Source organism: Thermosipho affectus (assembly GCF_001990485.1).
Lineage (GTDB): Bacteria > Thermotogota > Thermotogae > Thermotogales > Fervidobacteriaceae > Thermosipho > Thermosipho affectus.
Map to the genome: position 1 here is coordinate 230687 of NZ_LBFC01000018.1, position 56198 is coordinate 286884.

The 56198-nt window shown below is 32.4% G+C and carries 71 protein-coding genes and 5 tRNA genes (2 of these 76 running past the window's edge); 51 read left to right on the forward strand and 25 right to left on the reverse strand.

What is annotated here, in order from left to right:
* The 12 genes from tmk to XJ44_RS05485 form a co-directional block, all read right to left on the reverse strand.
* Window positions 1–330, reverse strand: partial view of a dTMP kinase gene (tmk, locus tag XJ44_RS05430; protein ID WP_077198335.1) — the 5' portion only. It extends 264 nt beyond the left edge of the window; 330 of the gene's 594 nt are visible here — the first part of the coding sequence; it begins with the start codon at window positions 328–330; the stop codon falls past the left edge of the window.
* Window positions 331–368: 38 nt separating this feature from the next.
* The gene (gene rpsB, locus XJ44_RS05435; protein ID WP_077198336.1) at window positions 369–1142 is read right to left on the reverse strand and encodes a 30S ribosomal protein S2; all 774 of its coding nucleotides are present in this window, start codon (window positions 1140–1142) and stop codon (window positions 369–371) included.
* A gap of 96 nt (window positions 1143–1238) precedes the next feature.
* A complete protein-coding gene (rplT, locus tag XJ44_RS05440) occupies window positions 1239–1595 on the reverse strand; it encodes a 50S ribosomal protein L20 (protein ID WP_075665991.1) in 357 nt (118 codons plus the stop codon).
* 24 nt (window positions 1596–1619) lie between these two features.
* Entirely contained in the window at window positions 1620–1823 is a 204-nt protein-coding gene (gene rpmI, locus XJ44_RS05445) for a 50S ribosomal protein L35 (protein ID WP_075665992.1), read from the reverse strand.
* An 11-nt stretch (window positions 1824–1834) separates the two neighbouring features.
* Window positions 1835–2344, reverse strand: coding sequence for a translation initiation factor IF-3 (gene infC, locus XJ44_RS05450; protein ID WP_077287532.1), 510 nt, complete (start codon window positions 2342–2344; stop codon window positions 1835–1837).
* A 145-nt stretch (window positions 2345–2489) separates the two neighbouring features.
* Window positions 2490–2565: transfer RNA gene (locus XJ44_RS05455), tRNA-Lys, on the reverse strand.
* Between the two features lie 8 nt (window positions 2566–2573).
* Window positions 2574–2648: transfer RNA gene (locus XJ44_RS05460), tRNA-Arg, on the reverse strand.
* 3 nt (window positions 2649–2651) lie between these two features.
* Window positions 2652–2726: transfer RNA gene (locus XJ44_RS05465), tRNA-Glu, on the reverse strand.
* Window positions 2727–2791: 65 nt separating this feature from the next.
* Window positions 2792–4204: a pyruvate kinase gene (pyk, locus tag XJ44_RS05470; RefSeq protein WP_077198337.1), complete on the reverse strand. Its 1413-nt coding sequence runs from the start codon at window positions 4202–4204 to the stop codon at window positions 2792–2794.
* A complete protein-coding gene (locus XJ44_RS05475; RefSeq protein ID WP_077198338.1) occupies window positions 4161–5423 on the reverse strand; it encodes a DUF5693 family protein in 1263 nt (420 codons plus the stop codon). Before XJ44_RS05475 ends, pyk begins: the two co-directional genes overlap by 44 nt.
* Entirely contained in the window at window positions 5386–6603 is a 1218-nt protein-coding gene (locus XJ44_RS05480) for a hypothetical protein (protein WP_077198339.1), read from the reverse strand. The genes XJ44_RS05475 and XJ44_RS05480 overlap by 38 nt, the downstream gene beginning before the upstream one ends.
* A gap of 1 nt (window position 6604) precedes the next feature.
* Window positions 6605–7486 carry an RluA family pseudouridine synthase gene (locus XJ44_RS05485; RefSeq protein WP_077198340.1) on the reverse strand — a complete coding sequence of 294 codons (882 nt, stop codon included), beginning with the start codon at window positions 7484–7486 and terminating at the stop codon, window positions 6605–6607.
* A gap of 119 nt (window positions 7487–7605) precedes the next feature.
* Here XJ44_RS05485 and XJ44_RS05490 point away from each other — a divergent pair.
* The 45 genes from XJ44_RS05490 to XJ44_RS05710 all read left to right on the forward strand — a co-directional run bounded on the left by XJ44_RS05490 (window position 7606) and on the right by XJ44_RS05710 (window position 34261).
* Window positions 7606–7680: transfer RNA gene (locus XJ44_RS05490), tRNA-Val, on the forward strand.
* A gap of 15 nt (window positions 7681–7695) precedes the next feature.
* Window positions 7696–7770 (forward strand) — tRNA-Gln (locus XJ44_RS05495).
* Window positions 7771–7952: 182 nt separating this feature from the next.
* On the forward strand, window positions 7953–8327 hold the full coding sequence (gene rpsL, locus XJ44_RS05500) for a 30S ribosomal protein S12 (protein WP_075665998.1): 375 nt from the start codon (window positions 7953–7955) through the stop codon (window positions 8325–8327).
* Between the two features lie 18 nt (window positions 8328–8345).
* Complete coding sequence (gene rpsG / locus XJ44_RS05505) at window positions 8346–8813, forward strand: 30S ribosomal protein S7 (RefSeq protein ID WP_075665999.1); 468 nt, start codon at window positions 8346–8348, stop codon at window positions 8811–8813.
* A 13-nt stretch (window positions 8814–8826) separates the two neighbouring features.
* Window positions 8827–10902 (forward strand): elongation factor G, encoded by a 2076-nt coding sequence (gene fusA, locus XJ44_RS05510; protein ID WP_077198341.1) that lies wholly within the window; start codon window positions 8827–8829, stop codon window positions 10900–10902.
* 31 nt (window positions 10903–10933) lie between these two features.
* Window positions 10934–12136 (forward strand): elongation factor Tu, encoded by a 1203-nt coding sequence (gene tuf / locus XJ44_RS05515; protein ID WP_075666001.1) that lies wholly within the window; start codon window positions 10934–10936, stop codon window positions 12134–12136.
* Window positions 12137–12200: 64 nt separating this feature from the next.
* Entirely contained in the window at window positions 12201–12509 is a 309-nt protein-coding gene (gene rpsJ / locus XJ44_RS05520; protein ID WP_012057174.1) for a 30S ribosomal protein S10, read from the forward strand.
* Between the two features lie 22 nt (window positions 12510–12531).
* Window positions 12532–13149 (forward strand): 50S ribosomal protein L3, encoded by a 618-nt coding sequence (gene rplC, locus XJ44_RS05525; RefSeq protein ID WP_075666002.1) that lies wholly within the window; start codon window positions 12532–12534, stop codon window positions 13147–13149.
* Between the two features lie 37 nt (window positions 13150–13186).
* Entirely contained in the window at window positions 13187–13852 is a 666-nt protein-coding gene (rplD, locus tag XJ44_RS05530) for a 50S ribosomal protein L4 (RefSeq protein WP_077198342.1), read from the forward strand.
* Window positions 13852–14157, forward strand: coding sequence for a 50S ribosomal protein L23 (gene rplW, locus XJ44_RS05535; RefSeq protein ID WP_075666004.1), 306 nt, complete (start codon window positions 13852–13854; stop codon window positions 14155–14157). Before rplD ends, rplW begins: the two co-directional genes overlap by 1 nt.
* 15 nt (window positions 14158–14172) lie before the next feature.
* Window positions 14173–14997 (forward strand): 50S ribosomal protein L2, encoded by an 825-nt coding sequence (gene rplB / locus XJ44_RS05540; RefSeq protein WP_077198410.1) that lies wholly within the window; start codon window positions 14173–14175, stop codon window positions 14995–14997.
* A gap of 15 nt (window positions 14998–15012) precedes the next feature.
* The gene (rpsS, locus tag XJ44_RS05545; protein WP_077198343.1) at window positions 15013–15300 is read left to right on the forward strand and encodes a 30S ribosomal protein S19; all 288 of its coding nucleotides are present in this window, start codon (window positions 15013–15015) and stop codon (window positions 15298–15300) included.
* A gap of 14 nt (window positions 15301–15314) precedes the next feature.
* Window positions 15315–15764, forward strand: a complete 450-nt coding sequence (gene rplV / locus XJ44_RS05550) for a 50S ribosomal protein L22 (RefSeq protein ID WP_077198344.1) — start codon at window positions 15315–15317, stop codon at window positions 15762–15764.
* A gap of 17 nt (window positions 15765–15781) precedes the next feature.
* Entirely contained in the window at window positions 15782–16411 is a 630-nt protein-coding gene (rpsC, locus tag XJ44_RS05555) for a 30S ribosomal protein S3 (protein ID WP_075666006.1), read from the forward strand.
* 22 nt (window positions 16412–16433) lie between these two features.
* Window positions 16434–16862, forward strand: coding sequence for a 50S ribosomal protein L16 (gene rplP, locus XJ44_RS05560; protein ID WP_075666007.1), 429 nt, complete (start codon window positions 16434–16436; stop codon window positions 16860–16862).
* Window positions 16859–17059 (forward strand): 50S ribosomal protein L29, encoded by a 201-nt coding sequence (rpmC, locus tag XJ44_RS05565; protein WP_075666008.1) that lies wholly within the window; start codon window positions 16859–16861, stop codon window positions 17057–17059. Before rplP ends, rpmC begins: the two co-directional genes overlap by 4 nt.
* Before the next feature lie 5 nt (window positions 17060–17064).
* Window positions 17065–17361: a 30S ribosomal protein S17 gene (gene rpsQ, locus XJ44_RS05570; protein ID WP_075666009.1), complete on the forward strand. Its 297-nt coding sequence runs from the start codon at window positions 17065–17067 to the stop codon at window positions 17359–17361.
* The gene (gene rplN, locus XJ44_RS05575; protein ID WP_075666010.1) at window positions 17348–17716 is read left to right on the forward strand and encodes a 50S ribosomal protein L14; all 369 of its coding nucleotides are present in this window, start codon (window positions 17348–17350) and stop codon (window positions 17714–17716) included. The genes rpsQ and rplN overlap by 14 nt, the downstream gene beginning before the upstream one ends.
* A gap of 13 nt (window positions 17717–17729) precedes the next feature.
* Window positions 17730–18050: a 50S ribosomal protein L24 gene (rplX, locus tag XJ44_RS05580; RefSeq protein WP_077198345.1), complete on the forward strand. Its 321-nt coding sequence runs from the start codon at window positions 17730–17732 to the stop codon at window positions 18048–18050.
* Between the two features lie 13 nt (window positions 18051–18063).
* Window positions 18064–18612 carry a 50S ribosomal protein L5 gene (gene rplE / locus XJ44_RS05585; protein WP_075666012.1) on the forward strand — a complete coding sequence of 183 codons (549 nt, stop codon included), beginning with the start codon at window positions 18064–18066 and terminating at the stop codon, window positions 18610–18612.
* A gap of 12 nt (window positions 18613–18624) precedes the next feature.
* The gene (locus XJ44_RS05590) at window positions 18625–18810 is read left to right on the forward strand and encodes a type Z 30S ribosomal protein S14 (RefSeq protein ID WP_075666013.1); all 186 of its coding nucleotides are present in this window, start codon (window positions 18625–18627) and stop codon (window positions 18808–18810) included.
* Window positions 18811–18825: 15 nt separating this feature from the next.
* Window positions 18826–19230, forward strand: a complete 405-nt coding sequence (gene rpsH, locus XJ44_RS05595) for a 30S ribosomal protein S8 (RefSeq protein WP_075666014.1) — start codon at window positions 18826–18828, stop codon at window positions 19228–19230.
* A 13-nt stretch (window positions 19231–19243) separates the two neighbouring features.
* Window positions 19244–19798 (forward strand): 50S ribosomal protein L6, encoded by a 555-nt coding sequence (rplF, locus tag XJ44_RS05600; RefSeq protein WP_077198346.1) that lies wholly within the window; start codon window positions 19244–19246, stop codon window positions 19796–19798.
* A gap of 15 nt (window positions 19799–19813) precedes the next feature.
* Complete coding sequence (gene rplR, locus XJ44_RS05605; protein ID WP_077198347.1) at window positions 19814–20182, forward strand: 50S ribosomal protein L18; 369 nt, start codon at window positions 19814–19816, stop codon at window positions 20180–20182.
* A gap of 14 nt (window positions 20183–20196) precedes the next feature.
* Window positions 20197–20727: a 30S ribosomal protein S5 gene (rpsE, locus tag XJ44_RS05610; RefSeq protein ID WP_075666017.1), complete on the forward strand. Its 531-nt coding sequence runs from the start codon at window positions 20197–20199 to the stop codon at window positions 20725–20727.
* A 1-nt stretch (window position 20728) separates the two neighbouring features.
* Entirely contained in the window at window positions 20729–20914 is a 186-nt protein-coding gene (rpmD, locus tag XJ44_RS05615; RefSeq protein ID WP_075666018.1) for a 50S ribosomal protein L30, read from the forward strand.
* A 15-nt stretch (window positions 20915–20929) separates the two neighbouring features.
* Window positions 20930–21373 (forward strand): 50S ribosomal protein L15, encoded by a 444-nt coding sequence (rplO, locus tag XJ44_RS05620; protein ID WP_077198348.1) that lies wholly within the window; start codon window positions 20930–20932, stop codon window positions 21371–21373.
* Window positions 21374–21375: 2 nt separating this feature from the next.
* Window positions 21376–22662 carry a preprotein translocase subunit SecY gene (gene secY / locus XJ44_RS05625; RefSeq protein WP_075666020.1) on the forward strand — a complete coding sequence of 429 codons (1287 nt, stop codon included), beginning with the start codon at window positions 21376–21378 and terminating at the stop codon, window positions 22660–22662.
* A 4-nt stretch (window positions 22663–22666) separates the two neighbouring features.
* Window positions 22667–23311, forward strand: a complete 645-nt coding sequence (locus tag XJ44_RS05630) for an adenylate kinase (RefSeq protein WP_077198349.1) — start codon at window positions 22667–22669, stop codon at window positions 23309–23311.
* A 5-nt stretch (window positions 23312–23316) separates the two neighbouring features.
* Window positions 23317–24069, forward strand: a complete 753-nt coding sequence (gene map / locus XJ44_RS05635) for a type I methionyl aminopeptidase (protein ID WP_077198350.1) — start codon at window positions 23317–23319, stop codon at window positions 24067–24069.
* Window positions 24070–24074: 5 nt separating this feature from the next.
* Window positions 24075–24299 carry a translation initiation factor IF-1 gene (gene infA, locus XJ44_RS05640; RefSeq protein ID WP_075666023.1) on the forward strand — a complete coding sequence of 75 codons (225 nt, stop codon included), beginning with the start codon at window positions 24075–24077 and terminating at the stop codon, window positions 24297–24299.
* Between the two features lie 18 nt (window positions 24300–24317).
* Complete coding sequence (gene rpmJ / locus XJ44_RS05645) at window positions 24318–24434, forward strand: 50S ribosomal protein L36 (protein ID WP_012057198.1); 117 nt, start codon at window positions 24318–24320, stop codon at window positions 24432–24434.
* A gap of 12 nt (window positions 24435–24446) precedes the next feature.
* Window positions 24447–24815, forward strand: coding sequence for a 30S ribosomal protein S13 (gene rpsM / locus XJ44_RS05650; RefSeq protein ID WP_075666024.1), 369 nt, complete (start codon window positions 24447–24449; stop codon window positions 24813–24815).
* 12 nt (window positions 24816–24827) lie between these two features.
* On the forward strand, window positions 24828–25217 hold the full coding sequence (gene rpsK, locus XJ44_RS05655) for a 30S ribosomal protein S11 (protein ID WP_075666025.1): 390 nt from the start codon (window positions 24828–24830) through the stop codon (window positions 25215–25217).
* Between the two features lie 13 nt (window positions 25218–25230).
* Window positions 25231–25860 (forward strand): 30S ribosomal protein S4, encoded by a 630-nt coding sequence (gene rpsD, locus XJ44_RS05660; RefSeq protein WP_075666026.1) that lies wholly within the window; start codon window positions 25231–25233, stop codon window positions 25858–25860.
* A 6-nt stretch (window positions 25861–25866) separates the two neighbouring features.
* The gene (locus XJ44_RS05665) at window positions 25867–26853 is read left to right on the forward strand and encodes a DNA-directed RNA polymerase subunit alpha (protein ID WP_075666027.1); all 987 of its coding nucleotides are present in this window, start codon (window positions 25867–25869) and stop codon (window positions 26851–26853) included.
* Window position 26854: 1 nt separating this feature from the next.
* Window positions 26855–27238 carry a 50S ribosomal protein L17 gene (gene rplQ / locus XJ44_RS05670; RefSeq protein WP_077198351.1) on the forward strand — a complete coding sequence of 128 codons (384 nt, stop codon included), beginning with the start codon at window positions 26855–26857 and terminating at the stop codon, window positions 27236–27238.
* A 40-nt stretch (window positions 27239–27278) separates the two neighbouring features.
* Window positions 27279–28586 (forward strand): trigger factor, encoded by a 1308-nt coding sequence (locus XJ44_RS05675; RefSeq protein WP_075666029.1) that lies wholly within the window; start codon window positions 27279–27281, stop codon window positions 28584–28586.
* A gap of 13 nt (window positions 28587–28599) precedes the next feature.
* Window positions 28600–29178 (forward strand): ATP-dependent Clp endopeptidase proteolytic subunit ClpP, encoded by a 579-nt coding sequence (clpP, locus tag XJ44_RS05680; protein WP_232218230.1) that lies wholly within the window; start codon window positions 28600–28602, stop codon window positions 29176–29178.
* Between the two features lie 48 nt (window positions 29179–29226).
* Complete coding sequence (locus tag XJ44_RS05685) at window positions 29227–29985, forward strand: YebC/PmpR family DNA-binding transcriptional regulator (protein ID WP_075666031.1); 759 nt, start codon at window positions 29227–29229, stop codon at window positions 29983–29985.
* 1 nt (window position 29986) lies between these two features.
* Entirely contained in the window at window positions 29987–30709 is a 723-nt protein-coding gene (locus tag XJ44_RS05690) for a hypothetical protein (protein ID WP_075666032.1), read from the forward strand.
* Window positions 30648–31502, forward strand: a complete 855-nt coding sequence (locus tag XJ44_RS05695; RefSeq protein ID WP_075666033.1) for a CheR family methyltransferase — start codon at window positions 30648–30650, stop codon at window positions 31500–31502. The genes XJ44_RS05690 and XJ44_RS05695 overlap by 62 nt, the downstream gene beginning before the upstream one ends.
* Window positions 31503–31511: 9 nt before the next feature.
* Entirely contained in the window at window positions 31512–32057 is a 546-nt protein-coding gene (gene lspA, locus XJ44_RS09375; protein ID WP_075666721.1) for a signal peptidase II, read from the forward strand.
* The gene (locus tag XJ44_RS05705) at window positions 31987–32841 is read left to right on the forward strand and encodes an RluA family pseudouridine synthase (RefSeq protein WP_233119530.1); all 855 of its coding nucleotides are present in this window, start codon (window positions 31987–31989) and stop codon (window positions 32839–32841) included. Before lspA ends, XJ44_RS05705 begins: the two co-directional genes overlap by 71 nt.
* A 100-nt stretch (window positions 32842–32941) precedes the next feature.
* The gene (locus XJ44_RS05710; protein WP_075666035.1) at window positions 32942–34261 is read left to right on the forward strand and encodes a glutamine synthetase family protein; all 1320 of its coding nucleotides are present in this window, start codon (window positions 32942–32944) and stop codon (window positions 34259–34261) included.
* Between the two features lie 4 nt (window positions 34262–34265).
* On the opposite strand, the gene XJ44_RS05715 is transcribed toward XJ44_RS05710, so the two are convergent.
* From XJ44_RS05715 to XJ44_RS05745, 7 genes are read right to left on the reverse strand one after another with little or no spacing between them, the layout of a single operon-like run.
* A complete protein-coding gene (locus XJ44_RS05715; RefSeq protein WP_233119523.1) occupies window positions 34266–35108 on the reverse strand; it encodes an MJ1477/TM1410 family putative glycoside hydrolase in 843 nt (280 codons plus the stop codon).
* Between the two features lie 34 nt (window positions 35109–35142).
* On the reverse strand, window positions 35143–37398 hold the full coding sequence (locus XJ44_RS05720) for a DUF2194 domain-containing protein (protein WP_077198354.1): 2256 nt from the start codon (window positions 37396–37398) through the stop codon (window positions 35143–35145).
* Window positions 37395–38786, reverse strand: a complete 1392-nt coding sequence (gene pelG / locus XJ44_RS05725) for an exopolysaccharide Pel transporter PelG (RefSeq protein ID WP_077198355.1) — start codon at window positions 38784–38786, stop codon at window positions 37395–37397. The genes XJ44_RS05720 and pelG overlap by 4 nt, the downstream gene beginning before the upstream one ends.
* Window position 38787: 1 nt before the next feature.
* The gene (gene pelF / locus XJ44_RS05730) at window positions 38788–40203 is read right to left on the reverse strand and encodes a GT4 family glycosyltransferase PelF (protein WP_084758774.1); all 1416 of its coding nucleotides are present in this window, start codon (window positions 40201–40203) and stop codon (window positions 38788–38790) included.
* A complete protein-coding gene (locus tag XJ44_RS05735) occupies window positions 40196–40588 on the reverse strand; it encodes a hypothetical protein (RefSeq protein ID WP_075666039.1) in 393 nt (130 codons plus the stop codon). The genes pelF and XJ44_RS05735 overlap by 8 nt, the downstream gene beginning before the upstream one ends.
* 1 nt (window position 40589) lies before the next feature.
* Window positions 40590–41447 (reverse strand): hypothetical protein, encoded by an 858-nt coding sequence (locus XJ44_RS05740; protein WP_075666040.1) that lies wholly within the window; start codon window positions 41445–41447, stop codon window positions 40590–40592.
* Window positions 41444–42640, reverse strand: a complete 1197-nt coding sequence (locus XJ44_RS05745; protein ID WP_077198356.1) for a hypothetical protein — start codon at window positions 42638–42640, stop codon at window positions 41444–41446. Before XJ44_RS05745 ends, XJ44_RS05740 begins: the two co-directional genes overlap by 4 nt.
* A gap of 417 nt (window positions 42641–43057) precedes the next feature.
* Here XJ44_RS05745 and XJ44_RS05750 point away from each other — a divergent pair, with 417 nt between their 5' ends.
* Genes XJ44_RS05750 through XJ44_RS09380 form a run of 5 tightly spaced genes read left to right on the forward strand, consistent with a single transcriptional unit; the run spans window position 43058 to window position 49651 of the window.
* Window positions 43058–44347 (forward strand): HD-GYP domain-containing protein, encoded by a 1290-nt coding sequence (locus tag XJ44_RS05750; protein WP_233119524.1) that lies wholly within the window; start codon window positions 43058–43060, stop codon window positions 44345–44347.
* Window positions 44347–44829, forward strand: coding sequence for a DUF5317 family protein (locus XJ44_RS05755; RefSeq protein ID WP_077198358.1), 483 nt, complete (start codon window positions 44347–44349; stop codon window positions 44827–44829). Before XJ44_RS05750 ends, XJ44_RS05755 begins: the two co-directional genes overlap by 1 nt.
* A gap of 49 nt (window positions 44830–44878) precedes the next feature.
* On the forward strand, window positions 44879–45520 hold the full coding sequence (gene tsaB / locus XJ44_RS05760; RefSeq protein WP_077198359.1) for a tRNA (adenosine(37)-N6)-threonylcarbamoyltransferase complex dimerization subunit type 1 TsaB: 642 nt from the start codon (window positions 44879–44881) through the stop codon (window positions 45518–45520).
* The gene (gene mutS, locus XJ44_RS05765; RefSeq protein ID WP_077198412.1) at window positions 45513–47972 is read left to right on the forward strand and encodes a DNA mismatch repair protein MutS; all 2460 of its coding nucleotides are present in this window, start codon (window positions 45513–45515) and stop codon (window positions 47970–47972) included. The genes tsaB and mutS overlap by 8 nt, the downstream gene beginning before the upstream one ends.
* Complete coding sequence (locus XJ44_RS09380; protein WP_233119525.1) at window positions 47969–49651, forward strand: HD domain-containing phosphohydrolase; 1683 nt, start codon at window positions 47969–47971, stop codon at window positions 49649–49651. The genes mutS and XJ44_RS09380 overlap by 4 nt, the downstream gene beginning before the upstream one ends.
* Here the strand turns inward: XJ44_RS09380 and amrA are convergent.
* The 5 genes from amrA to XJ44_RS05795 are packed head-to-tail and all read right to left on the reverse strand — an operon-like array spanning window position 49645 to window position 53317.
* Complete coding sequence (amrA, locus tag XJ44_RS05775; protein WP_077198360.1) at window positions 49645–50163, reverse strand: AmmeMemoRadiSam system protein A; 519 nt, start codon at window positions 50161–50163, stop codon at window positions 49645–49647. The genes XJ44_RS09380 and amrA overlap by 7 nt on opposite strands.
* On the reverse strand, window positions 50160–50669 hold the full coding sequence (locus XJ44_RS05780; protein WP_077198361.1) for a DUF6115 domain-containing protein: 510 nt from the start codon (window positions 50667–50669) through the stop codon (window positions 50160–50162). The genes amrA and XJ44_RS05780 overlap by 4 nt, the downstream gene beginning before the upstream one ends.
* Complete coding sequence (locus XJ44_RS05785) at window positions 50666–51205, reverse strand: DUF4897 domain-containing protein (protein ID WP_233119526.1); 540 nt, start codon at window positions 51203–51205, stop codon at window positions 50666–50668. The genes XJ44_RS05780 and XJ44_RS05785 overlap by 4 nt, the downstream gene beginning before the upstream one ends.
* Before the next feature lie 41 nt (window positions 51206–51246).
* Window positions 51247–52110: an ATP-binding protein gene (locus tag XJ44_RS05790; protein WP_077198363.1), complete on the reverse strand. Its 864-nt coding sequence runs from the start codon at window positions 52108–52110 to the stop codon at window positions 51247–51249.
* Window positions 52111–52123: 13 nt separating this feature from the next.
* Window positions 52124–53317, reverse strand: coding sequence for an L-cysteine desulfidase family protein (locus tag XJ44_RS05795; RefSeq protein WP_075666048.1), 1194 nt, complete (start codon window positions 53315–53317; stop codon window positions 52124–52126).
* A 66-nt stretch (window positions 53318–53383) separates the two neighbouring features.
* On the opposite strand from XJ44_RS05795, the gene XJ44_RS05800 reads away from it, so the two are divergent.
* Window positions 53384–54946, forward strand: coding sequence for a DNA-binding protein (locus XJ44_RS05800; protein WP_077198364.1), 1563 nt, complete (start codon window positions 53384–53386; stop codon window positions 54944–54946).
* Between the two features lie 41 nt (window positions 54947–54987).
* Here XJ44_RS05800 and XJ44_RS05805 read toward each other — a convergent pair whose 3' ends face one another.
* Window positions 54988–56198, reverse strand: the 3' portion of a protein-coding gene (locus XJ44_RS05805) for an FGGY-family carbohydrate kinase (protein ID WP_077198365.1). The gene runs 331 nt beyond the window's last position; the window shows 1211 of its 1542 coding nt (coding positions 332–1542); its start codon lies beyond the right edge, outside the window; its stop codon occupies window positions 54988–54990.

The window sequence follows — 56198 nt, forward strand, 5'->3', positions numbered from 1 at the left end:
AACCAAATCGATTCCTAAATTTCTTGCTCCGCCTTGATAGGCAATACTTGAATCTGTAAATCTATCTGCGAGCACGAAATATCCTTTTTTAAGAGAGGGTTTTATTATTTCATCTACAAGCTGAGCCCTTGATGCGAGAAATAAAAGTAATTCGCTGCGACTGTTCATGGGAAAATTTAAAAGTAAATCCCTTATTTTTTCTCCTAAAATAGTTCCACCAGGTTCCCTTACTTTTATAACTTTTTTATTTTTTTGTTCCAAATAATTTGCCAAAAGATCTAACTGAGTACTTTTGCCAGAGCCATCTATACCTTCAAATGTTATGAACATTTTTACAACCTCCAAAAAAGCCCCCTAATTTGGGGGCTTTATATTTCTTCATCCTCAGTTTCTTCAATTTCAAAAATTTCTTCTGTATTTTCCTCTTTCTTTTGTCCTTGCGATTCTTCTTGGTACGAAACGCCTTCCCTACCTTCAAGGTAAGCATCTGCTATTTTTGAAGTTATGAGTTGTATAGCCCTAATCGCATCGTCATTACCAGGAATAATGTAATCAATTTCGTCTGGATCACAATTCGTGTCTACTATTGCAACAGTTGGTATTTTTAAAAGGTTTGCTTCGTAAACTGCATTTCTTTCTTTTCTTGGATCAACTATATAAATAATATCTGGGATTCTATCCATTTCTTTTAAACCACCGAGATTTTTTCTAAGTTTTTCCAAAATTCTTCTAAGTCTGCTCTGTTCTTTTTTTGGAAGATTATCAAATTCACCGTTTGCTTCCATTTCTTCAAGTTCAATTAATTTATCAATTCTTTTTCTTATAGTTTGAAAATTTGTTAATAAACCACCAAGCCATCTGTGATTTACATAGAAAGCACCACATCTTTCCGCTTCTTGTTTGATTACTTGTTGTGCTTGCTTTTTCGTTCCAACGAATAATATTGTTCCACCTTCTGCTGCTTTGTCTCTAACAAGATTGTATGCCTCTTCAAGAAGTTTTGATGTTTTTTGAAGGTCGATAATATATATACCTTTTCTAGCACCAAAAATATATTCTTTCATCTTTGGGTTCCATCTTTGTGTTCTATGACCAAAATGAACACCTGCTTCTAACAACTGTTTCATCGTAACAACCGCCACAAAATCCACCTCCTATTTGGTTTTCCCACCCCTTCCTTCAACTCCCATCCGACCAATTTTAGGCACCGAGGAGGGAATCCAGAAGGGTGAGTATTTTTATTTGCCAATAGCTTGCTTTGCTATATTCACATATTCCTTAAAGGATTCAGGGTCATTCACTGCAAGTTCAGAGAGCATCTTTCTGTTAATGTTTACTCCTGCTAATTTTAATCCATGAATGAGCTCGTTGTACTTTAGGCCTTCATTTCTTGCTGCTATATTAATCCTTGTAATCCACAATTTTCTGTAATTTCTTTTTTTGAGTTTCCTGCCTACATATGCATGTTGTTTTGCTTTAATATACGCTTGTTTGGCTAATCTATATCTTCTACTTAAAGCTCCACGATATCCTTTTACGGCCTTCATTATCTTTTTTCTTTTTTTCTTTGCATTAACTGCATTTTTTACACGCATATTTTATCCTCCTTCCAAGTCTTCTTATTTTTTCCCGAGCATTCTCAATACTCTATTCTTTTCACATGCAGCTACCTCTGCTTCCAACTTTAATTTTCTTAAAGTAGATCTTCTTTTCTTTCCAGTTTTATGCCACGCATATGCGCGTCTTCTGATGATTTTGCCGTTTTTGGTTACTCGAAATCTTTTAGCGGCAGATTTCTGTGTTTTCATCTTATTTTTTGCCATATTTTCCCTCCTCAATTTTTAGGTTTTAACATCATCCACATGTCCCTTCCCTCTAATTTGGGTTGTTTTTCTACAACTGCAATATCTTTTATATCTTCTTTGATTCTGTCTAGGATTTCCTTGCCTTTCTCTGCAAATGCTAACTCTCTTCCCCTGAACATTATTACCACTCTTACTTTATTTCCAGATTCGATAAACCTTTTGATGTGTTTTACTTTTGTTTGATAATCGTGTTCATCAATTTTAATTCTGAATTTCATCTGCTTTACTTCTATAATTTTTTGATTTTTCTTTGCTTTTTTTTCTTTTTTTGCAAGCTCATATTTGTATTTTCCATAATCCATTATTTTAGCTACTGGTGGTTTGGCATTTGGAGCAACTAAAATGAGATCCATTTTTTGAGAATAAGCAAGTTCTAGAGCTTTATCAGTTGACATTATCCCAAGTTGTTTTCCATCTTGACCTACTACCCTAACCTCTGAAGCCCGAATTTCCTCATTTTTAATAATTTTGTCGATAATACATCCCTCCTAAAAAAATATCGGCGAGCATAACGCCCGCCGATAATTATTATAAACTAGAAACTTTGTGCCTTTATATTACAACGACTTACCCCTTTGCTTTCCGCTTGGGGTGGGAAGCGGGCGCTTCCTCTTTACTACAACCTGGTGGGCCGTGTGGGACTCGAACCCACAGCCCCCTGATTAAGAGTCAGGTGCTCTACCTGTTGAGCTAACGGCCCATACTTTGTGGTGCCCCAGGGAGGAATCGAACCCCCATTTGCGGATTAGGAATCCGCCGTTCTATCCGTTGAACTACTGGGGCCTCTGGCAGCCCCACGGGGAATCGAACCCCGACCTTCGGACTGAGAATCCGATGGACTAGCCGTTATCCTATGGGGCCACACTTAAATATAATAACATAAAAGATGTGATTGTCAATACTTTTAGGTAGTCTAGTTCATGATTTTAAATTATTTCCTGTATTTGAAGTGTATTTGTTGTTCCGGGTTTCCCCCATGGAATACCTGCGGTAATTATAACTTTGTCTCCTTTTTTTGCAAATCCTAATTCTTTTGCTTTTTTCATAACTTCATTTATCATTTCATCTGTGGAGAGTGTTTGATTTATCAATACAGGAATAACACCCCATACTAGGCTTAACTTATACAGTGTAGAAATATTTGGAGTAGCAGCCATTATTGGTACGTTCGGTTTCAATCTTGCTACGTTAATTGCTGTTCTTCCTGTACCGGTTGCTGTTATTATCAATTTTGCGTTTATATCCTTTGAAAGATTATAGACTGCATGGGAAATAGCTGTTTCTGGATCTTCTGATATGTAATAACTTCTTATCCATTCTAATTCAATTGATTCATAGTTGAGAAGAAACTTTTCAGTATTTATTGCAACTTCGTTCATAACCTTAACCGCTTCTATGGGGTAATCGCCTATTGATGTTTCAGCTGAAAGCATTATAGCATCTGTGCCATCAAGAATTGCGTTGGCTATATCTGAAACTTCTGCTCTTGTAGGTGTTGAATTTTTAATCATACTTTCTAACATTTGTGTTGCAGTGATAACAGGTTTAGCATACCTATTAGCGGTTTCTATGATTTGTTTTTGAACAATGGGGACTTTTGAAAGAGGAATTTCAACACCTAGATCTCCTCTTGCAACCATTACTCCATCTGCTTCATGGATTATTTCATCAAGGTAATCTAATGCCTGTGCAGTTTCTATTTTTGCAATTACAGGTATTCCGTTACTAAGTGATTTAGCAAGTTTTACATCCTCAGGTTTTCTAACAAATGAAAGTGCTATGAAATCTATATTTTCCTCAATTGCAAGTTTTATGAATTCTTTATCTTTCTCTGTAATTGCCGAAATTGAGAGATCTACCCCTGGAAGGTTGACACCTCTATGATGTGTTATTCTTCCGCCTCTAATTACTTTTGTTTTTACAATATTATCATTTGTTTCAAGTACTTCAAGTTCTATTGCACCATCATTTATCAAAACTTTATCTCCTTTTTTTACTTCAAATGGAAATCTAACGTAATTAACTGAAAGTAACTTTTCATCGCCAAGCACATCATCTGTTGTTATATCAACTATGCTATTTTCTTTTAGTGTTATGTATTCTTCTTTAAGTTTCCCAGTTCTAATCTTTGGACCAGATAAGTCTATTAAAATTGCAAAAACTGCGTTTAACTTTTCTCGTAGTTTTTTTAATCTTTTAATTCTTTCTTTATGTACTTCTAACGTATCGTGGGAAGAATTTAGTCTAAATACGTTAACTCCGGTTTTGATAAGTTTTTCAAGCATTTTTTCTGATTCAGTGGCGGGACCTATTGTGGATACTATTCTTGTTTTTCTCATATAAAACACTCCTTTCAAAGAATAAATTAATTATTGAAAAAATAATAATTGAAATGAATAGTGTAAACAGTTCTCTATAGACATTAATAAACAAAGGTGCTCTAATATGACAGAAAGTATTAAATGTGGATAATAAAGCAATGCTTCCAAATATTTGAAAGAATTTTCTGAAGAAAATATTTTTAGTATAGGGTGCTAAGAATAAAAGAGGATAAAATATTAGTTCTTTGGTTCTTGGACGAATTATAAATATGTCTTCTATAAATTCTCTTAAATTTCTTTCAAAGTCTGAAACGAATCCGTAATTTCCACTTCTAATTATATAATATATCCCAAAAATAGTGAATATAGGTAATAATATCTTTATATATTTTTTAAACTCTTTATTTTGAGTGTTTATTAGTTCAATCAATAAAATCACTGGAAGGAGGATTAGAGAAAGTTTTACTAATTTGAAAGTTTCAATATTGTTTACATGGTAAAAATCGTACAAGGAAAGATTGGTAAATATTCCTAATGAAAAATAGGAAAAAAATTTCAGAATATTGTTGTTTACCTTTTTAAATACGAATATGGTTCCAATAATACTTACAATTGACACAAAATAATCATATGAAAAGTATAGAATGGGAATGAAAAAAGCAATAAATGGAAAAAGACTGAATACGAAAAGTACAAGTATTACAAGAAAAACATACTTTATATTTTTTGCTTTGACTATATAAGGAGAAGGTTCTGAAGTTGGAAAATAGTTGTTGAATTTTTTTGCAACAGTTTCGGTTAATTTTGTTCTTGGTAGAACTATAAGATCTATACTTCTTTCTACCACTGCACGCCAAAGTCTTTTGAAAAGAGTTTTTTCGTTGTATTTTGTTAGTTCCTCAGGTTTTATATAATGTACGTTTATTACATTAGTTAATTTTTTTGCATAATTTTGAGAAAGTTTGAATGAGGAATTAAATTCGAGTATTCCAAATACTTTATCTTTTATATCAATATCTACAGTTGTTGCGTCTTTTAATACAACATATTTGGAAAATTTTGTAGGAATGGTTTTTCCATCTGAGAAAAAGACTTCATTTAAGTCTTCAAAAACTATTTTTGTTTTCATGTTTTCTATATCTGGAATTATTCTTATCAAAGACGAAAGTAAGGCAATTATTGTAAAGATAAATAATACCTTATTTAACGATGTGTATGACAAAATTTTTATCTTCATAATGCCTCCTTTGCCTTTTAGGATTGATCCATATTTTTATAAATGGGGATTTTATCATTATACCTCCTATATTGAACCATCTTTTTTGGTCAAAAAATTGAAGAGAGTTTGAATTTTTTTCGTTAATATATATTGTTTCGAGTTTTAAAGTGTTGTTTTTAAAAGTATCTTCACAATAAACGGCAATTATATTTTTTCCATACTTGAGTTTGAAAATTTCTCCTTTTTTTTCTTGATTGTTTATTTTTAAAAGAGTTTTTGTTTTGTTAAAGTCTTGTGAAATGACTTTTATTTCATAATAGTTGTCGAATAGATGTTTTTTTTCTAACAGTACTTTGGGCGGAGTGGTATCTTTTACAGTGATTGTTGTGATCGTAGAATTAGATGGTGAAATTTCGTAAAAGTTTTTGGTGCCTATAAAAGTTAGGGTGCCGTACTTTGTGTGTGAGAAAAATTCGTATTCTTTTTCTTGAAAGTTTATTGTTGATTTGGGAACGAATAAGTTTTTGGTGAGACTTGATTCGTTTCCTAATTCGTCTTTCGCGTACACAAAAATTGTATATGTCCCAGGTAAAAGTGCACCAGCAGTTGGTGAAATAGTATTGTTTATATAAACTTTAGTCTGTATCTTTCCATAGTCATTTATGCGTATTTTGTAAAAACCATACTCTGGAAATGAAAATGTTGTAATATCTATTTTAGGTGGTTTAGGTGTTATTTTATATTCTCCAAAATAGAATTTTAAATTGAGGATTTCATATTCTTTTAGGAACAAATCAAGATATTCTTTTAATTTATCTTTTGGGGTTATTTTTTTTACTATTATCTTTTCATCGTATAGTTCTATTGGAAATTCATCTATAACAACTTGGGTAATTTTTGATATTTTGTATAATTTTAATATAGATTGAAATACATCTTTTGAAACCTTTATTGTCCCGTTTTTTCCAATGGTTTGCCCATCTTCTAGTACTAATAGATTGTCTGGAAATTCGAAATTTTCTACATTAGGGCTTTTGAAATAAGATATAATCTTTCCCCTAAATTTGTTTGGTTTTCCAAAAAACGGGTAAATTTCACCATTTATTATAATGGTGTTATCATATGTATTGAAATAAATGTTAATAGAAAAGAAAGACAATGAGATATGGAGTATTAAGAAAAAAAGTATTTTTTTCAATTTATTCCTCCATTTTTAAGGCTTTTAAAGTTTCTTGTAGGTCTTTTGCAAGAGGGGCTATTGCCCTGATTTTTTTATTTTTATAGACAAATGTCATTTCACTACAGTGTAAAAAATATCGCTTTAGTCCATATTTTCTTTTAAATTCTCTATTTAATTTTTTGTTACCATAAAGGTTATCACCTACAACTGGATAACCTATTAAACTCAAGTGTTTTCTGATTTGGTGTTTTCTTCCGGTTTTAATTTCCACATCCAATAGCGAGAAATAGCCAAGATCAGTTTTGAATGTTTTTTTCTTGTTGTATATGGTTTTTGCATATTTACTATCAAGTGGTATTTCTATTTTTTCGGTCCTTTTAGGGTTACCTATACAGAGTGTAACATATTTTTTCTTTATATTTCTTGAAGAAATTATATCACTAATTTCTCTTGCACTATTAACGTTTTTTGCCACAATGAAAACTCCTGATGTGTGTTTATCTAATCTATGGACGAGGTAAGGTGTAAAATCTTTCTTTTTGCCTAAATACATTAATCCCTCAATTAGCGTAGCAATATGTGTACCTTTTCCTGGATGGATTGGTATACCAGCGGGTTTGTTTATTATTAAAATACTTTCATCTTCGTATATGATATCAAATTCCATTTTTATTGGAATGATTTGATTGTTTTTTTCTCTATTGTATTTAGAAGTATCTTCGTTAATGTTTATCTCATCTCCAACTTCAAGTTTGTAAGATGGATCTTTAATTTTTTTTCCGTTAACTATTATCTTTCCTTTTCTTATTAATTTGTAAATGGCGCTCAAGGGTAAATTTTTAAGTTCTTTTCTTAGAAATTTGTCCAATCTGGAATAATAATTTTTTTCTGTTACTATCATGTCTTTTTCCCTCGCTTTCTTATTTTATTATACTCTATGGTTGTGTTTAAATCAAAGAAGGTAAATTTATTTTAACATCTTGACAAGTTTTTTTTGTGTGATAAAATAAAAGTCGGCCTGGGTGCGTAGCTCAGTGGGAGAGCGCTTCCTTGACGCGGAAGAGGCCGCAGGTTCAATCCCTGCCGCACCCACCAGTTGTTTTTTCTAGTTGGGGCGTCGTCTAACTGGCAGGACACTGGACTTTGGCTCCAGCAGTGTAGGTTCGAGTCCTACCGCCCCAGCCAGAGGGCTTGATGCCCTCTTTTTTTCTAAGTATCATTCATAAAACGCACGAAAAAGTGGACGAAACAAAATGTTCACTTATTTTTCAAGAGAATTTTGCTATAAGGGTTTATAATAGAATTTGTAAAATGTTGCGGCGTGGCTGAAACGGAAAAATTTTATAGTTTTTGAAGGGAGGGTTTAGATGCCTACAATTAATCAGTTGGTAAGGTATGGAAGAAAAGTAATTAAGGAAAAATCAAAATCTCCAGCGTTACAAGGGCACCCACAAAAAAGAGGAGTTTGCGTAAGGGTATCGACAATGACCCCGAAAAAGCCAAATTCAGCTCTTAGAAAAATTGCAAGGGTTAGATTGAGCAATGGGATAGAAGTGACTGCGTATATTCCAGGTATAGGACATAACTTGCAAGAACACTCAGTTGTGTTGGTTAGAGGTGGAAGGGTAAAAGACTTGCCAGGTATTAGGTATAAAATCATAAGGGGTGCATTGGATGCAGCAGGTGTTGAGAACAGAAAACAATCAAGAAGTAAGTATGGTGCAAAGAGACCTAAGAAATAAATTGGGAGGGAAATATAAATGAGAAGAAGAAGAGCGGAAATTAGAAAAGTTCCACCTGATCCAATTTATAATGATGTTTTGGTTTCAAAACTTATAAATAGAGTTATGTGGGACGGAAAAAAATCAATAGCTCAAAAGATAGTTTACAAAGCTATGGAAATTTTAGCGGAGAAGACGAAGAAAGATCCACTTGATGCTTTGCATCAAGCAGTAGAAAATGTCAGACCTATCGTTGAAGTAAGACCAAGAAGGGTTGGGGGTGCTACATATCAAGTGCCAATTGAAGTCGAAGAACCAAGGAAGACATCACTAGCATTAAGATGGATTGTTGAAGCGGCAAGAGCTAGAAAAGGAAAGCCAATGGCTGAAAAATTAGGTGAAGAATTGGTCAATGCTTTTAACAACACGGGAACGGCTATTAAGAAGAAAGAAGATGTTCACAGAATGGCAGAGGCAAACAGGGCATTTGCACACTTTAGATGGTAAGTAGGAGGAGAGTATGAAGGAGATACAGGCGATATACGTTGACTTGAAAAAACTAAGAAACATAGGTATTATGGCCCATATTGATGCAGGTAAGACGACGACTACCGAAAGAATTCTTTTCTATACAGGTAGAAAGCATAATATTGGTAGTGTGGATGATGGTACTGCAACAATGGATTGGATGGTTCAAGAAAAGGAAAGGGGTATTACCATTGTTTCTGCTGCAACAACATGTATGTGGAAGGGCCATCGTATTAACATAATTGATACTCCGGGACACGTTGACTTTACCATTGAAGTAGAAAGGGCGTTAAGGGTACTTGACGGAGCTGTTGCCGTTTTTGATGCTGCTGCAGGTGTTGAACCGCAGTCAGAAACTGTTTGGAGGCAAGCAGATAAATACAATGTACCACGTATTGCGTTTATGAATAAGATGGATAAATTAGGTGCAGATTTTGAAATGTCTGTTGAAAGTATGGTAAAAAGACTTAGGGCAAATCCAATTCCTGTTCAAATGCCTATGGGAGCAGAGGATTCGTTTGAAGGGGTAATAGATCTAATTGAAATGAAAGCCATAAGATGGATTGATGAAAAGGGCACAGAAATGGTTTATGAAGAAATTCCCGAAAAATATTTGGCTAAAGCTGAAGAGATGAGAGAGGAATTACTTGAAAAAGTGGCAGAACTTGATGATGATATAATGGTCATGTATTTAGAGGGCGAGGAGATTTCAAATGATTTAATAAAGAAAGCATTAAGGAAGGCTACAATTGAAAATAAAGCTACACCTGTATTTTGTGGCTCTGCAAAAATGAACAGAGGTGTTCAACCTTTATTAGATGGAATTTTGGAATATTTGCCATCGCCACTTGATGTGCCACCTGTTAAAGGCTGGGATCAAAATGGAGAAACAATAGACATAGTTCCAGATGAAAACGAACCATTTACAGCCCTTGCTTTTAAAATACAAGCGGATCCATATGTAGGTAAATTAACATTTTTTAGAGTTTACAGTGGAAGGCTTGAAAAGGGTAGTTATGTGTATAATTCAACAAAAGGAAAAAAAGAAAGAATTTCAAGATTAATATTTATGCATGCCGATAAAAGAGAAGATGTAGAGTATGTAAGAGCGGGTGATATCGTAGCAGCAATTGGTTTAAAAGATACAAAAACAGGAGATACATTATGCGATGAGAAGAGACCTGTTATTTTGGAAAAGATGGAATTCCCAGAGCCTGTTATTTCTATAGCGGTAGAACCGGAAACGAAAAAAGATCAGGATAAGTTATCAAGGGCTTTAACATTGTTAAGTGATGAAGATCCTTCATTTAGAGCATATGTTGAGCCTGAAACAGGTGAAACTATTATTTCAGGTATGGGTGAGTTGCACCTTGAAATAATTGTAGATAGATTAAAACGTGAATTTAACACGAATGTGAGAGTAGGTCAGCCGCAAGTTGCCTACAGGGAAACTATTCAAGTTCCCGCTGAAGCTGAAGGAAAATATATAAGACAAAGCGGCGGAAGAGGGCAATACGGACATGTTGTAATGAGATTTGAACCTATTGATTTGAGTAAGACTTTTGAATTTGAAGATAAGATTGTCGGCGGAGTTATACCAAAGGAATATATTCCTGCAGTTGAAGAAGGTGTAAGAGAAGCAGCTCAAAGTGGATATATTGGTGGATATCCAATGGTAGGAATAAAGGCGATATTACTCGATGGTTCATACCACGAAGTTGATTCGTCCGAGATGGCATTTAAGATTGCAGCAAGTATGGCATTTAAAGAGGCTGTGAAAAAGGCAAAACCAATTTTACTTGAACCTATAATGAAAGTTGAAATTACTACTCCAGAAGAGTATATGGGAAATATAATAGCAGACCTTAATTCGAGACGTGCACATGTGGAAACATTGGAATCAAGAGGACATTTAAGAATCATAAAGGCTTTGGTGCCGCTTTCCGAGATGTTTGGTTATGCAACTGATTTAAGGTCGTTATCGCAAGGTAGGGCAACTTATACGATGGTACTTGAAAGATATGCAAAAGTTCCTGATAAGATTGCTGAAAAAATAATTTCAAAATAACTTATCCACAAAGGATAAAGGAGGGTGAATTATGGCAAAAGAAAAGTTTGTGAGAAGTAAACCACACCTTAATGTTGGTACGATTGGACATATTGACCACGGAAAAACAACATTAACAGCAGCTATAACAAAGTACTTGTCTTTGTTTGGAAGAGCAGATTATACACCATATGAACAAATCGATAAAGCTCCAGAAGAAAAAGAAAGAGGAATTACAATTAACATTGCACACATTGAATACGAAACAGACAACAGACACTACGCACACATTGACTGTCCAGGCCACGCTGACTATATTAAAAACATGATTACTGGTGCAGCTCAAATGGATGGTGCTATTCTTGTTGTTGCAGCAACTGATGGACCAATGCCACAAACAAGAGAACACGTTCTTCTCGCAAGACAGGTTAATGTTCCTGCAATGATTGTTTTCATTAACAAAACGGATATGGTTGATGATGAAGAATTGATTGATCTTGTTGAAATGGAAGTAAGGGAACTTCTTAATAAATACGAATTTCCAGGTGACGATCTTCCAGTAATAAGAGGTTCTGCTCTTAAAGCAGTTGAGGCATCTAATGATCCTAATGATGCTGCATATGCACCAATTAAAGAGCTTCTTGATACTATGGACGAATACTTCCCAGAACCACAAAGGGAAACAGATAAACCATTCTTGATGCCAGTTGAAGACGTATTTTCTATTACAGGAAGAGGTACGGTTGTTACTGGAAGAATCGAACGTGGTGTTATCAAACCCGGTGATGAAGTAGAAATCGTAGGAATGAGTTACGAAGTAAATAAAACAGTTGTTACAAGTGTTGAAATGTTTAGAAAGATCCTTGATGAAGGTCTTGCAGGTGACAACGTTGGATGTTTGTTAAGAGGTGTTGACAAAGATGAAGTAGAAAGAGGACAAGTTCTTGCAAAACCAGGATCAATAACACCACATACAACATTTAAAGCACAAGTTTACGTTCTAAAGAAAGAAGAAGGCGGAAGACATACACCATTCCAAAAAGGATACAAACCGCAATTCTTTATCAGAACAGCTGACGTAACAGGTGAATTAATTGACTTCCCTGCAGGTGTAGAAATGGTTATGCCTGGAGATAACGTAGAAATGACAATTAAACTTATCTACCCTGTTGCTATTGAAGAAGGAATGAGATTTGCTATCCGTGAAGGTGGAAGAACAGTCGGTGCAGGTGTTGTAACAGCAATTGTTGAGTAATTATAAATATTTTGGAGAGGGGGGTAACCCCCTTTCTTCCTGAAATAAAAAGGGAGGGAACAAGATGCCAGGACAGAAGATAAGAATTAGGTTGAAGGCATATGATCATAAACTTCTTGATGAGTCTGCAAAAAAAATAGTGGAAGTTGTAAAACAAACAAATGCAAAGGTTTCTGGACCAGTACCTTTGCCAACGGAAAGAACTTTATATGTTGTCTTAAGATCTCCTTTGAAACATAAAGATTCAAGGGAACAATTTGAAAAAAGAGTACACAAGAGAATGATTGATATATTAGAACCATCACCAAAAACTATTGATGCGCTTATGAAAATAAATCTTCCTGCTGGAGTTGACGTTGAAATCAACTTGTGATTCAAACTTGGAGGTGCTAGTTATGAAAATGATTATTGGAAGAAAATTGGGAATGACACGAGTTTTCGTAGGTGATAAGGTTGTTCCTGTTACTGTGATTAAAGCTGGACCATGTTTTGTAGTGCAAAAGAAAACCGTTGAAACAGATGGTTACAATGCTATACAATTGGGATTTGAAGAAGCAAAGAAGGTAAATAAACCTATGGAAGGTGTTTTCAAAAAAGCAGGAGTAAAACCATTAAAAGTCTTGAAAGAATTCAGAGTAGATAATCCCGAAAATTTTGATTTGGGTCAAGAAATAAAGGTTGATATTTTTTCAGAAGGTGATAAGATAGATATTACAGGATGGTCAAAAGGTAGAGGATTTGCTGGTGCTATGAAAAGATGGGGCTTTAGAGGAGGTCCAAAGTCTCACGGCGCGAAATTCCATAGAGAGTTAGGTTCAGTTGGTCAACACTCAGAGCCTGCAAGAATTTTCAAAGGTAAAAAGATGCCGGGACAATATGGTAACGAACGCGTAACAATTTTGAATTCAGAAGTTGTTAAAATAGATGTTGAGAACAATTTAATAGCGGTTAAAGGTGGCGTCCCAGGAGCGAGAGGCGGCCTTGTCCTCATTAGATCTGCAAAGAGAGGATAAGAGCAGGCCTCGAAAATGAAAAAAGGAGGCATTGGGGATGGCAAAAGTTGATTTGTTTAATATCAAAGGTGAAAACATTGGTACAATTGAATTAAAAGATGAGGTTTTTTCAATTGAACCAAACCAAGATGTTATGTGGCGTTATATTGACATGCAACTTACAAACGCAAGAGCGGGGACTGCGTCAACGAAGACTCGTGGAGAGGTTTCCGGTGGAGGAAGAAAACCATGGATTCAAAAGCACACGGGAAGGGCAAGACAAGGTTCTATAAGAGCACCTCATTGGAGACACGGTGGAGTTGCACATGGTCCAAAGCCCAAAGTTTATTTTAAAAGGTTAAATAAGAAAATGAAAAGGCTTGCTTTAAAATCAGCTTTGTCCTTGAGATTAAAAGAGAATAATCTAGTTGTAGTTGATGATATTAAGTTTGAAAAGCCTAGAACAAAAGACTTGACGGAAGTTTTGAAGAATTTGGGACTTGAAAATCAAAAAGTTTTAATTGTTCTTCCTAAAAAAGAGAATAAATACGAGAATGTAAAAATTTCTGGACGAAATATTCCTGGGATTAAAGTATTAATTGCGGACAATCCAGGAGTCGATAGAGTTAATATCGATGGGTTGAATGTATACGATATTTTAAATCATGATAAGCTTGTGCTCCTCCAAAGTACTGTCCAGAAGATTGAGGAGGTGCTGGGATAATGAAAAATTATGCAGATATAATCATTAGACCAATTGTAAGTGAAAAGGCATATTATGCAAGAGAAGATAGGAAGTATGTTTTTGAGGTTGCAAAGGATGCCAATAAACCACAAATAAAAGAGGCAATTGAAAAGTTGTTTAATGTGAAGGTAAAAAAAGTCAATGTTGTTAATGTTAAACCAAAACCAAAGAGAGATTTAAGAAGAGGAGCAATGGCTAGGGAAGGTTATACTAGATCGTGGAAAAAAGCTATAGTGACACTTAAAGAAGGTTATACAATTAAAGAATTAGAAGGAGAACATTAAAAGGGGTGAAAAATGATGGGTCTTAAAAGATTTAAACCAACAAGCCCTGCTCGTAGACAGATGATAATACCAGATTTTTCTGAGATAACAAAAAAAGAACCAGAAAGATCATTGGTTGTTCCACTTAAAAAAACGGGTGGAAGAAACAATTATGGTAGAATTACTGTTAGGTTTAGAGGTGGCGGCCATAAGAGAAGATATAGGATAATAGATTTTAAAAGAAATAAAGTTGGTGTGCCTGCGAGAGTAGTATCAATAGAATATGATCCAAACAGAACAGCTAGAATAGCTTTACTTGTATATGCTGATGGTGAAAAAAGATATATATTGGCTCCACAAGGGTTGAATGTTGGCGATACAATTATGAATGGTCCGGATGCAGAAATTAAACCTGGAAATGCTTTGCCACTTGAAAATATTCCCGTTGGTACGGTTATTCACAATGTGGAATTTATACCTGGAAAAGGTGGACAAATTGCACGTTCGGCAGGAACATCGTGTCAATTAATGGCAAAAGAAGGTAAATATGCGTTGTTAAAGATGCCTTCAGGGGAATTAAGAAAAGTTCCAGTAAAATGTTATGCAACTATTGGTGTTGTTGGCAATGAAGAACACAAGAATGAAGTAGATGGTAAAGCAGGTAGGGTTAGATGGAAAGGTAGAAAGCCACATGTAAGAGGGGTTGCAATGAATCCAGTTGATCACCCACATGGTGGAGGTGAAGGTAGAGGAAAAGGCCACCATCCACAAAGTCCATGGGGTCAATTGGCAAAAGGATACAAAACAAGAAGAGGTAAAAAAGCATCAGATAAATTGATTGTTAGAAGAAGAAATGGTTGATGAGGAGGTGCAATAATGGGTAGGTCCACGAAAAAGGGACCTTATGTAGATCCCAAATTATTAAAGAAAATAAGACAGTTGAACGAAGCAGGAGAAAAAAAGATAGTAAAAACATGGAGTAGGGCAAGTATGATAGTACCAGAAATGGTTGGGCATACAATAGCAGTTTACAATGGATTAAAACATATCCCGGTTTATATTACGGAAAATATGGTAGGACACAGATTGGGAGAATTTTCCTTTACCAGAAGATTTGGAGGGCACGCAGATAAGTCAGCAAGTAAGGGTCAGGTTAAAAAGTGAGGAGGGTGGAAGCAATGCAAGTTCTCATAAAGAGAAATGGAATGAAACGTTCTAAATTTCATAGAGCAAGGAAAGAAAAATTAGCATCGATGCCCGTCTATGAAGCAAAGGCTGTTGCAAAGTATATAAGAATTTCACCTAGAAAAGCTAGAAGTGTTGCAAATTCAATAAAAGGGAAAAATGTTTCAGAAGCGTTTACAATTCTTGAATTTTCTCCTAAAAAAGCTGCACGAATAATAAAAAATGTGTTAAAATCAGCAGTAGCGAATGCAGTTAATAATCACGGATTAAATGAAGAAAATTTGTACGTTTACACCTGTTATGTAAACGATGGTCCTAGAATGAAAAGACTTTGGCCAAGGGGAAGAGGAAGCGCGGACATAATACAAAAGAGGATGTCTCATATAACAGTAATAGTTAGAGATAGGGAAGCCGAGAAGGCTGCAATTGATGAAAAGAAATAGAAAGGTGAGGTGGTAAGGTGGGTCAAAAAGTTCATCCACGTGGCTTTAGGCTCGGGATAACAACTGATTGGCAAGCAACTTGGTTCAACGAAAAAAATTACAAAGAATATTTGTTAGAAGATGAAGAAATAAGAAAGGTAATAAAATCAAAATACTCTCACGCAGGAATTAGCGAAATAGTAATTGAAAGACCAGATTCAGAGAGAGTTATTGCGATTATAAAGACGGCAAGACCTGGTATAATAATAGGTAAAAAAGGTGCAGAAATCACTGAATTAAGGAAAGAGTTGGAGACAAGATTCAATAGGAGATTTATTGTAAATGTTGAGGAAATAAAATTACCTGAAGTGGATGCACAGCTTGTTGCGGAAAATATCGCAAATAGAATTGAAAAACGTGCTTCGTATAAAGTCGTTATGAAAAGGGCAATATTTAACGCAATGAGAAAAGGTGCAAAAGGTATAAAAATAATGGTTTCTGGAAGATTAGCAGGTGCTGAAATTGCAAGAACAGAATGGTATTTGAAAGGAAGATTACCACTTCAAACGATTAGATCTATAATAGATTATGGGACTGCGAGAGCAGAAACAAAATACGGTACGATAGGTATAAAAGTATGGATTTATAAAGGCGACGCCGATATCTGACGTCTAAAGGAGGTAGTACGACATGTTGATGCCAAAGAGAGTAAAGTACAGAAAACAGCATAGGGGAAGAATGAAGGGTAAAGCAAAAGGTGGAGCATTAGTTGCATTTGGTGAATATGGTTTGAAAGCGCTTGAACCTCATTGGATTACTGCACAACAGATTGAAGCATGTAGAATTGCTATTACGAGGACTTTGAAAAAGTCAGGAAAGTTATGGATTAGGATTTTTCCAGATAAATCGTATACAAAACACCCGGCAGAGAGTAAGCTTGGAAAGGGAAAAGGTAACGTTGAAGGATGGGTAGCAGTAGTGAAACCTGGGAGGATAATGTTTGAGATTGGTGGAGTAAGTGAAGAATTAGCAAGAGAAGCACTTGAATATGCTGCAACAAAACTTCCAATTAGAACAAAAATAGTAAAAAGACATGAGATAGGTGGTGAAGCAGTATGAAGGCTGCTGAACTTAGAAATCTTACAAATGAAGAATTAATGAATTTGTTAGAGGAAAAGAAAAGAACTCTCATGAACTTGAGGTTTCAGAATGTACTAGGTCAACTAAATGATTATAGTCAGATATCAAAGACTAGAAAAGATATAGCAAGAATCAAAACAATTCTCAGGGAAAGAGAATTGGGTGTAAGGAGGTAATTGACATGCCAAAGAAAAGACTTGTAGGTGAAGTTGTAAGCGATAAGATGGATAAGACGGTTGTTGTTTCCGTTAGTACGTTGGTAAAACACCCGAGAGTGGGTAAATATATAAAGAGGACAAAAAAATATTATGCGCATGATGAAAATAACGAATGCAGAGTAGGAGATACCGTTGAAATTATTGAGTCAAGACCTTTGAGTAAGCTCAAAAGATGGAAAGTGTTGAGAATAATCGAAAGGTCTGTATTTACAGAAGAAGTAGAAGATGCGGAAGGAGGTAGTAACAATGATAATCAATGAAAGCTACCTCAACGTGGCTGATAACTCAGGTGCAAAACTTTTAAGGGTAATTAGGGTAATGGGTGGTTCCAGAAGGAAATGGGGAACGGTTGGAGATATTGTTGTCTGCAGCGTAAGAGATGCAGTTCCAAATGGAGATTTAAAAAAAGGTGATGTAGTTAAAGCGGTTATTGTTAGAACGAAAAAAGAAATAAGAAGACCTGATGGTTCATATATTCGTTTTGATGATAATGCTGCTGTTGTGATTGATAAATATAACGAGCCTAAGGGGACACGTGTTTTTGGACCAGTGGCAAAGGAATTAAGAGAAAAAGGTTTTATGAAAATAGTCTCCTTAGCGCCGGAAGTATTTTAAGGGGTGATGTGCAGTGGCAAGAAAAATAAGAAAAGGAGATATGGTAAAGGTATTATCTGGAAAGGACAAGGGAAAAACAGGTGAAGTAATTACAGTGATTCCAAAAGAGGATAAGGTTATAGTCAGAGGGGTAAATATTGTAAAAAGACATCAAAGGCCAAATGCACAGATGAGGCAAGGAGGAATAATTGAGAAAGAGGCTCCTATATATGTTTCAAAGGTTGCATTAGTGTGTCCAAGTTGTGGAAATGCTACAAGAGTTGGATTTAAATTCTTAGAAGACGGTAAAAAAGTAAGGTACTGTAAGAAATGCGGAGAAGTCATAGATAAGTAAGGAGGCATAGAGCATGCAGTACATACCATTAAAGGAAAAATATGAAAAAGAAATTAGAAATGCAATGATGAAAGAATTTGGCTATAAAAACATTCACCAAGTTCCAAGATTGGAAAAGATAGTTATAAATATGGGAATTGGTGAAGGTTCAAGAAATAAAGATGTTATAGATATCCACGCAAAGGAATTAGCTTTAATTGCAGGTCAAAAACCTGTGGTAACAAGAGCAAAAAAGAGTATATCTAATTTTAAAATAAGAAAAGGTATGCCAATAGGATTGAAAGTTACTTTAAGAGGAATCAATATGTACAACTTTTTGTATAAGCTCATTAATCTTGTACTGCCAAAAGTTAGAGACTTTAGGGGATTGAATCCAAATGGTTTTGATGGAAGGGGAAACTACTCATTTGGTTTGACAGAACAATTGGTATTTCCAGAGATTTCTCCTGATCAAGTAAGAAGAGTACAAGGTATGGATATTGTAATTGTCACAACAGCAAAAACCGATGAGGAAGCTAGGAAGTTACTTGAACTCTTTGGATTTCCTTTTAAAAGACAATAAGGAGGTTTAAATATGGCAAGAAAAGGTCTTGTAGAAAGATGGAAGAAACCCAAAAAATTTAAAACAAGAGAGTATACAAGATGTAAGATATGTGGACGTGCACATTCTGTTTATAGAGAATTTGGTGTATGTAGGGTTTGTTTTAGAAAAATGGCCAACGAGGGAAAACTCCCGGGAGTTAGGAAGGCAACATGGTAAAAGGAGGGGAATACAATGTGGAGCGATCCAATAGCTGACATGCTCACTCGAATAAGAAATGCTAACGTTGCATTAAAAGAACAAGTAGATGTTCCAGCATCAAATTTAAAGAAAGCAATAGCTGAAATTTTGAAAACAGAAGGATTTATTAAAGATTACACATATATTGAGGATGGGAAACAAGGAATCATCAGAATTCAAATGAAATACAAAGGTACAAGGAGAAATAGAGAAAGAGTAATTCACGGAATTGTTAGAATTTCAAAGCCAGGAAGAAGGATTTATGTGGATAAAGATCATCTTCCAAAGGTTAAAAATGGATTAGGAATAGCAATTTTAACAACTTCTAAAGGCGTTATGACTGACAAAATGGCAAGAGAAATTGGAGTTGGCGGAGAAGTAATCGCCTATATCTGGTAAGGAGGTGTACTCAATGTCCCGTATAGCAAATAAACCTATAGTGATACCAAATGGCGTAGAAGTTAAGGTTGAAGGAAATGTTTTTAAGGTTAAAGGTCCAAAAGGTGAGTTGTCGCAAGAATTTTTACCTTATGTTAAAGTCGAGATTAATGAAAATGAAGTTAATGTAAAACCAAACGTTGAATTTATGAAAAGAAAGTCAGACTTAAAGAAAATGAAAATGTTTACAGGTACATACTGGAGATTGTTTAATAACATGGTTATTGGTGTTACACAAGGATTTAAAAAGGAATTAGAAATTGTTGGAATAGGTTACAGAGCACAGTTGCAAGGGAAAAAATTGGTTATGAACCTCGGATATGCGCATCCTGTTGAAATGGAAATACCATCTGATGTTACAGTGGAAGTCCCAAGTCCAAATAAAATAATAGTGAGCGGAATTGATAAACAAAGAGTAGGGCAAGTGGCAGCGGATATAAGAAGGTGGAGAGAACCTAACGTATATTCAGGAAAAGGTATTAGATACGTAGGAGAAGTAGTAAGATTGAAAGAAGGAAAGAAAGCATAAAGGGGGTACACTGAGATGATAAAAAGAGAAAATAGAAATTGGAGAAGGAAAAAGAGACACTTAAGTATAAGAAAAAAAATTCACGGTACAGCTGAAAGGCCAAGGTTGTGCGTATATAAAAGTGAGAAACACATATATGCACAGGTCATAGATGATGATAAAGGGCATACATTGGTAGCAGCATCAACTTTAGATAAGGAATTGAAGGAAATTTTGAAAAAGACTTGGAATAAAGAGGCAGCACGTGAAGTTGGAAAGTTAATTGGTAAAAGAGCAATCGAAAAAGGTATCAAGAAAGTGGTTTTTGATAGAGGTGGATACAGATATCACGGAAGAATTGCAGAACTTGCTGAAGGTGCTAGAGAAGCAGGCTTGGAATTTTAAGGGAGGTGCACTGAATGGCAGATATTGCACAGAAAATAAAGGCAACGGGTGAAGATTTCGAAGAAAGAATAGTGGAAATTAGAAGGACTACAAAAGTTACAAAGGGTGGGAAAAATCTTTCCTTTAGGGTGTTAGCCGTTGTTGGAAATAGAAATGGAAAAGTAGGAGTTGGCGTTGGAAAAGCAAGAGAAGTACCAGATGCTATAAGAAAAGCTTTATCAGCTGCAAGAAGAAACGTATTTAAGGTATCAATTCATAACGGTACGATTCCTCATGAAATTGTTGGAAGACAAGATGCAGCGAAAGTTTTGTTAAAACCAGCTGCACCAGGTACAGGTATTATCTCAAATGGAACAGTACGTGCTATTGTTGAATTGGCCGGTATTCACAATATATTGACAAAATCAAGTGGTTCAACCAATCCAGTTGTTTTGGCTCAAGCAACGGTTAATGGTTTGAAAAACCTCCTATCCTTGGAGAAAATAGCTGAATTAAGAGATATAACTCCAAAAGAAGTTATTTATGGTGTAAAGAAGGAGGGTTAATATGAAAAAGTTAAAAATAACCTTGGTTAAAAGTCCTATTGGATACAAATATGATCAAAAAGATACAGTTAAAAGACTTGGTTTGAGAAAGTTAAATTCAACGGTGATTAAAGAAGATATTCCTCAAATTAGAGGTATGATTAGAAAGGTAAGACATTTGGTTAAAGTTGAAGAAATAGAGGAATAAGGGAGGTAATATAATATGAGATTATCCGATATAAAACCGACTCCTGGTTCTATGAAAAAAAGAACAAGAGTAGGTAGAGGAATAGGTTCTGGAAAAGGAAAAACTTCTGGAAAGGGACACAAAGGTCAAAAAGCAAGGGGAAGAGGAAAAGTTCATATTTGGTTTGAGGGTGGTCAGACACCTTTGCACAGAAGATTACCAAAATTTGGATTTAAAAACTTTGCTAAAAAGATTTACACAGTAGTAAATGTTGAGCAACTTGAGAAGTATTTTGAATCAGGAGAAGAAGTAACACCTGATAAATTAATGGAAAAAGGTTTAATTAAGAAAATTAATGATGGAGTAAAAATACTAGGAAATGGTGAAATAACAAAACCATTAACGGTAATTGCCCATGCCTTTAGTTCAAGTGCCAGGAGGAAGATAGAAGCCGTTGGCGGCAAGGCAGAGGTGATTTAACAATGTGGAAGGCATTAAAAAACGCTTTTAAAATACCTGAACTTAGAGATAGAATAATTTTCACGTTACTAATGCTTATAGTCTTTAGGCTCGGAATTTACATTCCGGTTCCTGGGGTGAACTTGAAGGCATGGGGGGTTGCGTTTTCTCAAATGGGAACGGGTGCTGCTGGAGGTTTGATGAGTTTTTATGATGTCTTTACAGGTGGAGCATTTAGAAGGTTTTCAATATTTGCAATGAGTGTTACACCATATATAAACGCATCGATTATTTTGCAACTTCTATCTTCAGTTATTCCTTCTTTAAAAGAGTTATTAAAAGAAGGTGAAGAGGGAAGAAAGAAATTTCAAAGAATTACTAGAAATTTGACCGTTATACTTGGTGCATTACAGGGATTTGTGGTTTCATTTGGTCTTGCAAGAAGTTTTGAGAATGTGTTAGTTATTCCTTTATGGACATTTACACTTTTATCTACTATGACATTGCTAGCTGGTACTATGTTCTTATTGTGGATTGGTGATAGGATAACGGAAAAAGGTATAGGAAATGGTATTAGTGTTTTGATATTTGCGGGAATTGTTGCAAGATATCCAGCATATTTTAGAACAGCGGTACTTGGCGGATTAAACATATTTGAATGGATTTTCTTGCTTGGAGTAATGTTCTTAATGGTTATTGGTATTATATATGTACAACAAGCCGAAAGAAGAATAGTAGTACAATACGCATCCAGAATGGTTGGAAGAAGGATATATGGTGGGACTTCAACTCACATTCCAATCAAGGTGAATCACAGTGGAGTTATTCCAATTATATTTGGTTGGGCAATAGTTTCTATACCAGTTGGTATAGCACAATTTACAAGTTCTGAAACTTTAAAATCATTATTTTCAATGACTAGTCCACTTGTGATAACTATTTATGCTGTTTTGATTTTCTTTTTTACGTATTTCTACAGTGTTGTTGTATTTGATCCAAAAGATATAGCACAAAATATAAAGAGTTATGGTGGATACATACCAGGTATTAGACCGGGAAAACCAACTGAGCAATATATTACAAGGGTTTTGAATAGGATAACTTTTGTTGGGGCATTATTCTTAGTTGCAATTGCACTTGTTCCTTACTTGGTTCAAGGTGTTACGGGAGTTAGCATATGGCTTGGTGGTACGAGTGCATTGATTGCTGTTGGTGTGGCACTTGACATAGCTCAACAAATGGAAGCGCACCTTATTATGAGAAATTACGAAGGATTTGTTAAAAAAGGAAAACTCCCAGGAAGGAGATGAGAATATGAATATTGTCTTCCTGGGGCCTCCTGGGGCTGGTAAAGGAACTTATGCAAAAAAATTGGCAAATATATTAAATATTCCGCATATATCAACTGGAGATATATTTAGAGAAGAGATAGCTTCTAAAAGTGATCTAGGTAAAAAAGTAGAAGAAATATTAAAACGTGGAGAACTTGTACCAGATGATTTGACAAATACAATTGTAAAAGAAAGGCTTTCAAAATATGATTGTAAAAAAGGATTTATATTAGACGGATTTCCAAGAACAGTTGCTCAGGCTAAAGCTTTAGATGAAATATTGAAGAAACTTGGAAGGGAACTTGGGTATGCAATATATTTTGAAGCAAGTGAAGAGGTTGTTGTTGAGAGAATTAGCAATAGAAGAATTTGTAAAAATTGTGGCAAGATTTATAACTTAATAACTCTTCCTCCTAAGGTTAATGGAAAGTGTGATGTTTGTGGTGGGGAGTTATATCAAAGAGAAGATGACAGAGAAGAAGTTGTAAGAAAAAGATATAAAGTTTATATGGAAAACACATTTCCTGTAATAGAATATTATCGAAAAGATAACAAACTTTTTACAGTGGATGGTAGTATGGATGTTGATTCAGTAATAAAAGAAGTATTAAATATTATCAGAAGGTGAAAGAATTGATTTACATTAAAAACAAAGAAGAAATTGAAAAGATAAAAGTAGCTTCACAAGCGGTGGCTACAATATTGAAAGAAGCAGAAAAAGTTGCAAAAGTTGGTGCAACTGCATGGGATTTAGAGGTTTTGGCCGAGAAGATTTTGAAAGAGTTAAAATGTACTCCGGCGTTTAAAGGTTATCACGGTTACCCATATATTACTACTGTTTCTGTAAATGATGAAGTTATACATGGATTTCCATTGAAGAAGAAGGTATTTAAAAAAGGTGATATAGTTTCGTTAGATGTAGGTGCAATATACGATGGGTATTATGGTGATGGTGCTTACACGTATATAATAGGTGATACCGATGAAGTTGGGAAGAAGTTAGTTGAGACAACAAGAGAAGCATTGAATATAGCAGTTGAAATATTAAGAGCGGGTATAAAACTAGGAGATATTTCTCATGAAATACAAAAATATGTGGAATCTAATGGGTTCAATGTGGTAAGGGATTTTGTAGGTCACGGGGTTGGAAGGAAGCTCCATGAAGATCCACAGATTCCAAATTACGGAAAAAAAGGAACGGGTGTAATATTAAGAGAGGGTATGACTATTGCAATAGAACCTATGGTTACTGAAGGCGGCTGGCACGTAGCAATTTTAGAAGATGGGTGGACTGTGGTTACAGTTGATGGAAAAAGAGCAGCTCATTTTGAACATACTTTGTTAGTAAAAAAAGACGGATGTGAAGTTTTAACCCAGGTGGGGTGATAAGATTGTCAAATAAGGAAGATATTATAAAGATGGAGGGTACCATTGTCGAAGCTTTGCCAAATGCTATGTTCAGAGTAGAATTAGAGAACGGTCATAAGATTTTGGCACATATTAGTGGAAAGATGAGAAGAAATTTTATAAGATTAGTACCAGGAGATAAAGTAGTAGTTGAGTTAACAATTTATGATTTAACCAAGGGAAGAATAGTTTACAGGAAAAAGTCATAGAAGAAAGGAGAGAGTGCCATGAAAGTACAATCATCTGTAAAGAAAAGATGTGAGCATTGTAAAATAATAAAAAGAAAAGGTAGAGTTTACGTTATTTGTAAGGTGAATCCAAAGCACAATCAGAAGCAAGGTTGAGGAGGGAGATAGATGGCTCGTATTGTTGGTGTTGAAATACCAAATGATAAGAAGGTAGAAATTGCTCTTACTTATATATATGGTATTGGTAGGACTAGAGCGAAATTAGTATGTGAAGCAACAAATGTGGATCCAAATAAAAGAGTAAGAGAATTAAATGATGAAGAAATTAGTAAAATAGCCACATTTATTCAACAGAACTTTAAAGTTGAAGGTGAATTAAGATCAGAAGTAATGCAAAATATAAAGAGGTTAATCGATATAGGATGCTATAGAGGATTAAGGCATAAATTGGGGTTACCAGTAAGAGGTCAAAAGACAAAATCTAATGCAAGAACGAGAAAAGGTCCAAGACCAAGTAGAATTAAGAAGAAAAAATAAGGAGGGACATAAATGGCAAAAAAAACGCGTAGGGTTGTTAAAAGGAAAAAGAAAATATCTGTTGATCGTGGCGTTGTACATATTAAGTCAACATACAACAACACTATTATTACCTTAACCGATCCAGATGGAAAAGTAATCACCTGGGGAAGTGGAGGAACTGCAGGATTCCAAGGAACAAGAAAGGGAACGCCTTATGCAGCGCAACTTGCAGCAGATCAAGTTGCCAAAGAAGCGGTAAAACTTGGTATGAAAAAAGTTGATATTTTGGTTAAAGGACCAGGTTCAGGAAGAGAAGCTGCAATTAGGACTTTCCAAGCAGCGGGACTTGAAATTGGGATTATTAAAGACGTTACACCTATTCCATTTAATGGCTGTAGGCCAAAGAAGAAAAGAGTTTAAGGGAGGGAAATAAATGGCTAGATATACAGGTCCACAATGTAAACTTTGCAGGCGCGAAGGAATGAAGTTGTACCTGAAAGGCGAAAGGTGCTTTACTGATAAATGTGCGTTTGATAGGAGACCTTTTGCTCCAGGTGATCATGGAAGAGACAAGAAGAAGTTAACGCAATATGGTATACAATTAAGGGCAAAACAAACTATGAAAAGGATATATGGGGTACTTGAGGCACAATTTAGAAGATATTATGAGACTGCTGCTAAAAAAACGGGGGATACCCGTGAAAATCTTGTTATACAGGTGGAAAGAAGACTCGATAACGTAGTGTATAGGTTGGGATTTGCAGTTAATAGAACAACTGCAAGGCAGCTTGTAAATCACGGACATTTTATGGTTAATGGAAGAAAAGTAACGATTCCATCTTATCAAGTTAGACCGGGAGATGTGATTGAAGTAAGGGAAAAAAGTAGGGATATTTTGCCAATTAAAAATGCAATAGAATTGAATAAAGATAAAAATAGAATGCCATGGGTTTCAGTGGATTTTGATAATTATAAAGGGGTTTATGAAAGACATCCAAAACTAGAAGAAGTTATTGATCTTCCAGTTGACGTACAAGCAATTATCGAATTGTACTCGAGGTGATAAATTATGGATTTTATTATGCCTAAAGGTCTTAAAATGGAAGATCATTCGGAAGCGGATGAACATTATTATGCCCGGTTTGTTCTTTTTCCGCTGGAAAAAGGATACGCTACAACTATAGGGAATACATTAAGAAGGGTTTTGCTTTCTTCCATCCCATCACTTGTGATAACGGATGTAAAGTTTGTAAGACCAGAAAAATACCATGAATTTGACACTATAGAAGGGATAAAAGAAGATATAATAGAGATACTTTTAAATTTAAAGAAAGTACAACTAAAGATGGAAAGTTACATAGAAAGTCCAGTAGAGTTGAGTATTCAGCACAAAGGAGAAGGAGAAATTAAAGCTGGGGATATTATTGTGCCTGCAGGGGTAACAGTCGCAAATCCAAATCTACACATTGCAACTGCAAATGAAGATGCGGATATTGAAATAAAGATGTATGCAACGATAGGTAAAGGTTTTGTGCCAGCTGCAGAAAGAAATGAGAAACCAGATATAGGATGGATTGTTTTGGATGGAGTATACAACCCTGTTCTTAAGGTTAATTGGAAAGTTGAGAATGTTAGGGTTGGTAAAAAGACTGACTATGATAAATTGATTTTAGAAATCTGGACTAAGAAAAATATAAAACCTATAGAAGCATTAAAACAATCTGTTAAGATAATAAATGATCACTTTAAGTTAATTGAAGAAAGTTTTGGTGATATGGAAGATAATGCAATTGTAATTGAAACTACAAACACAGAAGTGATTGAAGAAATGGTAGATGAAGATGATGTTTTAAGTAGAAAGATAGATGAGCTAGATCTGTCCATGAGAGCATTAAATTGTTTAAAGAGGGATAAAATAGAGACAATAGGAGATTTGCTTGAAAGAGGAGAAGATGAATTGTTAAAAATTAAAAACTTCGGACAAAAATCCCTAGATGAGGTAAAAGAAAAGCTGAAGGAAAAGTTTGGAATAAGCTTTGGAAGGGAGGAAGAATGAAATGAGACACAGAATGAAAAAACATAGAATTGGAAGATATGGAAGTCATAGAAGATCCTTGCTAAGAAATTTATCAAGGGAAATTATAGAACATGGTAGTATAATTACTACCACCAAAAAGGCAAAAGCGGCACAAGAATTTTTTGAAAAATTAATGACAAAGGCAATAAAGGCGAAAAAGGCAGATAAAAAAGAAAGAGAAGTAGCTTTAAGAAGGGAAATTTTCAAAGCATTAGGTGATAGAAAATTAGTTAATAAACTCGTTGATGAAATTGCACCAAAATATCTTGATAGGCCAGGTGGATACACGGCTATTTATAAAATAGGTCCAAGAAGAGGCGATGGTGCAGAGATGTCATTGATAAAACTTGTAATAGAAGAGTAAGGGGGAAGTCCCCCTTTTTTACTCTTTGAGGAGGTGTAGTATGGAAATAAAAGAGCTAGGTGTTGATAAAAACATTGTGACTAAGGAATATATATTTGATGGTACAGATATTAAAACTGCTGAAAGAAGGACTTTAAACGAATTGAATAGAAAATATACTGTGGAGGGGTTTAGAAAAGGAAAAGTCCCTCTTAGTGTTTTTAAAATGAGATTTGGAAAAGATTTTTATGATTATTTTGTCTTTGAGCAATTGTTGGAAGAGGTTTATAAATCTTTTAAAGAAGAGACTAACCTCTTGTTAATTCCAGAAATTGTGGAAAAGGAAATAAATTCTGAAAATGGAAGAGTAGTTGTAAATTTCCATAAAAAGCCTGTTGCAAAAGTTGAAGTTGAAAAAATTAAGGTTAGAATTGCAAATAAGGAACAAGTACTAGATAATTACCTTGATTTGAGATTGAATTCTTTAAAGGAAGAACATGCTGTTTTAGAACCAAAAGAGGGACCTGCAGAATTTGATGATCTAGTTAGAGTTAGAGTTTTTGTGGTTAATAAAGAGACGGGAAAAGTTTTAATAGATGGAAAAGAAGATGAATACGTGTTGTATAAAGAGGATGAAAGACCAACCGTTAAAAATGTAGTAGGACATAAAAAAGGGGATGTAGTAGAATTTGATAGAGAATTTGCAGGAAAAGAAGGGGAAAGTGTTACTTATCACTATAAATTGGAAATCCTAGAAGTTTATAAAAGAAATTTGCCTGAATTAACCGATGAATTTGTAAAAAATAATTTATCCGAACTACATCTAGAAACTTTGGAAGAACTTAAGAATAAAATAAGAGAAGAAGGTACAAAAATTTACGATGATGAAATTAAGCATTCAATAAGGGAACAGATTTTGGCACAACTTCCAGATGTGACTGAATTGTTTATTTCTGAGAAAACTATAGATTATGCTGTAAGGCTTATAGTTAACAATATGAAAGAAGAAAATAAATATGAAGATTACGTGAAAAAATACGAAACTGAAGAAAAGGCTTTAGAATCTTTAAAAGATTACTATGTAACTGAATTAAAGAAAGAGTCTGCAATTGAAAAGCTTGCAAAAGAGTATAACATTGAAAGAAAAGTATCTGATGAAGAATTGGAAAAATACGCCGAAATTTTGGCACCTTATTGGGGTATTAGTGTTGAAAGGGCAAAGGTTTTAGCGAAAGAAAAACCAGAGATAAGAGAAGAAATAGAGAATATGATTTTTGTGGATAAAGTTATTGATAAAGCTGCAGAAAAAGTTCAAAGAGAAATTGTCGATGTGAATAAAGAAGGTGAAGAGAGTGAAGAAAATAATTGATCAATATGTCCCAATGGTAGTTGAAAATACCGGAAAATATGAAAGGGCTTATGATATTTATTCCAGATTATTAAAGGATAGAATAATCTTTTTGGGCAGTGCCATAGATGATCATGTTGCAAATTTAATAGTAGCACAGCTTCTTTTTTTAGAAGCAGAAGATCCAGATAAAGATATACAATTGTATATAAATTCTCCGGGTGGATCTGTAAGTGCTGGGCTTGCCATATACGATACTATGCAATATGTTAAATGTGATGTTGTCACAATATGTATAGGGCAAGCAGCATCTATGGGTGCTGTTTTGCTTGCTGGAGGTGCAAAGGGAAAGAGGTTTTCGCTGCCTAATAGCAGAATCATGATTCATCAACCATTAGGTGGCGCGGAAGGTCCTGCAAAAGATGTTGAAATTATGACGCGTGAACTTTTGAGAATAAAGAATAAGATTAACGAAATATTAAGTTTTCACACGGGTCAGCCAATTGAGAGGCTGGAAAAAGATACGGATAGAGACTTTTTCATGACACCTGAAGAAGCGCTTGAATACGGTTTAATAGACAAGGTTATTAAACCGGAAGATAGGAAAAAATGATTTATGGTATAATTAATGTGTTAAGGATAATTTGAAGGAGGTAAAAGAATGTCGGGTCACAACAAATGGGCAAATATTAAACATAGGAAAGCGGCCCAAGATGCAAAAAGATCTAAAATATTTACAAAATTGATTAGAGAGATTATAGTTGCTGCAAGAGAAGGCGGTGGAGATCCAGAAACAAATCCAAGATTAAGAGCAGTTATAGAAAGAGCAAGAGCGGCAAATATGCCAAAAGATACAATTGAAAAATCCATAAAAAAGGGTACAGGTGAACTGGAAGGTGTAGATTACCAGGAAATAATATACGAGGCATATGCTCCTGCTGGAGTTGCATTGTACATTTATGCTATGACAGATAATAAAAATAGAACAGCTCAAGAATTAAGGCATCTTCTGAGTAAACATGGAGGTTCTCTTGCAGAGAGTGGTTCTGTTGCGTGGTTGTTTGAAAGGAAAGGAATTATTGAAATTCCGAAAGAAAAAGTTGCAGACTTTGAGGAATTTGCAATGGTAGCAATTGATGCAGGAGCAGATGATATTGTTGAAGATGATCCTATACAGGTTATTACAGCTCCAGAAAATATGACTGAGGTAAAAGATAAGTTGGCAGAAAACGGTTTTGAGGGAGAAGCAAAGGTAACCTTTATCCCAAAAAATACCGTTAAAGTAACGGGTGCAGATGCAGAAAAAGTATTGAAATTGATAAGTATTTTGGAAGATAATGATGATGTGCAAGAAGTTTATGCAAATTTTGATATAGATGACAAAGAAATGGAAGAAATAATGGCCAAACTTGAAGGATAAAATGAAAAAAATAGTTTTTTTGTTTTTGTTTTTGCAAATTCTAAGCTTTGCCCAAATATTGGATTTTTGGGTAGATCCTTTTTTCGATACGTACGGTTTTTCTATTACTCAAGACATCGAATTTTGGAAGGTTAAAGCCCTGCTTCGATATGATATTAATGTTAATTGGGAGCAGGGCTTTCCTGTATTTGAAGCAAATGTTCCAGAAATTTTTTTTGATTTAAATGCAAAGATCTATTCCGTTGAGTATGGTTTTTTTCACAGAAAAGTTCCATTTTCTGTATTTGTAAATCCATATGAAATGGGTTTGAATGTAAGATATGGTTTTACAGGTTTTTATAATGATTATTGTTATTTTTCTGGAAATTTTTTGGATGTATCCTTTAAAGAAGGCTTAATTAATGTTGGACTAAAATACAAAGATTTCAGAATTTTTTATGAAAAATTTTTAGAAAAGAATATCTTTGGGATTCAAATAGATGATTTGATCTTTTTTTACGATGAATACGGGCTAGAAGCGGCGTTGTATTTTCAAGACGAGTATTTTGGACTGTATTTTAATCCTGTAAATAATTTGCTAGGAATGGCTATTTTCAGCAAAAATAATTATTTATTTATAACGCAAGAAGAAATGTACATGAATGTAAAGTGGGGTGAGATTAATGTCTTTGGAAGATTTCAAAAAGAGAAGAGAAAGTTTGCTTTCGGGTTCAAAATTTGGTGATACACAAGAATTTTCTATGGAGGAATTTCAATGGTTTTTAGAGCAAGTAAAAAAGCAATTTAATTTTGATTTGACAGGTTATAAACCACATAGAGTTAAAAGAAGAATAGAGATGTTGATTAAAAAATATAGACTTAAATCTTATAAAGATTATTACAATTTGATTTTGAAAGATGAAAAGAAGAAGGAAGAATTTTTTGATAGAATGACTATAAATGTTACGGAATTCTTTAGAAATCCAGAGAAGTGGTGGGAACTAAGGGATAAATTTTTACCTCAACTTTTAAAGGAAAGTGGTACAAAGTTTAAAGCATGGAGTGCGGGATGTTCTACAGGAGAAGAACCGTATTCTCTTGCGATTTTACTTGAAGAATTAAGAGCACCAAGTACAGCAAAAATTCATGCAACGGATATAGATATAGGTGTTTTAACAAAGGCAAGAATGGGTGAGTATGAAGAAAGATCCTTTGTTAGTACTCCTCCACAATATTTAAAAAAATACTTTGATTTAACAAGCAAAGGGACTTATAAAGTGAAGGATATAGTAAAAAAAAGAATTTTGTTCAAAAGACATAATTTATTACAAGATCGTTTTGAAACAGGATATGATTTGATTTTGTGTAGAAACGTGGTAATTTATTTTGAATTGGAAACGAAAATGGAGTTGTACGAAAAATTTGCAAAGTCCTTAAGACCAGGTGGTTTGTTATTTATAGGGAACACTGAGAGAATATTTAATTACAGGCAGTTGGGATTTGAAGTTGCATCACCGTTTATTTACAGAAAGTTGTGAGGTGATTTTTTGTTTTGGATAACGTTAGCATTTGTTATCGACCAAATTACTAAATATATTGCTACAAATTATTGGAGGTTTAATCCAACTAAGGTATGGATATTTTATTTCACATATGCGACTAATAAAGGTGTGGCATTTGGTCTTTTTTCAAATTCAAAAGAAATAGTTGTTTATTTAACACTTGCAATTACCATCTTTTTGTCTTTGATACCTTTGATCAAAAATTTGGATTTTTTAACGAATATGTTTTTAGGATTTATCATTGGTGGTGCATTGGGAAATATAGTGGATAGAATTAGATTTGGATATGTAGTTGATTTTATAACTATGCCTTATTGGCCAACTATATACAATTTGGCGGATTTCTTTATACTTTTGGGTGGTATTGGAATTGCAATATTATCATTGTGGAGGAGAGATATTGGAAATTCAAGTAACAGCGCGGGAAAAAGGATGGAGATTGGACAAGTTTGTTCAAGAGATAGCTCCAAGTTGGATATCAAGGACGTACATACAAAAAGCAATCAAGAGTGGGGAGATAATAGTAAATAATGAGATAAAGAAACCAAGCTATAAATTAAAAAAAGGTGATGTGGTTTTTTTTGAGTTGCCAGAAGAACCCAAAAAAGTGGAAATTGTACCGGAGAATATACCTATAGATGTAATTTATGAGGATAGAGATATAATTGTTATAAATAAAGCTCCAGGTGTGGTGACTCATCCCACACCTTCCTTTATTTCTGGTACGTTGGTTAACGCTTTGATGTACCATTGTAAAGATTTTCAGGGGATAAGTGGTGAATTAAGACCCGGGATAGTACATAGATTAGATAAGGACACAAGTGGAGTTATAGTTGTTGCAAAAAATGATAAAGCTCATCAAAGCTTATCTAGTCAATTTAAGGAGAGACTCACAGAAAAGACTTATATTGCAATTACTTCTGGAGTTATAAAAAAAGATTATGGAACAATTGATGTACCACTTGGAAGGAACCCAGTTGTGAGGACAAAAATGGCCCCTTTAGAATGGGGAAAAAGTGCTTTAACATACTATAAAGTTTTAAAAAGATTTAAAGTTGCTACACTTGTTCTTGCCTTTCCAAAAACGGGAAGAACCCATCAAATAAGAGTACATATGAAATACATAGGCCATCCTCTTCTTGGAGATGAACTATATGGAAAAGGAAAAAAGGATGAAATATTTGGAGTTAAGCGACAAATGCTGCACGCTTTAAGACTTTCGATTTTTCATCCTACAACTGGAAAAAAGATGATTTTTGTTGCCCCCCTTCCTTCTGATTTTAAACGGGTGATAAAGAATCTTTCGGAAATTTAATAAAAAATCTTGTAAGAGTTGATTTTTGCTAAATAAATGATATAATCATAACAAATAAGGCTTATGTGCCTTATTATTTATTTTTAGGGGGTGTTTTGTTATGGGGATAGATGAGATTTTTGAGGTTATTGAGAGGGAAAAGATAAAATTTATAAGGTTGCAGTTTACCGACATTAACGGGATATTAAAAAATGTCGAAATTCCTTCGAATGATTTAAAAAGGGCGTTTGAAAGGGGGATAATGTTTGATGGTTCATCAATTGAAGGGTTTGTTAGGATTAATGAATCGGATATGTATTTAAAGCCAGATCCAGCGACTTTTGCAATTCTTCCATGGACACTTGAAGGTCAAAAGAGTGCAAGAATAATTTGTGATGTTTACAAATATGATGGTACACCTTTTGAAGGGGATCCTAGGTTTAGATTGAGAAAAGTTATGGAAGAGGCAAAGGAATTAGGATTTGTCCCTCACACAGGTCCTGAAGTTGAATTTTTCTTGTTGCCAAGAAAAGATAATAAACCTGTATTTGAATTTTTAGATGAAGGTGGATATTTCGATCTTTTGCCTGTAGATATTGCAGAACACTTAAGAAGTGAAGTTGCTGTAATGTTAGAAGAGATGGGGATAGATGTTGAAGCTACGCATCATGAAGTTGCTCCATCACAACATGAAGTAGATTTTAGATACAGTAATGCTCTTTCATCCGCTGATGCCGTTCAAACTGTAAAGTTAGTTATAAAGACGTTAGCGGTAAAGAATAATTTATACGCGACATTTATGCCTAAGCCATTTTTTGGAATTAATGGTAGTGGGATGCATGTGCATATGAGTTTGTTAACAAGTGATTTAAGTGAAAATGCGTTTTACGATAAGGAAAAAGATGATATTTCCGATATAATGAGGTATTTTATAGGAGGTTTAATAAAATTTGCAAGGCCTATAACGGCGATTACAAATCCAACTGTAAATAGTTATAAAAGGTTAGTTCCAGGATATGAAGCCCCTGTAAATGTCGCTTGGTCTCTTGCAAATAGATCTGCACTTATTAGAGTACCAATGGCAAGAAAAATGGGGACAAGATTAGAATATAGAGCACCTGATCCTTCATGTAATCCGTATTTAGCTTTTACTGTTTTAATTAAAGCGGGGCTTATTGGTATAAAGGAAAAAATAGAACCACCAATGCCAGTTGAGGAAAATATTTATCATATGAAAGAAGAAGAAAAAGGAATTTTTGGGATAAAGTTGTTGCCGGAAAATCTTAGTGAAGCTATAAATGAAATGGAAGGTTGCGAAATAATAAAAGAAGCACTTGGTGAGCATATATTTTCCAAATTTATAAAAATGAAAAGAAAAGAATGGAGAGAATATTCCACATTTGTAAGTGAATGGGAAAGAAGAAAATATGAAATAATATGAGGGCTTAATTGCCCTCATATTTTTTGTAGTATTTCAAACCAAGTGATATATCTTTTAAACGTTGATTTTTATTTGCGGGATATCCATAAAAATGATATTTTTCGCATAAATTAATAAATTCTTTTAAGATATTTTCATTATTTGGTGGGTATATATAATCTGTAACAAGAACAAATTTTTCAGAGTTTTGTATTTTGAGTATGTACGTAAGTCTTTTTTCACTTTTTAGTTTTCTATTTTTGTAAAAAAATAGAGTTTCAATTCCTATTCCATCTATTGATTTTATGTACAAATTATTGAAATCAAAGTCTATAATATCTTCTCCATTTTGAGGTACAATTAAAAGGTTATTTACTTTTTCTTTTATTTCGCTTAAAAATCTTATCATTTCATTTGCTGTAAACATTATCTCATAGCCATTTTCTGACCAATATTTATAAGAGTCTATTAAATCGAGGTAAAGACCGTCTATATTGTATGACAAAATTTTATCTATTGTTTTGAAAACTATATTTTTCCATTCGCTATACCAATATTTTACTTTGTAATTTCCCTTCCAATATTTGTTTTCTTTTCCAAGCCATTTTGGTGGATTTTTTTTCCAAGCATCTTTCCAATAATCTCTATAGCTTTCTGCCTCGCCGATGCTTAAGTATGCAAGGATTTTTGTGCCGTCTTTTTGGAGTTTTTTTAGATAAACTTTGTCTTTATCATTTAAGTAGAAAACATCTATAACCAGAAATTTTGGAGTATAAAAGGTATAGATTTTTTGTAAATCTATATTTTGAAGTTGATATATAAACGGTACATTTATCTTTTCAATACTTAGAGTATATATTAAAATCATAAATATCAGGAATAAAGTTATATATTTCATATTATCACCTTAGAAAAGTTATAACTACTTTTGATGAAGTTGTTTTTAATATGTATATATCGTTTTCGGGATAAAATGCCACTATGTCACCTCCCAGTATGCTTCTTATGGGAATTTTTGTGCGTAAAAGAAAATATTTTGGTTTTAAAGCAGATGGTGAAATAATTATTTCCATTTTATCTTTTTTGATATTGTATTCGTATTTTTGTGTTAAAAAATCAAAAAAATAAGGATATGCCTCTGAAGCAGTTTGATTTTCTAACCATGGAAAAGTTATCTTAACTTTGTAGTAGAATGTACTTAAATAAGACAATAGCTCTTCCCATGTTTTGTTTTTAGGATTTCTGTCATTTGAAAAGAAGTCATCTGGGTGTATAAAGTGTTGGAAAGAACCAAAATTTGCAAGGGTGTTTATGGAATTTAAAAGGATTTTCTTAAGTGGATAATAACCATATGTGGATCGTGGTATTACAATTGCAAAGTTGCCGATAATTTTGTATTCTGAAAAATCATCATTAGATGTGTAAGTGGTACCTATTGTTTTTATTTCTGGAAGTGCCTTTAGTAAATTTTTTATACCAAATTTATCTATTATATTATTTGGAGCTACATAACTATTTATAAAAATAGGATGTCCTAAAATTAATTGGATAAACTTTTTGGCCGATTTAAGACCTTCTTGTAGGTTTTTTTCATTTTCCCAATTTCTTTTTAAAAGTGAAAGATGATTATATCCGTGTAATCCAAGTTCATGTTCGGAGTTATCGATTTCAACTAATGCATTTGAGGGTTTATCTGAAATTAAAAATTCGGAAAAATCAAAAGGTGGATTACTTGCACCATTGTAACTTAAAGGTGTGACTATTGTGTATTTTATATTGTAGCTTTTTGAAAAATCTTTCATGTCTTTCCACCATATGTTATAGTAAAAGTTTGTATCATTTATTCCCTTTTTAACAATTTCATACGACGGAATTGGAAAATCGTCTATATAAAATATAAAAGAATTTAAAAATCCCATTATGTTAAAATCCTGCATATCAAGGATGCATTGTAAAATTAATCCCCTTGTTTCTTTTATTATAATTGGTGGATAAATGTATCCAAGGTATCCATTTTTTTCTTTTTTATACCAAATTACTGGAATGTTTTTATCACTTACAAGATAAGATAGAATTTTTTCATTATGTAAATCCACATTGAAAGAAATTTCAAAACTTCTTTCAATTCCAATGCCGTTTTTGGTGTTTTTTAAAGGAAATATTTCTTTTTTAAAGAAAATTTTTTTGACGATATGTTCTTCAGTTTTTATGTTGTTTTTCCAGGGAGTATTATAAATATTTGTTATGTATAAAATTGTACCTCCGTTATTTAGAAACATCTCTGTATTTTCAGAAGAAATGAACTTTGAATTTGTACACCAAATTATATATTTATATGGTAAAAGATCTATAAATGATTTGTTATAAAAGTCATCTATTATTGTTATATCAAAATTTATTTTTGCGTATTCTAAAGTTTTTTTTAGGTCATATTGAATCTTTGTGTAAAAGTTTGAATCATATGTATCTTTTACGATTAGTATTTTGTTTTTCATTCCAACTTGTTTTGTCAAAAATACGTCTATTAGCTTTTCAATGTTGAGTACAACCTTTTCGTTGTTTAAAAAGCTATTGAAAATTGCACATCCACCTCTTGGAGAGATAAATATTAATGGATATTTTGTATCTTTTGATTTTAGATCTAAAATAATTTTTATATCTTTTGCAAAGATTTTGTATTTTTCAACAGGTTGTGGTAATGTACTTGGTGTTGCTGTAAAAAAATCCTTATCATATGTAATTTCAAAATTTTTTAAGACTTTGTATCCATACATATAATGTATACCTATCTTGTTCAATAGGTTGTTGATTTCCCTTTGTTCAGTTGAAACTCCTAAATTGTTAAAAAAGAAAAATATACCGCCTTCTTCAACAAATTTAGAAAGTTGTCTTAAGTATACTTCGGGAGTGTTTAGTTTTGTTGAGTAATACCATGAGATTATCCCAGTATAGTGTTTTGATGAGATGTTGTAGTAATTAAATTTTTCAATGTCTGCTAAATCAAAATTTAGGTTATTTTTTTCAAGGATGGGAATTACGTGATCTTTTAGCATGTATTCTCCGTATTCTTCAGAGCCTTTGTAGAGAAGTAAGATCTTTTTTTGAGAAAATGATAGGATGCTTAAGATTAGAAAAATTGTTAATAATATTTTTTTCATCTTTTCACTCCTCTAATTAATTTTCCTTCTGGAAGAGAAGGATTTTGTCTGAAAAATTCGATTTTAATTATATCTTTTATTTTCTTTTTAAGTAATGTATATGAAACCATAGTTCCTATTAAAAATGAAAGGGCATATCCTGCACCAAGGGATGCATAACCTATCTTTGAGACTAAAATGTGGCTTAAGAAAATGTTCAAAAATAATACTGCTATATTCAAACTAAACGCCAAATTTCTAAAATCGAAGTATAAAATTAATAATATTACCATGAGGTAAAAACCGTTGAGCATTGCCCCTATTAGTCCCAGTCTTAAAATAGGTTTTGAAAGTTCATTTGATATAGGGAGAAGTTTTAATTCATTTAGTATAAAAAATAACGTGGTAATTAATATTTGAATCTTTATGGTAAGTGAAATACTTTGTAAAAGTTCTTTTTCCATTTCATCTTTTATAGTTAATATCTCGGAATATACGTATCCTTCCTTTAGTGAAGTGTAAAAATGTTTATATTTTTTATAAAACCTTGTTTCAAGTACCAATATAAACATGGTAATTGTGGGAATTATAGTTAGATAACAAAAAAACATGGGACTATCGTATATAAATGAAAATTTAAATCCGTCTATTAATTCCTCTCCAAAGTTTGGATTATTCCACACTATAAAATCATCAACCCATATAGCAAGATAATACGAAACCCCTATTAACATAAGTTGCCAATATTTTTTTATTTCTTTTAACCATTCGAAGGAAATTTTTTGATTATTATTTCCAAATGTATTATATACTGTTATAAAATTTGTTATTATACCCACAGTTATACCTAATGCATAACCATATATTTCCGAAAGGTTGTAGTAGGAAAATAATTTGGAAAAAACAATAGAAGATATACCCATTAATACATATGATGTAATGTACCAATTAATTTCGTCAGTGGAAATTGCCGCAATTGAAATTAACCATAAGACAAGTAATGAGAGTGTAAGATAGGTAAATGAAATAATAAATTTAAATGGTTGGGGATTAAATAGAAAAAATAAAACAAGAAAGATAATTAATAAAGTTGCATTTGCTACAATTATTCCCAATGTTTCAGGGAGAATTTTTTCATATTCTTTTAAATACATAATATCTGAAATTCTCCTTGAAAGAAACATAGAAAAAATCCCTGATATTATTATAGAAAAAATAAATCCATATATGATCGCAGTATTAAAGTAAATGTTAAATATATTTAAATAGTTAAGTATTATCCACAAAGATAAAGTGGTAATAATCCATGGACCTGAAGCGGTCAATATAGAATAAAGTATGGCAAGTGCATCTGTCGAAACTCTATTTTGAAAGAATAATTTATTTAATTTAAATCCGACTCCCGCCAAGTTATTCCACCACCGAATAGTATAGTTTTTTGTAGTTTCCCACCATTTGATCTAACCTATATCTTAACATTACCCTTTTTTTTCCTATTTCTGATGCTCTTTTTCTAAAAGAATCGTCTTTGTACAAAGTGATAATTGCATTTGCCATGGCTTTAAAATCTTTGGGCTTTACGACAATGCCAGCAGGACCTATAATGTCTTCTTTACTACCGTATATTAATTCTCTACATGCCCCAACGTTTGTTGCAACTACTGGAATACCTATTGATAATGCTTCAAGTATAACTAGTGGTTGACCTTCACTTATACTTGAAATTAGAAGGATATTTAATTTATCGTAATATTCTTTTACGTCAACCATTCCAGTAAATTCAACCGTGTCTTTTAAGTTGAATATTTCTACCATTTCGTAACATTCTTTAAAGTAATCAGGTTCCTCATCGGTAGGACCAATTATGTATAACTTGAAAGATTTTATTTCATCTTTTGCTATTCTTGCAGCTTTTATTGCTGTCTTTATATCTTTTATTTCTACAACTCGTCCTACAATTCCAATGGTAAATGGTTGTTTTTCTTTTCTGTATTGTATGTCTTTGAATCTTTCTACATCAATACCATTTGGTATTACAAGCATTTTTGAGTGTTCACTGCAGAGTTCTTTTTCAAATTTTTGGTTGTCTTCAAATAATGTTGTTATTTTCTTTGCACCTTTGTATACAATTGAGCTTATTGTGTTAAAAAGTTTTATCCACCCTGTTTTGAATTCTTCTTTAATCCAATCCGAACGTAGTATTTCAAGTTGTCTTTCTCTGTGATATATACCATGTTCAGTAAGAATCACGGGTTTGTTGTATTTTAACCCATTTAAAATAGCTGAAATTCCTGCATATCCTGTGGTGATTGTATGGTATATATCGCATTTTGGAAGATCAATAGCCATAGAATTTAAAAAGGGTATCATCATAGAATATAATGTCCAGTAGTAATTTGGAAAATTCTCAAAAGGCAAGTATTTTTCATAGAATTTTAGTATTGAACTCCAATAGAACTCAGATTTTAGGAAACTTGTAAAATCGAAATTGAGATTTTTCTTAAATAGATAATATAAATCCTTTCCCATTTTATTTTCATTAAATGGATAGGTTATAATTTTTCCTAGAGAATTGGTAAATTTTTTTGTTACTTTTCTTTTATTTTTAAATTTGTATTTTGCAAAGAGGTAGAATTCAAAATAATCTGTTACGTTTTCGGGAAACACGTATTTTTGCTTTCTTTCTCTTGGAGTATCACCCACATGAATAACGCAAAATTCAATATCTTTCATGTTTTTTATTAAAGAATGTCCCCAGTTTGATACGCCTCCCACCACGTAAGGATAAGTACCTTCAAAAAGTAGACCTACTTTCAGATTAATCACCTTCCAAGATTTTTTTTAGTTTTTTTTCCGATGGATTGTTTTTAATTATATAAAGTCCTATTTTTTGTGTATATGATAAATTTAATTTTTCAAGTTCTTTGATTAGTAAATTAAATTTTAAACTTTCGGCAAATTTGTATTTGTTAAAATCCTTTAGTGTTGAAGAAATTAAGATGAGGTATTCTACTTTAGATAAGTCTTCAATACCAAGTTCTTTTTTATGGTACAATTCGTTAAATGTTTCGTTCATTTTTATGTATAAACTTCTTTTATTCCAAGGCAGTTTTTTTAGTTCATACGGTGATTCAATCACCGCTTGATTGTAGTTTATTACAATTATTAAAATTATTAAAATGAAAGTTATAATAAAAAGGATTTTATCCATGTTATCCCTCCAAGAGTATTTTTAGTGCTTCGTTTTTAAATGAAAAGTTATAAGAGTAGAAAACGTTTAATAGTTCTTTGACCTCTTTGATATTACGTTGTTTTAGATAATATAACATTGCTTTTTCAAATAGAGGTTGAAATTTTAGTTTTTTTAGTTTTTCATCTAATATTTTTTCAATCAAGGTATTTTCTCCTAATTCTTGTAATACATCTAATAACAAAAGGATTGCTTCTATATTAAGAGGATATTTTTCTAAGAATTGTAGAAGTGTTTTTTTTGTAGAGATAAGTATATCTGTTTTTTGATTTTCGGTAAGAAATGGAGAAAGTGCATAATAGAATGAATACCTTGCGTATTCTACTTTATTATTGATTTTTGAAAGTTTTTCTAAAAGTAAATTTTCAATATTGTTTATTGCTTCAGTTGTGTATAAAATTACATCTTGGTTTGTTTCTACTTTTATGACTAAATAAAGTAGACGAAGACCTTCCAAAAAGTCTATTTGTTCTTTTTTTAGTAGTTCGAATAACAAACGTATAGCTTCCTTTTTTTGTGAAACACTTCCGTGTTTTATGATTATGTTAAATGGTGCAAGATCAACACTTTTAAAGTTTGGGTTGAATGTTTCAATGTTTTTTTCTTTAAATTCTATAGGGATATATTTTGGTTTTTTTTGGGTTATTAATAATGTTTTTATTATTGGATAATACGGGAAAAATATAATAGATCCAATAAGATCTGATACTTTTAGATCTATTAAGTTTAGTATTAGATATAGAAAGAAGAAGAATATATTTAATTTTATTAAAGAAAGAATTCCAAAAATAAGTGATACAAATATAATTATTTTTTTCATTCTTTTGTATAAGCCTCCAGTATGTTTAGTTTCCTTTCGGTTTTAATTTTGTTTAACACGCGATTTAGTCCTTGGGAATTGCAAGAAGTTAAGAGAATACTTAGCTTGTTTTGTAACGGATTGTAAAAAACAAAATCAGTTTCTCTGATATATTTTTTTATCTTGCTAATATCAAAATCTTTAGTAATAGAAGCTTCGATAAGTGAGTATGGAATTTTAAACCTTTTAAATCTTTCATCTATCTTTTCAAATACGGCTTTAAATTTTTCTATATCTGTAGTTATAGTCTGCTTTTCAAGTTCAATTGAAACATATAGAAGGTTTGATAGCCAATCTGATAAAAGTTTAAGATATGTTTCCGTATTTTTGTTTATTTTCTCAGGGTCCATGTTTTCAATTAGGACAAAACCTATTGTTTTATTTCTTTGAGAAATTTTTGTAGCCATTATAGGTTCCATAGAAAAGTCTACATTTTCATCTGAAATGTACAAAACACTTACAGATGCAAATCCTAAATCATTGGCCATTGAAATTATCTTTGATTTTTCTATTGGAAATGAATTTGGAAGGATTTGTGGACCTTTTCTAACTTTTAATCGTAAAAAGTTGTTCTTACTTAGAGTATATATGGAAACAGTTATGGCGCTTACAAAGTCGTATATTAGTTCCACTGCTTCATTAAATATGTCTTCAGGATTATTAAATTCTATTTCTTTTAATCTATCCACAAACAAAGAAACTCCTTTATTTTCAAGGAGTAGCTTGTTTTGAAGGTCATTAGTCAAAAGTTTATATTTTTCTATAGTTTTTTCAAGTGCTTTTATTTTTTCATTTAAAAGATTAATTTGTGTTTTTTGTTCATTTATTTTTTGTACATAGCTATCTCTAAAAAATCCGGTTATGAACCCCATAGATAGAAGTACTATCGGAAATCTTAGAACGGGCCAAGTAAAGATAACGGTAAAAATATTTATATTGTAGTGGATGTATAAAGATAAAAAATAGAAAAATAAACTAAATGTGGATGAGAAAAAAAACATATCTAAGCCATGTCTTATAGATATATATATGTTTAATATGCAATATGGATTTGGATAAGATAAAACGTATCCGTAGTATTTGAAAATAATATCAAATGTAAAAAGAAGAGAATTAAGGAGAATAATTTCTATATAGTTGGAGTATTTTTTCATCCTTTTTCACCATCCTTACTATATTATAACAAATTTTAAGAGTTTGTTATAAGCTGTTTTTTAGATTGAATTTAATATTAATTTTATTACAAATTTGATTATGTTTTTTCAAGAAAATATTTTAAAATAATTACGAAAAAAATAAAGAAATAGTTGGAAAAATCCATTAGTTTATTGACGATTGTGTGAATTTTTTAATTAATATAGAAATATTTAATATTGTGATAATATTGAGTTTTGAAGCTAATGATTTAGGAGGAGGGGAGAAGGTATGAAGAAGATGTGGAAGAAAATTATTGTTTTCGCACTTATTGCTTTGCCATTTGTAATTGCTACTGTGGGAAACCTTACTCTTTGGCCATCAAAAGGAGGAAAGTAAGTTAGAGAGAAAAAGCAGGTGATACGATGGGGAATTTTTTGAAGAATTTAGATTTGAAAAAGAATAGGTTATTTATATATGTATGTTTTTTAGGAGCATTATATGCGCTCCTTCTTTTTCTTTCTATAAGAAAAAATGGCTTTGACCTTTTTGACATAAATTTTTACCTAATGATTGCTTTTTATATTGCATTTGAACTTGTGCTTGTAAACCTTCAGACGTTTATTGAGAAGAAATTTGAAGAAAAAGAAAAAAAGTTTGATTTGATATTGAGTGCTGGAATGATTATTTCTATTATTTCTGCTGGTATTCTCAATATTTCAAATGCAATGCTTTTACCTTTGATTTCTTTTCTTTTTTTAAAACCAAAGGTTTTGTTTTCTAAGAATTATCATTTTTTTGTTTTTAATACTTCAATGATAGGTCTTTTGATTTTTATTGTATCTAAGTTATTTCATTGGGGTTCTTTTATCATGAAAAATATCCTTTTATCTTCCATTTATGTTGTTGTTCTTTCTGTTTTTTATACTTTTTTTAATTTTTCTTTTGTATTTTTGTTTTTATATTTTTTCTACAATGGTTCATTTAAGGCTTGTGTAAGACAAGTATTTGGTGAAGGAAGGTTTTTTAATAGTATTTTTACATCTTTGAATATCTTTGTGGTTTATTTTTTGTACAGGTTGGTTGGTGTTTCCGCAATTCCTATTACATTTTTTACAATTGTTAGTGTACAGCTTGGAAATTATTATGCTACAAAATACAGAAATGCAAAGGTTGATTTTTTAACGGTACTTACCAAAAGTTTAGAAGAAAAGGATAGTTATACTTTTGGACATGGAGAAAATGTTTCAAAACTTGCCGTAAAAGTGGCAAAAGAGCTAGGGTTTCCCGATAAAGATTTAAAGTTAATTGAGATTGCGGGAGTATTACATGATGTGGGAAAAATAGGAATTCCAGATATAATTCTTTTGAAAACAGATAAGTTGTCTTTTGAGGAGTACGAAATAATGAAAGAACATTCTAAAAAGGGATATGAAATATTAAAAAATATAACAGAGTATAAAGATACTATAGCAAAATGGGTGTTGCATCATCACGAAAGATGGGATGGAAAAGGTTACCCAGATGGGTTGTCAAAAGAAGATATTCCAGTTGTTTCTAGAATATTAACTATATGTGATGTTTTTGATGCACTTACAAGTGACAGGACGTATCGAAAGGCATGGAAGAAAGAAAGGGCAATATTATTTATAGAGGAAAATTCGGGAGTGATTTTTGATCCTAAAATCGTTAAAATATTTTTAAGTTTGGTAAGGAGTGAGTATTAATGATAGTATATATCTTTTTAATCTCTTTTTTTACTTCTATATTAACTAAAAGAATAAAATTTGTAGTAGAGAGAAGGTATAGGTATTTTTATTTGTTTCCAATACCTTTAGTTCTTCAGGTTATACCGTATTATAGGGAGATTTTAATGCCACTTTCTTTTTCTATATTAATAGTGCTCTTGTTATTAAACAAACATATTCCGGGGTTTTCTTTGATAACAATTGGAACAGTTTTAAATTCATTCGTTATGATGATAAATGGTTGGAAAATGCCAGTTTTAAAAAGTCTTGTAAAAAAATTTGCGCTTCCTATAGGTATGAGGCATGTAGTTGTTGACACGTTTAGTTGGAAAATATTCCTCGGTGATTGGATACCTGTTATTTTGCCGTGGAAAGAATATTATATAATAAGTGTGGGTGATATTTTCGTGTATATTGGTGTTTTTTTGTTTTTGTTAAAGATAAAGAAGCGGGATAGATAAATATCCTGCTTTTTTTTATGATAAAATTGAAAGAAAGGAGGTATAATTGATGAAAGTTTTTGCAATTGATACATCAACACCACAACTTGTAGTGTATTATAGAGATGAAAATAGGATTATTACTCAAACTTTAATGGCAAAAGATAAACATACGAAAAATTTAAGTATTTTGATGGAAATACTCAAAGAATTTGAAATAGATTTTGATGGATTAGATGTAGTTGGTATAGGAATTGGTCCGGGAAGTTTAACGGGGTTAAGAATTGGTATATCATTTGCCTTAGGACTTTCTATAGATAAAAAGATAGTTACAGTTCCATCGACAAAGATAATAGCGGCAAATCTGTTGTATTGTGGTAAAGATATTGTAGTTGTACGTAAGGCAAGAAGTGGATATATATATGGTGCAATATACGATGATAAATTATCCGTAAAAGTTTCTCCATTTGTCGAAGAAATTGAAAAATTTAAAGAGAGGTTAAATGGAGATTTTAGCGTTATAGGTGATGCTGCAGAATTTTTCGGGAAAAAATTTCCTGAATTTTTTGACTATCCCCAACCTGAGAGATTGGGAATGCTTGTGGAAAAAGAAATAGAAAATGGAAATTTTGTAGATAAAGTTGATCCGCTTTACATACAAAAATCTATTGCGGAGATTAATTTTGAGAAAAGACACAGAAAGGATGGTTGACTTGGAAAAGTTAACGCCCATGATGAAACAGTATATGGGAATTAAATCAAAGTATAAGGACGCAATATTGTTATTTAGACTTGGAGATTTCTATGAAGCGTTTTTTGAGGACGCTGAGGTAATTTCTAAAGTTTTAAATATAGTGTTGACAAAAAGACAAAGTGCTCCAATGGCGGGAATACCATACCATGCACTTGAAAATTACTTGAAAAAGTTGGTGGAAAGTGGTTACAAAGTGGCTATTTGCGAGCAAATGGAAGATGCATCTCGAGCAAAAGGAATTGTTAAAAGAGAAGTTACCCGTGTTATTACCCCTGGAACAATAATTGAGGACGAACTTCTCTCAAGTGATAACAATTATTTGATGTCGGTTATTTTTGAAGAAAATTATGTTTCAGCCTTCATTGATGTATCTACAGGTGAGTTATTTTTAAAAATTTTTGAAAAATTAGATGAATTAATTGATTATGTGAAAATTTCAAATATTTCTCAAATAATCTGTGATGAAAAGTTGTATGAAGATTTAAAAAGAGAATTACCAGATATTTTTGTTGAGAAATTGGATGAATGGTATTTTCAAGGGTATGATGAAAAAATAAAAGAGACGTATAAATTGGCATCTGTTGATCATTTTGAATTATTAGAATCTGAAAAAAAGGTTTTGGGAGGACTTTTAAAGTACTTAGAGTACACTTTAATGGATAGCAAGGTACCACAAAAACCCAAGAAATTAGAAAAAACAAAGTATATGGTCCTTGATTCAAAAACAGTGGATAATTTATCTCTTATTCCCGGGGAAAAAGGTAAGAATCTTTTTGATGTGTTGAATCAGACCAAAACTTCAATGGGGGCAAGATTATTAAAAAAGTGGATTTTACAACCTTTAAAAGATAAAAATGAAATATTAGAAAGACAGGGGTTAGTAGAGGCTTTTTATAATGATCAATTACTTTTAAATGAGATAAGGGAGTATTTAAGCGGAGTTTATGATATTGAAAGAATTTTAACAAGGCTTAGCTATGGAAAGGTTTCACCAAAAGATTTGATATCTTTGAAAAACAGTCTTTTGTTGATTCCACATATTAAAGAAGCTTTGAGCACAAATAAAAAATTGGAAGATTTTGCAAGTAACTTAGATGAATTTAGGGAAGTGGTGGTGTTTCTTGAAAGAGCATTATATGACGAACCATCAAACTCACCTGGTGATGGAAATGTAATTAAAGAGGGATATTCTGTTGAGTTAGATGATTACAGGAATTTATTGTTTCATTCTGAAGAAAGACTGAAAAAATTTCAAGAATTAGAAAGGCAAAGAACTGGTATTCAAAAGTTGAAAGTAGGATTTAATCAAGTGTTTGGATATTATATTGAAGTACCAAAAGGACAGATAAAGAACGTTCCAGAAGATTATATAAGAAAGCAAACGTTGGTAAATTCAGAAAGATACATAACGCAGGAATTAAAAGAATTTGAGGAAAAAATAATGTCTGCACGCGAGAAAGTAGAGCTTATAGAAAAAAGTTTATTTGAAGAAATACGTGTGAAACTTTTAGATTATGTGGAAAATTTAAGAGTACTTGCACAAAAACTTGCACAGCTAGATGTTGTAAGCAATTTCGCAATGGTGTCTAGACTGTATGGTTATACAAAGCCAGAATTTACAAATAGTGAATTTAGTGTAAAAAATGCAAGGCATGCTGTAGTTGAGAGATACATTTCAGATTTTATTCCCAATGATATTTACATGGATAAAAAAAGAAGAATGTATATTATTACGGGACCAAATATGAGTGGTAAGAGCACTTATATAAGGCAAGTTGGATTAATTGCCGTAATGGCTCAAATTGGATGTTTTGTACCAGGAGAAAATGTTAAACTTCCCATTTTTGATAGAGTATTTACGAGAATGGGTGCAAGAGATGACATCTCAACTGGCAAAAGCACTTTTTTAGTTGAAATGAGTGAGGTAGCTTTGATTTTGGATAAAGCGACAAGAGAGAGTTTAGTGCTTTTGGATGAAGTGGGGAGAGGTACAAGTACATTTGATGGAATAAGTATTGCCTGGGCGATGAGTGAATACATATATAACGAAATTGGGTGTAAAACAATATTTGCAACACATTTTACCGAATTAACGGAGCTTTCAGATGTGTATGAAGGAATAAAAAATTTAACAATAGCAGTAAAAGAAACAAACAATGGTGTGATATTTTTACATAAGGTTATTGAAGGAGTTGCAGATAGAAGTTATGGTATAGAGGTAGCACAAATTGCAGGTATTCCTGAAGGTGTTGTAGAGAGAGCACGTGAAATATTAGATGTAATCTCAAAGAAAAGTGAATTGGAAAAAAAAGTAAGTGTGTTAAAACAAGGACAACTAAAGAAAATAAAAAGTAAGAAAAAAATACCAAATGGACAACTTTCACTATTTGAGGGAGGTGTTAATGGTTGAAGTTTAAGGATCTTCTTTTTAAAAGTTATATAAAAATCATTGTTTTTGGATTGATTATTTTGTTTTTAGTACTTTCTTTATTTTATCTTTTTGTAAATTTTCGTATAAATAAACAGATTGAAGATATGTCCGTATCCTTTGTCAAAAATACCATGGAGATTTTTGAAAGAACTTTAAAGAGTTTTAATTGGTATTTGGATAAAGAGTTAGAATCATCTATTTCATATTTGGAAATGAATCCAGATGAAGGAGAAAGAGTTTTAACTTTACTATTTTCAAAGGCCCCTTTCTATTTTAAACATGCATATATGGATATTTTAGATTTTAATGATTTAGATAAAAAGTTGAGAGGAAAACTCAGTAAATCTGTAGATTATTATATTAAAAAAAATATCGTTAATGGAATTTTCAAAAATAATCTGTATATTAGGATAAATGATAAAATATATGTTTTGAGAATGAGTTTGCCACTTGAGTTTCTAAAGGATACTTTTAGTGAGATAAATGATATGAGTAAAAATTTTAAATTTATATCTTCAGTTAACGTTTGTGATTCTTCTGGAATGCCCATTTCAAAAAGATTTCTTAAAACAGATTTAAGTGAAAAGGACTTAAAAAGAGTTTTTAGTGATAGTATTTTGCATATAAAAAAACAAAGAGGAATTTATACAATATATTATCCATGGAAATTTGAAAGTGAAAAAGAAGTTTTTGGACCTTTACTTTTAAGTGTGTCATTTGACTTTTCGTATATATATAAAGTCCTTTTTTATATGTCGTTAATAATTGGCGGTGCAGTTTTAATAGGTATTTTGTTTTCTATAAAGCTTTCAAAGAAGATTTCTAGAAGATTATCTAGTTATTTTGAAAAATTGATTTCCAATATGAGAGAGTATAGAAAGACAAAGATATTTGATGTGAATAATTTTGAAGATTGTGAGATAGATGAAGTTAATGAATTAATACGTGAATATGAATATATGATAGAAGAAATGTCTGCAACATTTCAAGAATTAACTGCCATGAATGAAGAATTAGAAAATAGTTACAAAGAAATAGAACGTGTAAATGATGAGTTAGAATCGGCATATTTGGATTTTAGTATAAAACTTTCAAAAGTTGCAGAAGGATACGATGAAAATACAGGGAATCATATAGATAGAGTGGGGATTTTGTCGGCGTTTATAGCAGGAAAGATGGGGTTTTCAAGGGAAATGGTTTATAAGATAAGACATTATGCACCATTGCATGATATTGGCAAGATTTTTGTTGATAGAAATATTTTAACGAAAAATGGAAAATTGACAGAAGAGGAATGGGAAGAGATGAAAAAACACACGATATACGGTGCACGTTTAATTGGTGATAAACCACATTTTGAAGTTGCAAGGAATATAGCACTATATCATCATGAAAACTGGGATGGAAGTGGATATCCATACGGCTTAAAGGGAGAGGAAATTCCTATTGAAGCTGCTATAGTTCATCTTGTAGATGTTTACGATGCACTTAGATCGGAAAGGCCGTATAAGAAGGCATTTACACATGAAGAAGCTATGAAAATAATAATGGAAGGCGACAGAAGGACAAAACCAAAACACTTTTCTCCAAAAGTATTGGAGGTTTTTGTAAGGTGCGAAAAGACAATTAAGAAACTTTGGAAAAAGATTTATCAGTGATATCTTTGTACTGTGAATTTATATATTTCGAAATTTTCTGAATATATACCTGCTTTTAGTTTTGCAATTCTTATTTGTTCATCTGTTGAATTAACACCTTCTATATTTGGAAGTAGAAGCCCTCTTCTGTTCCCTTGTTTTACTATTATTCCATATTTTTTTGGATCAAGTTCTTTAATTGAGTTTACTTTTTCTATTTCACTTAGCACATCTACAGATACAATAATTGAACCAAGTTCTTTTTTTGAAAGTGGTAAAAACCTTGGGTCTTGTGTTGCAGCAGCGATTGCATTATTTCTTATTTCTAGAGCAAGATTTTCTTGAGTAGGTTTAAACGTTCCTATACAACCCCTTAAATTTCCATCTGTAGTATGTAGAGTTACAAAACAGCCCGCTTTTTTTTCGAATAATTCTTTTGGCAATGAGTTGTCCGGATTTATTATCTTTGAATATAAAACATAATTTTCTATTACCTTTATTGCCCATTTTACATATGGATGTTCTCCAATCATAGTTGTCCACCTTTCGAGCGGAGAAATAAATCTATTATAAGTCTAACTTCGCCGATACCTATACCAAATTTTTTAGCAATTTCTGCTTCACTAGTACCGTTGTTGTAAAGTTCGATTATTTTTTCTTCCATTGTTTTTTCTGTTTTTGGTTCTTTTTTTATTTCATTTTTTTCTTCTAGAATTATTTTTTCTTCTTTGATTATATTTTCCTGTGTTTTTTGTCTATTTTTTTCTTTTAATTGAGACATATCCAAAAGTACCTTTGAATAAAGGTCGTTAATTTCAGAAATTAAATCGTTGACTTCTTTCATTTTTTGTTCTAATATTTCCAACTTTGAATCAACAAAAGTTTTTACCCGTCCCATTAACTGGATGAGACGTTCTTCATCTTCTTTCAACTTTTCGGGTTGATTTTTGGTAGAATACAGATGCACAAGGTATGTTCCCCATGCAAACGAAACACTAAAGATAGTTGATAATAGCACTAGCCATTCAACAAAACTCATCTTTTCCCTCCATAGATTACCGTTGGAAAATTTTTAAGTGTATTTCCAGACCAATAGAGTTTGTTTTTAATTATACTAGTTGGGGTAGGTTGAGCAGATATCAGAACACTTTCTTTTGGGATATATACTATAAATGAAGAATTTTCATTTGGATTTATTTGTATGTTGCCTAAACTTAATGTGTATTTGTTGTTGCCTATTGTGACTAGGTTTTCTATTACGGCAATTTCTTGTATTTCTAAGATTCCTGCCCTTTCTGAGGCAGAGTTTTTGTACATTTTTACACTCATGTTTTTTCCGATTTCTTCTGATATCTTTTTGAAATAATCAAGAAAGGTAGCAGATGAATTTTGTGTATAACTTACTTTGTAGTTTTCCATTTCCTTTGGATCGTTAAAAGAAAGCCCTGCAATGGTTGTTATAGTTGCAGCGTTTGAATAATCAGTTTCAATGATAGTTTGATAATATGTGATATCGAATTTTGGTTTTCGATTAAATATTGTGAAAAAATCAAATATTAAAAATGCTACTATCATGAAAAGTAATATGTAAAACAAAGTTTTGTTTTGCAAAAAAATTACCCCCTTATCCTTTCTTTAGTTCTACAAAATTTACATATGTTACTAGTCGTTGGATATCCACATTTTTCGCAAAATTTTATTTCTATTTTTTCTTCAGGTAAGAATTTTTTCATCTCTAAAATGCTGTATACGATGTTTAATTTTTGATCCCTAGAAAACTCTATGTTTGTTTTGAATTTTTTTTGTGTGCTTTTTAGAGAGTTTGGGCAAGCACAACCGATATATGGAAGAGATTTTAGTTTTGTGTATGTTAAAATTTCTTCTTCTGTTAAAAAGTACAATGGTTTAATCCTTCCAACTAGTTTTTTTTCTTTTATTGTAGGTGTTAAGGGACCTGTTCTTTGAAGTTGTGTTATGTTTTTGTTGAACATGTTGTTGAATATGAAAAAGACCTCATCATCTAAATTATGACCTAAAACCACATAATCAAAATCATTTTCGAATGCGTATTTGTTTAATATATATCTTCTTATCATTCCACAGTATGAGCAAGGTTTATATTTTATATCCATTATTGTAAACCCTTCTTCTTTTTCTAAATCGTATATAGTTAACTTTTCATTTGTCATCTGTGTGATTTTTAGTGCTATTTCTTCGGATTTTTCGGTAAATACGGGGATTCCAAGTCGTATAAAAAAGTATTCTATTTTTAAATTGAATTTTTCTTTTAATTTTGAAAGAATGTAGCTTACTGCTACAGAATCCTTTCCACCTGAAATTGCAACAAGTAATTTTTTATTTTTGATTTTGTATTTATCCAAAAATTTTCCTATTTTTCTTTCAAAGTATTCCACAAAATGGTCTTCGCAAAGTCTTGGTGATTTGAAAATAGCTTTTTTCTTACAATGTTGACATTTCATAAAGTACCTCCCTTTAGCATTTTCCAATGAAATCTAATACATCACGGTCAAATTGTTTAACAGAATTTGTAAGTTTTCCCACTCTTCTTATTGTCTCTTCCACATCTTCTGCAACTATTCCATTTCCACATGGAACGTCTATATTGTGTAAAGCTAAGTTGCTTACTTGTAGAGCAGTAAGAGTACCAGTTATAGCTTTAAGTGCACATCCTCTTTTGGCACCATCACACGTTAATCCAAAGAGTGTACCTAAAGTATCATTTATTGCATTTTTTATTTGTTTTTTATTCCCATTGTTTATATAAGTTAATCCTGCTGCAGCCCCTGCTGCTGAAATGGTTCCAGCACCGCAGATGGGGGTTAAAAGTCCTGTGTATGCCTTTATATATATTGTAACTAGTATACTTAATAGTGTGGCTTTTAATAATTTGTCTTTTGAAACTTTGTCTTTATATAAAGCAAGTGGTAGTATACAGGACAAACCTTGATTTCCACTTCCAGCCACCGTCATTACAGGTTTCAAAGCACCACTCATTCTTGCATCTACACCTGCACTTACATACTTTACATACTCATTTATTGCGGCATTTGAGAAGTTTCCTTCTGTGTTTATTCCAAATTTTGCAATTTCCAGATTCATTTCAATGGCTTTTTCAACGAAGTCTAAGATATCTGTATCTGGATTTTCTATGTAATCTAAAATCTTATCTATGGAAAAGTTTTTAATTTTTTCTATGCTCGTTTTTTTAGGATTGAATTTTTCATTTTTAATTACTTTGCCATCAATCACTATTTTTGCAATGTTATCGTGTTTTCCCTCAATAAGTATCTGTACATTGTTATCTGAGATTATAGTTGTATCCACAAAAAGGTAATTTTTTTCGTTAAGAGAGATTTTTACTAAATTTTTTATTTTCATAGCACTTTCCAAACATTTTGGATTTATATTTTTTAAAACTTCTAAACCTTTTTTTGCATCTCCACATATGTATCCCAAAGATGCTGCAAGTTCAAGCCCAAATATATCTGTGCCTGGTATATTTACTACCAAACCATTTTTATACGTATTCTTATCCAAAGATATTTCTATTGCTTTTAATTCACCTGTTGAATGCTCTTTTCCAACTGCTGTCGAAAGTGCGATTGCTATAGGTTCTGTGCAACCATATGCAGGTTTAACTTGGTCAAAAAAAATTTCTTTTAGCATAAAAATCCCCCTTTCAAAAGAATTATACCATATGATAAAATAATATGATAATTAGGAGGTGAAAACATGAAAAAGTCTATAGTGTGGATGTTTTTGATAATTTCTTTAATTTCTATTTCCATGAGTATTTCAGATGCAAAGAAATTACCAGATGGGACAGATGTTTTGATTAGGGGAATTGTAACAGTAGAACCAGGCCCATTTGATGTTAATATCATATTTGTTCAAGATGAGAGTGCGGGTATTAATGTGTATCTTAAAGGTGGGTATTTTGAGAAAGTTAAGCGTGGGGATTTAGTTGAGGTTAAAGGTTATTTGTGGACACATAGATTAAATCGGGAAATAGTAGTGAGTAAAAATGGCGTTAAGGTGATTTCAAGTGATAATGAATTGCCAGAGCCATTAAAAATAAAAACTGTTGATATTAACGATGAATCACTTCAAGGGCTATTCGTTGAAGTTGAAGGAAAAGTTGTGAGTATTGAAAAAGGGGATACGCGAAAGATATACATTGATGATGGTAGTGGAAAGGGTATGGTCTTTATAAGGGAAAACACAGGAATATTGACTTCGTATTTTAGAGTTGGAATGAAAATGAAGGTAAAAGGTGTACTTGGAAGATATCAAGCATTTTTTGAGCTTTGGCCAAGGGGAATGGAAGATATAGAAGCTGGAGATGTTTTTCCACCAGAGGTAGGATCCGTATTTTTGAAGAATAACAAAGTTTATGTGGTTTTTAATGAACCTGTAGATTCAACAAGTGTGAATGATAATAAAACTGTTAGAATTTCAAATGTTGAAATTAAAGGACATGAAATGTTCTTTAACAACAGAGTAATAATTTTGGATGCTGGTGTTGAAAAACCTGAAAAGATAATGATAAGATTTATAAGAGATATTAATGGAAATAAAATGGGGTCAAAAATATTATCGATTGATCCAAAAAAAGATATTTTTGAAAATAGAGTTTTATTCGATGAAGGACATGGTCAACAAGCGGGGAATGCCGATTGGGTAATTAATGGGGCATATTCTAAATTTGCAAACTCTATAGATGGGTATGTAAAAGGTACAAAGGAAAAACTTTCCTTTGAACTTTTAAGCTTATACAAGGTACTTGTAATTCCAGAACCTAACAAACCATTTGATAAGACAGAAGTACAGGCAATTGTAAAATTTGTGGAAAATGGTGGAGGGTTATTCCTTATAGCTGACCATGGTGGATCAGATAGAAACCATAACGGGTGGGATTCTCCAAAAATATTTAATCAATTTGTTAAAAAGTTTGGTTTTGTATTTTCGGAAGATAATATCCAAGAAGAACCTTTAAGATATATATATGAACATTATATAACAAGTGGTGTAGAAAAAGTAGGTGTATGGGCAGGAAGTACGATAAAAATTTTATCAGATAAGGTAAAGGTTTTAATAGCAGATAGATTTAAAAAGCCGTTTTTAGTTGTTTCAACTTTTGGAAAAGGAAAAGTAGTGGCAATTGGTGATAGCTCACCTTTTGATGATGGTACCGGTGATAGAAATGATATTTTACACAATGGTTGGGATTATGGAGATGATGCAAAACTTGCTATTAACATAGTTAATTACTTGAAGAATGATAATATAAAGTAAAATTTTTACAATTGGGAGAAGTACTTCTCCCAATTGTTTATTTAGTCTTCAGGATAGTTTGTTATTTTCTTAATATCTTTGTATACGTTTTTAAGGGAAGAATATACCTTTTTATACGCTTTATTATACAGTTTTTCGTATATTTCTACTTCTCTTTCGTTGGGTTGAAATATATTTGAGTAATGTACCATTTTTTTTACTACAGTTTTTATATCTGAAAACGCGGCAAATACACATATTGCTGCTCCAAGGCCAGAGGTTTCATGTGTTTCTGTTTTATATACGGGAAGGTTGAACATATTTGCGGTTATTTGACAGATGCGATTACTTTGTGCACCACCACCTGAAACTGTTAATCTATTTATTTTAATTTTCCCATTCTTTTCAATCCTTTCTAATCCATCACGGAGCGCATAATTTATTCCCTCTATTATCGCTCTATAAATATGTCCTTTTGTATGTATATCTCCAAAACCAATTATTGCTCCCTTTGCATTTGGCATATCAAGTCCTGGAGTCCACATGGGATGTAGAATAAGTCCGTGTGATCCTGGGGGAATATTATCGAGAAATTTGTTTAATATTACTTCGGGGGCTACTTGTAATTTTTCTGCGAGTGATATTTCTTTTTCTCCAAATTCTCTTATAAACCACTTTATTAGCCAATATCCCCTGAATATTTCTATTTCTGGGTTGTACATGTTTGGGATAACTGCCGGATACGGAGGAATAAATGGTATAGGTTCAAAGTATTTTTTAGATGTGACTTGAACCGTTGCAGTTGTCCCAAAGCTTAGACTTGCACAATTTTCGGTTATACAACCTGTTCCCAAAGTTTCACAGCCTTTATCTGAACCAGAGGTTATTATATCTATTCCTTCTGGAAGACCTATTTCTTGTGAAACTTTTTTTGATATTTTTCCAATGGAGATACATGGGTCAACTAATTTTGGAAGTTGTTCTCTTGTGAATCCAAACAACCGCCAACGCCAATTTTTGTCACTTTTAGGCCAATCTTGTTTTTTATAGTCAAATGGTATATGTCCAATTTGAGATGCTTTTGAATCGATAAATTTTCCCGTTAGTTTGTACAAGAGATATCCTGATAATAGTAGAATTTTATGAGTTTTTTTCCAAACATCTGGTTCATTTTCCATTACCCAATTTGGTCTACTTCTTCTATAAATTCTCAATGCTGTTTTTTTCATGCGTATAATTGAAAACCCTATATTTTCAATAAAATTTAGCACAT

Excerpts from the sequence above, each read along its gene's own strand:
- rplT (WP_075665991.1), bottom strand. The coding sequence starts at position 1,595 with ATGCGTGTAAAAAATGCAGTTAATGCAAAGAAAAAAAGAAAAAAGATA.
- rpmI (WP_075665992.1), bottom strand. The coding sequence starts at position 1,823 with ATGGCAAAAAATAAGATGAAAACACAGAAATCTGCCGCTAAAAGATTT.
- pyk (WP_077198337.1), bottom strand. The coding sequence starts at position 4,204 with ATGAGAAAAACAAGAATAGTATCCACAATAGGTCCCGCCACTGAATCA.
- XJ44_RS05475 (WP_077198338.1), bottom strand. The coding sequence starts at position 5,423 with ATGAAGATAAAAATTTTGTCATACACATCGTTAAATAAGGTATTATTT.
- XJ44_RS05485 (WP_077198340.1), bottom strand. The coding sequence starts at position 7,486 with ATGATAGTAACAGAAAAAAATTATTATTCCAGATTGGACAAATTTCTA.
- rpsL (WP_075665998.1), top strand. The coding sequence starts at position 7,953 with ATGCCTACAATTAATCAGTTGGTAAGGTATGGAAGAAAAGTAATTAAG.
- rpsG (WP_075665999.1), top strand. The coding sequence starts at position 8,346 with ATGAGAAGAAGAAGAGCGGAAATTAGAAAAGTTCCACCTGATCCAATT.
- fusA (WP_077198341.1), top strand. The coding sequence starts at position 8,827 with ATGAAGGAGATACAGGCGATATACGTTGACTTGAAAAAACTAAGAAAC.
- tuf (WP_075666001.1), top strand. The coding sequence starts at position 10,934 with ATGGCAAAAGAAAAGTTTGTGAGAAGTAAACCACACCTTAATGTTGGT.
- rpsJ (WP_012057174.1), top strand. The coding sequence starts at position 12,201 with ATGCCAGGACAGAAGATAAGAATTAGGTTGAAGGCATATGATCATAAA.
- rplC (WP_075666002.1), top strand. The coding sequence starts at position 12,532 with ATGAAAATGATTATTGGAAGAAAATTGGGAATGACACGAGTTTTCGTA.
- rplD (WP_077198342.1), top strand. The coding sequence starts at position 13,187 with ATGGCAAAAGTTGATTTGTTTAATATCAAAGGTGAAAACATTGGTACA.
- rplW (WP_075666004.1), top strand. The coding sequence starts at position 13,852 with ATGAAAAATTATGCAGATATAATCATTAGACCAATTGTAAGTGAAAAG.
- rplB (WP_077198410.1), top strand. The coding sequence starts at position 14,173 with ATGGGTCTTAAAAGATTTAAACCAACAAGCCCTGCTCGTAGACAGATG.
- rpsS (WP_077198343.1), top strand. The coding sequence starts at position 15,013 with ATGGGTAGGTCCACGAAAAAGGGACCTTATGTAGATCCCAAATTATTA.
- rplV (WP_077198344.1), top strand. The coding sequence starts at position 15,315 with ATGCAAGTTCTCATAAAGAGAAATGGAATGAAACGTTCTAAATTTCAT.
- rplP (WP_075666007.1), top strand. The coding sequence starts at position 16,434 with ATGTTGATGCCAAAGAGAGTAAAGTACAGAAAACAGCATAGGGGAAGA.
- rpmC (WP_075666008.1), top strand. The coding sequence starts at position 16,859 with ATGAAGGCTGCTGAACTTAGAAATCTTACAAATGAAGAATTAATGAAT.
- rpsQ (WP_075666009.1), top strand. The coding sequence starts at position 17,065 with ATGCCAAAGAAAAGACTTGTAGGTGAAGTTGTAAGCGATAAGATGGAT.
- rplN (WP_075666010.1), top strand. The coding sequence starts at position 17,348 with ATGATAATCAATGAAAGCTACCTCAACGTGGCTGATAACTCAGGTGCA.
- rplE (WP_075666012.1), top strand. The coding sequence starts at position 18,064 with ATGCAGTACATACCATTAAAGGAAAAATATGAAAAAGAAATTAGAAAT.
- XJ44_RS05590 (WP_075666013.1), top strand. The coding sequence starts at position 18,625 with ATGGCAAGAAAAGGTCTTGTAGAAAGATGGAAGAAACCCAAAAAATTT.
- rpsH (WP_075666014.1), top strand. The coding sequence starts at position 18,826 with ATGTGGAGCGATCCAATAGCTGACATGCTCACTCGAATAAGAAATGCT.
- rplF (WP_077198346.1), top strand. The coding sequence starts at position 19,244 with ATGTCCCGTATAGCAAATAAACCTATAGTGATACCAAATGGCGTAGAA.
- rplR (WP_077198347.1), top strand. The coding sequence starts at position 19,814 with ATGATAAAAAGAGAAAATAGAAATTGGAGAAGGAAAAAGAGACACTTA.
- rpsE (WP_075666017.1), top strand. The coding sequence starts at position 20,197 with ATGGCAGATATTGCACAGAAAATAAAGGCAACGGGTGAAGATTTCGAA.
- rpmD (WP_075666018.1), top strand. The coding sequence starts at position 20,729 with ATGAAAAAGTTAAAAATAACCTTGGTTAAAAGTCCTATTGGATACAAA.
- rplO (WP_077198348.1), top strand. The coding sequence starts at position 20,930 with ATGAGATTATCCGATATAAAACCGACTCCTGGTTCTATGAAAAAAAGA.
- secY (WP_075666020.1), top strand. The coding sequence starts at position 21,376 with ATGTGGAAGGCATTAAAAAACGCTTTTAAAATACCTGAACTTAGAGAT.
- XJ44_RS05630 (WP_077198349.1), top strand. The coding sequence starts at position 22,667 with ATGAATATTGTCTTCCTGGGGCCTCCTGGGGCTGGTAAAGGAACTTAT.
- rpmJ (WP_012057198.1), top strand. The coding sequence starts at position 24,318 with ATGAAAGTACAATCATCTGTAAAGAAAAGATGTGAGCATTGTAAAATA.
- rpsM (WP_075666024.1), top strand. The coding sequence starts at position 24,447 with ATGGCTCGTATTGTTGGTGTTGAAATACCAAATGATAAGAAGGTAGAA.
- rpsK (WP_075666025.1), top strand. The coding sequence starts at position 24,828 with ATGGCAAAAAAAACGCGTAGGGTTGTTAAAAGGAAAAAGAAAATATCT.
- rpsD (WP_075666026.1), top strand. The coding sequence starts at position 25,231 with ATGGCTAGATATACAGGTCCACAATGTAAACTTTGCAGGCGCGAAGGA.
- XJ44_RS05665 (WP_075666027.1), top strand. The coding sequence starts at position 25,867 with ATGGATTTTATTATGCCTAAAGGTCTTAAAATGGAAGATCATTCGGAA.
- rplQ (WP_077198351.1), top strand. The coding sequence starts at position 26,855 with ATGAGACACAGAATGAAAAAACATAGAATTGGAAGATATGGAAGTCAT.
- XJ44_RS05675 (WP_075666029.1), top strand. The coding sequence starts at position 27,279 with ATGGAAATAAAAGAGCTAGGTGTTGATAAAAACATTGTGACTAAGGAA.
- clpP (WP_232218230.1), top strand. The coding sequence starts at position 28,600 with ATGGTAGTTGAAAATACCGGAAAATATGAAAGGGCTTATGATATTTAT.
- XJ44_RS05685 (WP_075666031.1), top strand. The coding sequence starts at position 29,227 with ATGTCGGGTCACAACAAATGGGCAAATATTAAACATAGGAAAGCGGCC.
- XJ44_RS05690 (WP_075666032.1), top strand. The coding sequence starts at position 29,987 with ATGAAAAAAATAGTTTTTTTGTTTTTGTTTTTGCAAATTCTAAGCTTT.
- XJ44_RS05695 (WP_075666033.1), top strand. The coding sequence starts at position 30,648 with ATGTCTTTGGAAGATTTCAAAAAGAGAAGAGAAAGTTTGCTTTCGGGT.
- XJ44_RS05710 (WP_075666035.1), top strand. The coding sequence starts at position 32,942 with ATGGGGATAGATGAGATTTTTGAGGTTATTGAGAGGGAAAAGATAAAA.
- XJ44_RS05715 (WP_233119523.1), bottom strand. The coding sequence starts at position 35,108 with ATGATTTTAATATATACTCTAAGTATTGAAAAGATAAATGTACCGTTT.
- XJ44_RS05720 (WP_077198354.1), bottom strand. The coding sequence starts at position 37,398 with ATGAAAAAAATATTATTAACAATTTTTCTAATCTTAAGCATCCTATCA.
- XJ44_RS05735 (WP_075666039.1), bottom strand. The coding sequence starts at position 40,588 with ATGGATAAAATCCTTTTTATTATAACTTTCATTTTAATAATTTTAATA.
- XJ44_RS05740 (WP_075666040.1), bottom strand. The coding sequence starts at position 41,447 with ATGAAAAAAATAATTATATTTGTATCACTTATTTTTGGAATTCTTTCT.
- XJ44_RS05745 (WP_077198356.1), bottom strand. The coding sequence starts at position 42,640 with ATGAAAAAATACTCCAACTATATAGAAATTATTCTCCTTAATTCTCTT.
- XJ44_RS05755 (WP_077198358.1), top strand. The coding sequence starts at position 44,347 with ATGATAGTATATATCTTTTTAATCTCTTTTTTTACTTCTATATTAACT.
- tsaB (WP_077198359.1), top strand. The coding sequence starts at position 44,879 with ATGAAAGTTTTTGCAATTGATACATCAACACCACAACTTGTAGTGTAT.
- mutS (WP_077198412.1), top strand. The coding sequence starts at position 45,513 with ATGGTTGACTTGGAAAAGTTAACGCCCATGATGAAACAGTATATGGGA.
- amrA (WP_077198360.1), bottom strand. The coding sequence starts at position 50,163 with ATGATTGGAGAACATCCATATGTAAAATGGGCAATAAAGGTAATAGAA.
- XJ44_RS05780 (WP_077198361.1), bottom strand. The coding sequence starts at position 50,669 with ATGAGTTTTGTTGAATGGCTAGTGCTATTATCAACTATCTTTAGTGTT.
- XJ44_RS05785 (WP_233119526.1), bottom strand. The coding sequence starts at position 51,205 with ATGATAGTAGCATTTTTAATATTTGATTTTTTCACAATATTTAATCGA.
- XJ44_RS05790 (WP_077198363.1), bottom strand. The coding sequence starts at position 52,110 with ATGAAATGTCAACATTGTAAGAAAAAAGCTATTTTCAAATCACCAAGA.
- XJ44_RS05795 (WP_075666048.1), bottom strand. The coding sequence starts at position 53,317 with ATGCTAAAAGAAATTTTTTTTGACCAAGTTAAACCTGCATATGGTTGC.
- XJ44_RS05800 (WP_077198364.1), top strand. The coding sequence starts at position 53,384 with ATGAAAAAGTCTATAGTGTGGATGTTTTTGATAATTTCTTTAATTTCT.